Here is a 57,671-nt window from a genome sequence, read left to right on the forward strand (position 1 = left end):
CTCTCACCCTTTTCAAGAGAGTACGTGCCCACTTGAATTTTTTTATTAATACCTTGAGACTTCCCTGCCTTGATAAAGGCTTGTGCATCGTCCACAATACCGGCTTCTTTCAGATTTTCGGCAACCATAACCAAACTATTTCCAGAACGAACCTTAAATGTTACGGCCGGTCCATTAGGTTTAGTTGGCGTCACAGGTGTATTCGTCTTGGGTTGATCTGTCTGTGGCTGCATTGGTTCTGTCGGTTCTGCAGCAGAGGTGGTTTGCTGTGGTTTTTCAGCTGACTTCCCTTGCATCTGGTTGCTTTCCTGCTTTTTCTTTGACACCCATTCGGCTTCAGTATATAACTCGTCCTGAGTACCAACCAGTTTCATATCCAGACTCTTTGCTGCTGTTTCCAATTGTTCTTTCGTCCAATTGTCACGTTGTACCGGTTCCAAATTACTGTCAGACAGGGCTTTTTGCCCCACCGTAGCTAGTTGAAGCAAGATTGCTCCTGTAATCATGCCACTTCCTATACCAATCCACAAAGATCGCTTGTCCATGGTCAGCTCTCCTCCCGCTCTGCAAGCTGCAGTATTAATTGCACCTCACCAAGCTGTATGCCTGTTTGTCTAGAAATAGCATCCATAGACTTTCCTTCATCATGTAGCCTAAAAAGCTCTGTGTAACGATCTTTAATCGATTCACGCTTCTGATCTTTTCCTTGCTGCGGGTTATCTTGTAGCTCTGATGCTGATGCAATTTGTTGATTCGTTTCAGCCCTGACACTGTCCATGAGGCTTTGTGCTTGTAAACCCTCTGATCTCTGGCCCATTATGTTCTCTGCAGTGCTGAATTCAGTTGTCTTAACCTTTTGCTGCTCCAGCTGGTCAAGCCGTTGTTGTAATTCTTGAAGCTGTGACTGCATCCGATGATCTGCTGCGGTGGCTTCACCTTTGAGTTCAGCCACACGTTGAATAAGAGCATCGTTATCTTGTTCAATCTCTGTCATATAATGTTCAAGCGTTGACTCCATCTCCTGCACCAACTGATGCGATGGTTGCTGTACTTTGTCCTTACGAGGCATTATGAATGCATAAGCAATTGCGCAAGCTCCTAATATGACAATAATGATCCATGGTGACAAATTGCTTCTCTCCTTTTGTTACGACCACCCTCGGGCGCAAGCTTCCAGCATGTTTGTAGTCTTTTACATAGACAGATCAATATGTTTACCTTTGTAGGGATGTTCAGCAGGTTTCAAGTGCTCCTGCTCATCCATCATTTCCCGTCCATCAGTCCCACTATGCTGGTCTCGCCCGTCTGCATGACCATCTCGTACCGAAGTATGCGATGTCTCAGCCATGGCTTCACTGCGCTGCCGTGCCTCATTGGCTTCTTTATTCGTCTGTTCGGCGAGCAGATTCTGGTCAGTAACCGGTCTCTGCTGGGCTTCACTTTGATATCGTCCCGCTTCACTCGTTCGCGGTACCGCAATCTGCAACTCCACTGCTTTGAAACTCATACGCTCACCTCACGGTTTCGAATGGATTTCCTCAAAAGGATGTTGCTGGTTTTAAACGTACGGCACCATGGTAATATCTCCGTCCTGATAATAAAATGACATTCGGCTAACGGGATCTTTAATAAATTTCGTATATCTGCCGATAACTATTTTAGAGCCCCCGTAGATCATCTTCAAAATATCAACACGAGCTCTGCTTGTATCTTCAAGTACCTTTTCAATTTCCAAGATACGCATTTTCATTTCTTCACTCTGATGAAGAGCCGATTTTTGAGTTGAGTTTAATTTGATTCTCATCGCCATCTTGTCTGGCGTTAGTTGTCCTGCTGCAGCCAGTTGATCAAGTAGAGTCAATGCTTTCTTGGTTTTATCCAAGGAGTCCATCTGTTCTCTCATTTCTTTACGCAATTCATTCATTTCGTTTCGGAGTCTTGGTAGCACGCCAACCTCAATCGAGGTGACTGTAGACATCGTGTTACCAACAACACGCGCAGATACGTGCTCTCCGGCCTGTGTTGAGCCGCCAACGATAAGTCCTTTTGTTCCTGCACAGATTACAGCATGACCCGCACGTACATTGGAGTGCATAATACTTTGGGATACAAGTACATCTTCACCTGCATCAACATTGCCTTCTTGAATGAATGTGCATTTCACATGATGCCCGGCATGAATTAAACCTTTGTTGTAACCGATGATGCCACCGGTAATTTCGATAGAGCCACCTGCCTCCAGCTCTGCTCCTTCGACACCTCCGACGACACGAATGTCACCTGCCGCTTTTACCTTAAAGCCAGTTAGTACATTGCCTCGGATCACGACATTACCTACAAAGTCAATATTTCCATGCTTATAATCGACATCACCATTGACTTCGTACACTGGAAATACGTTAAGCTTGTTTCCATCTGTCCTGCTCACCAAGCCGTCAATTGCAGCATACATCGCAGAACCGTCAGGACTGACAACAACGTTTTTTCCAACTTTGAATCGGGCTTCTTTTCCGGAACGAAAAGGGATTTCTTCACCAGTCACTGCTTTACCTGGTGTGCCATCTACAGGATCGATACGCTTTGCAATGATCTGACCACTGCGCACATTGTCTAACTGTATCAGCTCTTTGTAATCCACTTTTCCATCTTCTGCTTCAAGTGGCCGTTGCTCTCTGTCATCTTCTTTACCAATCAAAACTTGAATATATCCATCAATCCCTTGTACAGGAGAAACGCCTTCGGCTATCTTGCATTTATCTTTCAGGTAGGCAGACGGGTTATTCACAAATACTAGTAATGCTTCTCGCAATAGACCATGCTTAACGCCCTTGCTCTCCACAAATTGTTCAAGCTCTTCCGTGGTACAGGAAAAGCCTTCTTCTTCGTTGTAATATTCAAGATAAGCGATGCATTTATCATCGGATAAAACAACGTTTAGTGATTTTTCCATAACAGTCCGTTGTGTCAACGCAGATCTTCCTCCTTATTAGCCTGTCCACTCCCTATACGTATCTTAACTTCTGCTCTCTAGTCTTTACGCATCAGTAGATCTTTTTGTTTATCCAGTGTGCCGCGAAGCCGCAATATAGCTTTGGAATGTAGTTGGGAGATACGAGACGGCGAAAGAGACATGACCTCTGCAATTTCACTTAAAGAAAGGTCTTCGTAATATAAAAGGGAGACGACCGTTCGTTCTTTCACTGTCAGCTTCTCAAGCCCTTGGACCAGCGCTTCTTTTAAATAAAATTCATTGACTTTATAATCCGGATTTTTGGCTTTTTCATCTACCATTAAAGACAGACGTGTCTCTGACTCTTCTTCCCGGATCGGATCTTCCAGCGAGCAGAGCGACATAACTGCCACCTCCTGAAGCATATGTTGAAAATCCTTTGTTGACACGTCCAGATACTGGCTCATTTCTTCATCACTCACAGAACGCAAATAGGTCTGCTCCAATTGCTGGTAGGCATCTTCAATCCGTTTGGCTTTTTCACGTACAGATCTGGGAACCCAGTCTCCTTGACGTAATCCGTCGAGTATGGCTCCGCGAACCCTCCATGAAGCATATGTCTCGAATTGCAAGCCTCGTTCATAGTCGAATTTTTCCAGTGCATCAATTAGACCCATTACCCCGTTGCTTTCCAAGTCATCTTTCGGAACGTTTTTGGGTAAACCAACGGCCAGACGGCCTGACACATAGTTAACAATATGAAGATATTTTTCGATCAACAATTTCTTTGCTTCAAGATCTCCGTATTCTTTCCACTTTTCCCACAGATCTGAATGGTTCAAATGTGAAGCTTTACGCTCGTTCAATTGCTTTCACCCTCCTTATTTGTCTGTCAGGTGACGAACGGCCTGCGCCAACTCCTCCGGGTCCTTGGTCCGGACAAGTTTAGGCGGATCCAAGGGAGCAAATCCCGTTGGAGCTTTCGTCTCAGATGGCGGATGATTAGCCCCGGCGGAGTCGCTCTGTCCGTTCTTGAGCAAGTCATTCAGCTCTTGTCCATCGTCTTCGAGTTTGATGTCCACCTGTGAACCTCTTAGATCTTGAGTACCCTCTGAAGCATAACCAGATCCATTTTCTACATGAGGGCTAAACAATATGCCCAATCCCCAACGCAGACCATATGCAAGAACATACCAGGCTGCGAATCCAATTAATCCGCGTATTAAACTGGTCATCAACACATTGCTGCTGAATGCTACAAAAAAAGTCAGAACGAATCCGACTATGCCTGCTCCAAGATTAATGCGGTAGTTTCCTATCATGTATTATAATTCCTTTACACCCATTTGTACGCTGCGAATAGTTAAAAGTCCTGTCTCACAATTCATTTCGATAGTTCGACCGTAATTTCCTCCTGTATCTTCGCCCAAAAGTGGAATTTTGAGCTGTTCCAACATTTCTCGACAGGAGTCTGCATTTCGCGGTCCGATTCGCATTGTATCTCCTGCACCCGAGAAAGCAAACATCTGCGAACCTCCGGCCATCTTAGATACAATTCGCGATTGAGACGCGCCCATTTTCAGCATCTTCTCAAGCAATTCTGGCAATGCTGTATCCGCGTATTTAGCCGTGTTCAAATTACCCTCCCGGGCAATCTCTGAACTCGGAAGCATGACATGTGCCATTCCAGCGAGTTTCAACTGTGGGTCATACATCGTTAGCCCCACACACGACCCTAAGCCAGTTGTACGGATTACGCCAGGAAGTTGAGCGATATTCAGATCCGCCATACCGACTTTAACGATGCTTTTGTCCTCAATCATTGTCCAGTGGCACCCCTAGCGATTCAAAAATCTTTGCAAATGACGGCGGATCAGGAATCAGGAAAAATTGCCCTTCTACTTGATCTCTACCTTCAAAGAAAGAAGTATCAATTAACAATGCCGCATCGCCCATCTCTCCAAATTGCAACAGTCCATAACTAAGGATTGCTCCCGCCATATCAATTGCAAGCCCCGGCACCGTTGGGTACATCGATAACTTTGTGAAATCCGCCAGAGAAGACAGGTAAGATCCAGCCAGAATGTTTCCGATCTCAGATAGAGCTGAATGTTCCATTTCAGTGAACGCCAAACCTTCTTTCAGCTCAAAACCAGCGAGGCGGTTCAACAACAATTTAGCAGCCTCTGGTGTCATCATAAAGAAGAGATTACCAGGCGCTTCACCTTCTACACGAAGAAATATTGTGACTACAATGCGCTCATCACCACCCACTTTTTCAGCAATCTCCTCAAATGGAAGCATCTGAACGGTGGGTACGCCCATATCAATCGGTCTGTTAAGGAGTTGAGACAACGCCGTAGCGGCGTTGCCTGCTCCAATATTACCGACCTCTTTGAGCACATCCATTTGGAAACCCTCAAATCGGTTAAACATCTCCACGTGCTAGCCCTCAACACTTTCCAGCTGCACAATCTCGCTTTTATTTAATACTTCGTTAAGGTTAAGCATAATCAACAAGCGGCCATCATCCAATTTTGCAACACCACGAAGATATCTCGCTTTCACGCCACCAACCACTTCAGGCGGAGTATCGATCGAACTGCTTTTAATGTCGATAACATCATTGGCAGAGTCAACGATAAAACCAACCTGCATATCGTCAACACCAACAATGACGATCCGCGTTTGATCTGTATATTCCGTTTCCGCAAGGGAGAAGCGTCCGCGGAGATCAATAACCGGAATAACAACACCACGCAGGTTGATAACTCCTTTTACAAATGAAAGTGTTTTGGGAACGCGGGTAATGGGCATCATCCGCTCAATAGTCTGAACCTTGTCTACCTCAATTCCGTACTCTTCGGTTCCCAATTTAAAGACGATGACCTTCAACTCTTCTTCCATGTAAAAAACCTCCCTATTCGATTTAAAACTCCATCACTATGCTTATTTAATAAATGCGTTTGGATCAAGAATCAAAGCCACTTGTCCATCTCCAAGTATCGTCGCACCGGAGATTCCTTCAATCGCAGGAAGATACGTGCCCATAGACTTCAGAACTATTTCGCTCTGACCAATGAATTCTTCAACAGCGACAGCTGCCAGACGCTCTCCTTTTCGAATCACAACAATCTCAGTTTCTTTCTCATCCGCATCGTTGAAATCCGGCACTCCGAAAACTTCGCTTAATGACAGATACGGAATCAAAGACTCGCGGAACGTAATCATTTTATTACCATGGATATTACGAACTTGCTCACGCTGTACAATCGCGGTCTCTACGATCGAAGACAATGGAACTGCATACTTCTCTGAACCAAGTCGTACCAGCATCGCTGCAATGATAGACAGTGTCAATGGAAGCTGTACGGAGAAGTTAGTACCTTTGCCTGGAGTCGACGTAATCGTTACATTACCGCCAAGCGAAGTGATTTTTGATTTTACAACGTCCAGACCTACTCCGCGGCCTGAAATATCCGAGATTTTGTCAGCTGTACTAAATCCAGGGGCGAACAACAATTGATTGACTTCATCATCGCTCATTTTCGCACCTTGCTCCTCCGTCACAACGCCTCGTTTGATCGCTGTTTGCAGGAGTTTGTCACGATAAATCCCTTTACCATCATCTTCAATCTCAATAAACACGTGGTTACCACTGTGGAAAGCTCGCAGGTTAACTGTACCCATTTCCGGTTTTCCAGCCGCAACCCGCTCCGAGATCGATTCAACACCATGGTCAACCGCATTACGCAACAGATGCACAAGCGGATCTCCGATTTCATCAATAACCGTTCTGTCCAGCTCTGTTTCAGCACCTGTAATGACGAGATCGATCTTTTTATCCAATGTTTTAGCCAAATCACGAATCATCCGTGGGAAGCGGTTAAAGACGGTATCAACCGGAACCATCCGCAATTTCAGTACAATGTTCTGCAAGTCCGTACTCACACGGCTCAAGTGAGCTACAGTATCCGACAGATCGTTATTGCCTGTCTCACTTGCTAATTGTTCAAGGCGTGAACGGTCAATCAATAATTCGCTGAACAAGTTCATCAGCACATCAAGACGCTCAATGTCAACACGAATTGTGCGTGAAGGTGCGGCTGCCTGTTTTGGCGTTGCTGCCTTCGCGGGAGCTGCTTTGCCTTCTTCTTGAGGTTTAGAATCTAAAACAGGAGTATCCTTACCAACCTCAGGTGCTGGTGCTGGTGCTGGTGCTGCTTCTACCGCAACCGCGGCTGCCGCCTGATTGGTCATCTGTTGCAACGTTTCTTGATCCAGCTGAATCAATTTGGCACTCTCAATTTCCGAGATGCTCATAATACCCTTTTCCAGTTCTTGCGCCTCTTTGGTCGTTATGTAATACAACGAGAAACTGCGCTCAAACTTCTCTTGCTCGATATCCTGAACAGAAGGATAGGCTTTAACAACCTCACCTGAACGCTCAAGCATGTCAAATACCATGTATGCCCGAACACCTTTTAACTGACTATGCTCACTCACAAGGACGTCAACGTAGAATACACGGTGACCTTCTGCGATCGACTGATCAAGAACTGAATATTGGAATTCATCCAGTTCTACAGCATTGGAGATCGAGGAGTTCGTTTGCTTGTCTACCTGTGCAACAGGAGCACTGCCTCCTGTCCATTCGCCACTTTCAATAGCCTGAAGCGAAGCAACAATGGAGGAGACATCCGCTTTACCTTCACCGCCACCTGTAATATCCTGAACCATAGTCTCCAAAGCATCCAAACTTTTGAACATGGTGTCAAAAATGTAATCCTGCATTTTCAGCTTTTCATTACGAACCATATCCAGTACATTTTCCATTTTGTGTGTCAGTGAAGCCAAATCCTCGAACCCCATGGTTGCCGCCATACCTTTGAGAGTATGAGCTGAACGGAAGATGACCTGCACTATACCCAGATCTTCCGGATTCGCTTCTAGTTGTAGCATGTTTTCGTTAAGAGATTGTAGATGATCGTTAGACTCATCAATAAACATGGATAAATATTGGTTCATGTCCATTGTGAGGCACCTCCTCCGTAAGTTACACTCCGTTATTTCACTGCTTGAACAAGTTTTGGCGCAATCTCCTGCAGGGGCAGAAGATGACGCACGCATTGCAGCTCCACAGCTGAACGCGGCATACCATAGACAACACAAGTTTCTTCATTTTCGGCAAACGTTGATGTGACTCCAGTCTCGTATAATTTTTTCATCATACGTGCCCCGTCGCTCCCCATACCTGTCAGAAGAACAAGATGTCGTTGTAAAGATGTAAACGGCAGAAGCGACTCAAACATCGTATCCACTGAAGGTCTGTGACCATTCACCTGTTGATCCTCACTCAACTTCAAGATAAACCTTCCATCTGCTGTCTTGTGAACTCTCAAATGGAAACCACCAGGTGCGATATAAGCCGTTCCTTTTTTAAGCACCATACTGTCTTCTGCCTCGACTACATGGAGCGGACTAAATGTATTCAACCGTTGTGCAAGTGAACGGGTGAAATTAGGCGGCATATGCTGCACAATAATAACTGGCGCCGGCAAATCCGATGGCAACTGCTCCAATAAAGTCTTGAGAGCTCTTGGTCCACCGGTTGAAGAACCGATCGCAACAAGTTTGTTGAACGATCCTTCCGATCCCGCTGAAGTTTTAAAAGCCGTATTAAGTTTAGTTGGCTCCTTCGCAGGAACAGGTGCAGACGCAGAACTGGTTGCTGGCTGTTTCGTCTGGAGTCGAGGCACCTCTGGCGATCTGACCTCTTTACGAGCTTGCAGTGAACTCACAGGCGGCTTACTTGGTATATCCGTTTTCGTACGAGCAGATTGATCAAGCTTACCTAAGCCATCCTTTTTCGTGAGCGTACGCTCCGATTTCGGAGGAGAAAGCGGGACACTCGGTTGCTTTTTAGCCTGTAAGACTCCAGTACGCTCTTCAAATGAATTCTCTCTTTTTGGAAGTATCGGCGGAACTGTTTTTTGAAGCGGTTCAACAACTTCCTTCGACGTTTCTTCCTTCTTTACCGGTTGTGCTGGAGGAATTACAGTATTGCGGGAAGCCTCCATTTTTTTGATCGATTCTTTACGCTCAGCTTTTCGCTTCACTTCATGCATGGCAGCACGCATTCGTTCAACCAACGCTTTACCAACCTGAGCAATATCCTGATCATGCACAACAGACGGCTTGCGAATAAAGTCAAATGCACCAGCTTCGAGAGCCATAATGGTCTCTTTCATACCTTGTTCATTAATACCAGAGAGCATAATCACAGGAATGAAGGAATCCTCCATTATGGATTTAAGCGCATCCAGCCCATTCATTTCCGGCATTTCAACATCCATTGTGATCATATCAGGTTTCAACTCTAATGCTTTTTGTATGGCTTCTTTGCCGTTTGACGCTGTGGCCGTAACCTTGAACTCTGAGTCCGCTTCAATTAAATCCGTCACAATTTTGCGCATAAAAGCGGAATCATCGACAACCAATACTTGATAGACCGCCATATTGTGTCACCTCTGTTTCCTTTTTTCAGAAATCATGTTGTTCGTTTAAGCCACTTTTTCATAAATCCTCTGATTCCTGACAAGGTTCCGGATTCCGGAGCTGCAGGTACAGCCAGATATCGAAGAGCAAGTTTTTGTATATCTTTAGAAGCCTTGCAATGAGGATAGGCTAATCGATAAGGCATCTGTTTCTTTACTGCTGTCACAACCTGAGCATCCTCTGAAATATACCCTAGAAGCGGGATATCTGTTTGCAAAAACCTTCTCGCCACTCCAGCTATTTTATCTGCTACACGCTCCGCCTCCCTTTCATCTTCAACCCGATTTACGATCATTCGAAAAGGAGTTGCGTGCTCCTCGCCGTGCATGACTTTAACTAAGGCATAAGCATCTGTTATTGAAGTCGGTTCAGGAGTAGTTACAATCAGGCATTCATCAGCAGCGCCGATGAATCTCATATTTTCCCTGGAAAGGCCCGCCCCGGTATCGAAAATGACGTAATCCATCTCTTGCGCAATGTCCTCCACTTCACTGGCAAAAAACTCCAGATCTCGATCAGACAAGGAGAATAATTCCTTCATCCCCGACCCCCCCGCAATATATGGCAGGCCATCAGCACCAAGTTGTATGATTTCCCTTATAGTTTTATGTCGGTATAAAAGATGATACAGATTATAGGAAGAAGAAGTTCCCATTAAAACATCGATATTTGCCATACCGATATCTGCATCAAACACCAGCACTTTTTTACCCATAGAATGAAGAGTCAGTGCAAAGTTTAATGTGAAATTGGACTTGCCTACCCCACCTTTACCACTAGCTACCGTAATAATTTTGGAGGAACGGCTACTCACTTTGCTTGTATCGCTCTCGAGTGGCGTGGAGACCAAACTTCGGAGTGATGCTGCCTGATCCTTCATTGTGTCCCGTCTCCCAATAACGCCTGGGACAACCATTCCACATTGGGCTTCAGCAGATCATCAGGAACATTCTGACCATTTGCCACATAAGCAAGTTTGAGCGGGAAACGATGTAGAAGATTAAAGAGCGGACCGCAAGTTCCTGTTTCATCCATTTTGGTAAAGATCACTTTATCCAATCCATATTTACTGAAATGCTCAGTAATCTGTACCATATCCATGCTTTTCGCAGTCATACTCATCACCAGAAAGGTTTCACTGTTCTCAACTGGAGCAAGTAAACTCTGCAGTTCGGAGACAAGCAATTCATTTCTATAGTTTCTGCCTGCCGTATCCATAAAGATCAGATCGCAGTTTTCTAGCCGTGATATGGCACGTTGCGTATCTCCTGGCGACTGCACAACTTCAAGCGGCACGTTCAGAATCGATGCATACGTTCTTAGCTGTTCAACTGCAGAGATACGGTACGTATCTGACGTAATAAAACCAACTTTACGCTGTTTTTTAAACATCTGCTCCGCAGCCAGTTTGGCAATCGTTGTTGTTTTTCCTACTCCTGTAGGTCCAGCCACATATACAATTCGAGTGCTAGGAAGGATGCCCTCTTGAATACGGTCTTTCAGAAAAGTCGCTATCTCCAACCGAAGTGCCTCTTCAACATCCGATTCTTGCAATTTACCCTCAGCTAACCCCTGCTCAATAGGTTCAAACCAGGATTCCCATACTTCTGGCCAAATTTCTTGGTCTGCAAGCCGCTCCTGGCTCTTCATTAATTCTTCAGGAATTGTTGTCGCAACTGTTCCTTGCTTGGAAAGCTTGGTCATCATCTGCTTCAAGTCCTGTAACTCGTTCAACAGCTTGTCCTGCTGCTGATCCATACCACGATCTTGGATACTAGGCGTTGAACCCGAAAAATCCGCCCCTTGCGGTCGCGGTTTATGCTCACTGCTCAGGAAATCTGAGCCGTAATCCATTTTTTCATCTATTCCACTTGATTTGGATACAGATGGAACAGCCGCCGTTTTCTCCTGCTCTTTTTGGTCCACCGCCGCTACAGTTTCCCTTGCATCGGCCCCCCCTACAAACGAACGAGCGGTTTGAGCATAAGCTTCAGGTACAAACGAACGAGGCACAGGCGTAAATGAATTTTGCGCCTTCTTAACAGAAGAACCATTCGCCTGACCAGGCTGCTCTTTATCTACTGCTGCAACCACTTCGATACGTTTTTTGCGGAACATCCCGAGCACTCCGCCCACCTTGATTTCTTTGGTGGACAGAATGACGGCGTCACTTCCCAGGTCTTTGCGAATTTGAAGCATAGCTTCGGGCATGGTCTCAACAACGTATTGTTTTACTCTCATAAGTTCACCACCCCGATACTTTGAATTTCAACATTCGGCTCCAACTCGCTATAGGAAAGCACCGGAATATCCTGCATCGTTCTTTCAATCACCTGACGCAGATACATTCGAATGGTTGGAGAAGTTAACACGATGGGTTGTTGACCCGATTGAATTAATCGATTTACTTGTTCACTCAGCTTTTGGTACACACTTTGAGTAGAGACTGGATCCAGTGCAAGATAGCTACCTTGCTCTGATTGTTGCACACTTTCAGCAATTTTCTTCTCAAGTCCTGGTCCTACCGTGATCACTTGAAGGGTTTCGCCTTTTTGCGAGAATTGTTGTGTAATCTGACGAGATAACGATTGTCTAACGTACTCCGTTAACACATCTGGATCCTTCGTATAAGTTCCATAGTCTGCAAGTGTTTCAAAAATGGTAACCATATCTCGAATCGATACTTTTTCACGTAGTAACTTGGCTAGTACCTTTTGTACATCACCAATCGAGAGAACGGAAGGAATCAACTCATCCACCAGTGCAGCATAATTCTCTCTAAGGTTGTCCACAAGTGCCTTCGTCTCTTGTCTTCCAAGCAATTCGTGCGCATGTTTCTTGATTAGTTCTGTTAGATGAGTCGCGACTACAGAAGGCGGGTCGACTACCGTATATCCAGCGAGCTCTGCCCGATCTTTAGTCACTTCATCAATCCATAGCGCAGGCAAACCAAATGCCGGCTCTGTTGTTTCAATTCCTGTTACAGATTCTTCATCATATCCAGGACTCATCGCAAGATAATGGTTCAGCAGCAGTTCTCCGCCACCAACCGCATTACCCTTAATTTTGATCACATACTCATTAGGTCTTAGTTGAATATTGTCACGAATACGGATGACTGGTACTACCAAACCCAGTTCAAGAGCACATTGTCTTCGGATCATAATGATTCGATCCAACAAGTCTCCACCTTGTTGATTATCAGCCAGTGGAATCAGCCCGTAACCAAACTCGAATTCTATCGGATCTACCTGAAGCAAATTAATAACACTTTCAGGACTTCTGACTTCTTCGATCTGCTGTTCTTCTTCCATTTGTTCTTCTGCTTCCTGTTTCAAATTCAGATTATTCTGCATTCGCCAGGCAGCATAAGCAAGAACACCTGCCAGCGGGAGCGTTGTAATCACATGAATTGGAGTGAAGAATCCCAGCATCGCGATAACAAAAGCTACGATATAAATGAGTATCGGATATGTAAACAACTGGCCAGTAATGTCATCCGCCAAGTTTCCTTCCGATGAGGCTCTGGTCACGATCAACCCCGCTGCTGTCGAAATGAGAAGCGCAGGAATCTGACTAACCAATCCGTCCCCTATCGTCAAAACCGAGTATGTGGAGAGTGATGTTGAAAAATCGTAACCATGTACTGTCATACCGATGATAAAGCCACCGATCAGGTTAATCAGGAGAATGATAATACTTGCAATCGCATCCCCTTTTACGAATTTGCTGGCACCATCCATCGCCCCGTAAAAGTCAGCTTCACGTTCAATTTTGGAACGACGCTCACGGGCCTGCTGTTCGTTGATTAATCCAGCATTCAAGTCCGCATCGATACTCATTTGTTTACCGGGCATTGCATCAAGGGTGAACCTTGCTGCTACTTCAGCCACACGCTCAGATCCTTTGGTAATAACGATAAACTGTACCACCACCAGGATCAAAAACACTACAAACCCGATGGCTATCTGCCCGCCAGCTATCCAGCTACCAAAGGTAGCAACAACGGCTCCCGCATCCCCTTTACCAAGGATCAGCTTCGTGGTTGAGATATTTAGTGCCAAACGGAACAAAGTAGTAATGAGCAGCAAAGCCGGAAATATGGAAAACTGCAACGCTTCTTTGCTGTTCATGGCAACAAGCAAGATCATCAAAGCAATAGAGATGTTGACAACAAGCAGCATATCGAGCAGCCAGACCGGGATCGGGAGAATCATCATCAACACAATGCCGATAATACCCGCAAGGATAGCTAAATCTTTTGTTTTCAATGAATGTACGGCCTCCGATCCCTGTTATTTCGTTCTGCCCTTAAGTTTATATACATAAGCCAGCACTTCGGCTACAGCTTGGAACAAATCGGCTGGTATAGCGTCACCAATCTCAGCTCTCTGGAACAATGCCCGTGCCAGTGGTTTGTTTTCCATTGTTATCACACCGTGTTCTTTGGCAATTTCTTTAATGCGCAGAGCCACATAATCCTGCCCTTTAGCAATAATTTGCGGAGCTTCCATCTCAGACCCTTCATACTTCAATGCTACAGCAAAGTGTGTCGGGTTTGTGATGATTACATCCGCATTTGGTACTTCCTGCATCATACGCTGCATAGCCATACGACGCTGACGCTCCCGAATTTTGCCCTTGATTAGCGGATCGCCTTCCATTTTCTTATACTCATCCTTAATATCTTGCTTGGACATACGAAGTTTTTTTTCGTTGTCATACTTTTTGTAGATGTAGTCGAATATAGCCAAAACCATTAATGCTACGGAAATCTTAACACCGAGGTTCAAGGTTATTGAAGCAGCAAAGTGTAAAATTGCATCCAGTGAGAAATGGGAAAGTCCTGCTATGTCTGCCTTGTAACTGATAAGGGTGCTGTATACCATGTAACCAATAATTGTCATTTTAAAGACTGTCTTGGAGAATTCTACCAATGAATTCAGCGAGAATATATTTTTGAAGCCCTTAATCGGATCCAGCTTCTCAAGCTTCGGCTTCAATCCCTCACCTACGAGGAGAAATCCAACCTGCATATAGTTCACAAGTAAGGCTACAAGGTAAGCAACAATCAAAACAGGTGCAAGCAATAACATAACTTCTATTCCATACCGCATCATCAGAGCCATCACATTCTCACTATTCACTTCCATGCTCAGCCTGTTCATGAAAATATCCGTGAATAATCGAACGATACGCACCTTGTAAAAATCACTAAAAGTCATAAGGATTAAAAATGTAAAAAGCAGAATGGATGCTCCTGATATTTCTGTGCTCTTAACAACCTGTCCCTTTTTACGGGCATCATTTCTCTTCTTGGGAGTGGCTTTTTCCGTCTTCTCTCCGGAAAATAACTGGAGGTCGAGTTGAAGTTTCATGTGAGTTTTACCCTCCATTTCCCTCATCCCGGCCTTTGCCCAATTGTGCCAAGCAATTTCTCCATGGATTTGAATATCGCTTCAAATAATTGACTAAATATAAATCCAAAGCTGGGAACAAGCAAAAGCAAAATGGCCAAACCAACAAGCAATTTAAGTGGCATTCCGACAGCAAAAACATTAAATTGTGGAGCCGTTTTGGCCAGAAACCCCAAGCCTACATCTGTCAAAAATAACGCTACAACAATGGGAGCTGCCATCTGAAAGGCTAACATAAAAGATTGTCCCAACGTTCGCACCAAAAATTCTGCTATACTTCCGTCTGCCAGTCTCATATAAAATTGATTGGATAATGGAATCCAGCGGTAACTGTACACAACTCCATCTAGCAAATAATGATGACCATTCATTGTCAAAAAGAGCAACATCGCAAAAGCGTATTTCAGGTTACCTGTAAGCGGTGCAGATGCACCAGTCATGGGGTCGTAAACATTAGCCATACCAAAACCGATCTGAAGATCGATGAATGTACCAGCTGTCTGGACTGCAGTCATCAGAAGGTAGGCTGTAAACCCTAAAAGCAGGCCAACAATGATTTCTCTGATAACCAGCAGGATGTAACTCAAGTCAGTCGGTACAGTTTGGTTAATGCCAAAGGTCATGTAAACTGTCAACGTAACAAAAGCAGATATGCCCACCTTAAATGAAGTTGGTACATTTCGAGCTGAAAAAACCGGTGCTGTTACAAAAAATGAGGCTATTCGACAAAACATAAGCAGAGCAACAGGGAAACTTTGCAGCAATGTCTCCATCGGCTAAAGCCTACCCTACGTATCTGTATAGATTATCGAGTATGTTAAACGTGAAATCCATTAATATATTCAAAATCCAAGGCCCAAACATAAGTACTGCTAACAGTACTGCAACAATTTTGGGTACAAAGGCGAGCGTTTGCTCCTGAATTTGAGTCGTTGCTTGAAAAATACTAATAGCAAGTCCTACAACCAGAGCTAGTATAAGCATAGGTGCACTGGCCAGCAATGACGTGTATACTGCTTTTCCGGCCAGACCGATAATAAACTCCGAAGTCATGACCGTCCTCCTTTAACGCTCCGGTTCAGGTATTAAAACTCAGCAACAGTGACTTGACTACCAGATACCACCCGTCCACCAGAACAAAGAGCAGTATTTTGAAAGGTAATGAGATCATGACCGGGGGAAGCATCATCATACCCATGGCCATGAGTGTACTCGCCACAACGATGTCGATCACCAGGAAAGGAATAAATATCATAAATCCCATCTGGAAAGCTGTTTTGAGCTCACTGATTGCATATGCCGGTACCATTACCGTGATTGGAATATCCTGATACGATTTTGGCTGTTCCGCCTGATTATATTTCATGAACAGCAAGATATCCTTCTCACGTGTATGAGTAAACATAAATTTTTTAATCGGATCTGCTGCCTTTTCCAGCGCCTCCGTTTGTGTCAAATCTCCTTTAAGATAAGGCTGTAATGCAACCTGATTAATAGAAGATAACGTAGGAGACATGATGAAAAGTGTAAGAAAAAGAGCCAGACCGACCAATACCTGATTCGGAGGCATCTGCTGGGTTCCGAGTGAAGTTCGGACAAACCCAAGCACAATCACAATCCGAGTAAAACTGGTCATCAGTACCAGCAATGCCGGGGCTATGCTAAGCACAGTAATTAATAGAATAATAGATAATGAACTAGTACTTGGCGTGCTGCCATCACCGTTCCCAATCTGTATATCAATATTAGGAATCGGTTCGGCAAAAGCCACCGTAACGGATGCCAGGCTGATAAGTCCTACGAAACAACACGCTAACCAAATCTTTTTCTTCATGAATCCCTCGACCGATCTGTAGTATTGTCTTGATCCAGGAGCTTCTCCATCTTCTCTTTACGGTTTGGCATCTGCCGAAGTTTGGATTCAAACATCTCATGAAAAGAAGCAGTGTCCTCAATTTCCATTTCCCGAGGCGGTTCTTCTTTACGAAGACGTTTAGCGAGCTTGGCTATGATGGGTGGGAGGTTTCCTTGCTGTGAAACAGCATCCCGTTCAAAGGAATCCACAATTCTCTGTGCTTCTTCCAAATCCGAAACCTTATCCAGCAGCTGTATATTCTCGCCCACACCGATCAAATAAACGTTTCCGCCAATCTCTAAAATTTGCAGTGACTTGTTTTGTCCTAGTCCGACCCCGCCCAAAATGCGAATGGTTCCGCTTCGAAACCATTGCTGATTTCGTTTGTTCAAGAATCGGATCAGGTAGACAATAAGAACCAGGATGACGGCCAGGACAACAATCACCCATACTAGCTGTAGATAATAATTGATTCCTGCGCCAGCTGGTTCTGGAGTACCCCCCTGAGCCATCAACATGCTTCTTAAGCTCCCAGTGTTTTGCTGATTGCTTCGATAACCCGATCAGATTGGAAAGGTTTAACGATAAAATCTTTGGCTCCAGCTTGAATGGCATCAATAACCATCGCTTGTTGGCCCATTGCAGAACACATAATTACTTTTGCATTTGCATCAATTTTTTTAATTTCTTTCAGAGCAGCAATACCATCCATCTCAGGCATTGTAATATCCATTGTAATCAGATCCGGACGAAGTTCCTTGAACTTCTCAACGGCTTGTGCACCATCTGGTGCTTCTCCTACGACTTCGTACCCATTTTTGGACAAAATGTCCCGGATCATCATTCTCATAAATGCAGCGTCGTCTACGACTAAAATTCGGTTTGCCATGTTGGTTCAAATCCTCCCTGAATTGTGCTTATTGTAATTTCTGAATACGGTCCCATTGGCTTAGAATATCTATAACACGAACACCAAAGTTTTCGTCAATGACGACAACTTCACCCTTGGCGATCAGTTTGTTATTTACCAAAATATCAACAGGTTCACCAGCCAACTTATCCAGTTCGACAATCGAACCTTGTGATAGTTCCAATATATCTTTAATTTGCTTTTGGGTCCTTCCTAATTCTACGGTGACTTTAAGGGGAATGTCCATCAATAAATTCAAATTGTTCTCGTCTACATTAGCAAAAGCCCCATTTTGCAAATTGGCGAATTGAACAGGCTGTACATTCACATTCCTATTTGGCGCAGCACCATAGTGTTGAGGCTCACCATAGGCTGGCTGTGGTGGCATATGATATGGTTGCTGCGGTGGCATACCGTATGGTTGCTGTGGAGGCATACCTTGAGGCATCCCCATCGGAGCTTGACCATATCCACTATAGTCCTGAACAGGCTGCTGTGGAGCCTGTGGAGGCATCTGTTGCTGAGCCGGCGGCTGTTCCATAACCGGTGGCGGCGTTGGTGGTGCCACTGGCGCCGGAGCAGGCTCGGGTGTTGAAGCTACAGGAGCACTGGAGGTCGACTCTTGAGCACCTCCAATTAACATATCCACCATGTTTTTCGCAAAATGTACAGGAAGCAACTGCATCAAATTCGAATCAATCAGATCCCCTACTAACAGACGGAATGAAACTTGAATGAGTGTTTCATCTGGTGGTAGATTGGTCACACCTTCGCCGCTTTCCAAGTTGAGAATATCAATCCCTGGAGGAGAAATATTAACAAACCGGTTGAAGATGGTCGACATAGATGTGGCAGAAGACCCCATCATTTGGTTCATCGCTTCCTGTACCGCGCTAATGTGAATTTCGTTCAATTCTTCGTCGACCGGATTCCCCTCACCGCCCAGCATTAAATCAGCGATAATTTGCGCATCTCTCTTTTTGATAACCAGTGAGTTAATGCCTTCGAATCCATCCACATAGTTCACATGAACAGCAACATGTGGCTTAGGGAACGCTTCTTCGAACTGTGTTCGGCTAATAATTGATACTTTAGGTGTTGTAATATCCACTTTAAGGCCTAATAGTGTGGACAACGCAGTCGCAGCACTGCCAAAAGTGATGTTACCAATCTCCCCCAAGGCATCCTGTTCCAGCTCCGTCAGAAAATCATCAACCGTTTTCTCAGCGGGTTCAGAACTCGAGATGGATTCCGATTGCCGAAGCAAAGCGTCGATCTCTTCCTGGGATAAATAATCCTTACTCGTCAAATTCTTCAACTCCTTCGGTGACAATTTGATCTATTTGCACAGCCACACGGTCCTTAATCGTTCCCGGACTGCCAATATACTTCAGTCTGTCACCAACTTTAATGGAAAGCCCCTCTTCCACCGGTTTATTCAGCGTAATGACATCGCCAACCGATAATCCTAAAAACTCGGCTATCGAAATTCTGGATTCACCAAGTTCGGCTACAACAGGTAATTTGGCTTTGTTTACACGTGATCTCAGCGCTTCGTATTCTTCCGGAGCTCTCGTTTTCTTCTCTGAAACAAACCACTGATGTGTTGATAACCGGGACATAATAGGCTCAAGAACGACATGCGGTATACACAAATTGATCATGCCTGTGGTATCGCCGATTTTGGTACTTAGCGAGATCAAGGCAATGGTCTCATTGGGAGATACAATCTGCATAAACTGAGGATTCGTCTCCAGTGCTTCCATTCTAGGCGAGATATCCAGTACCGTCTTCCAGGCTTCCTGCAAACTTTCGAAGGCTCGGCTGAATATGCGTTCCATAATCGTCGTTTCAATTTCTGTCATGCTTGCAATTTTGGTCGGAGCACTGCCTGTACCTCCTAGCAGACGATCCAGCATCGCATATCCCACATTCGGGTGAACCTCCATGACCATTCGTCCCTGTAATGGCTCTGCTTCGAAAATGTTCAAAATCGTCATCTTGGGAATAGAACGGATAAACTCGTCATAAGGCAACTGTTCTACCTGCACAACATTGATCTGAACGAACGTCCGCAGCTGGGCCGAAAAATAAGTGGTGAGAAAACGAGCAAAGTTTTCGTGAATACGCGTCAGACTTCGAATGTGATCCTTGGAGAAACGCACTGCCCGTTTAAAATCGTAAGACCTGATTTTCTTCTGAGTTTCTTCCTTTTTCAGTTCCTCGGCGTCCATTTCGCCTGAAGAAAGGGCTGCTAATAGGGCGTCAATCTCGTTTTGTGATAATACATCCACCATGTTCTCACCCCCTTACAGGTCTACAGCTTGTTCTATTCATTACATTGGTGCTATAACAATGTCTGAAACACTTGTGCTTTTCAAGTTCGGCTCAGGCAATGCCTCATTAATTAGCCCCGTTAGTTTCTCATTGAATTGTTTCATACCTTTTGCCGAACTCAGTGCCTCAGCCTTGGTATCCGCAAGCGTCTCAATAATGATTGGCTTAACCGTAATACTTTTAATTTTCTCAAAGTCTTCTTTAGCTTTCTTATCCGACAACTTGAAAGAGAAACTAACCATAATAATACGATCTGCATCAGCCAAATTAGTCTTAATCTGTCCAAGCTCGGATGAAACCTCTACAATTTCATCTGCTGTCAGCTTTTTTTCTTCAGCAGCTGCCGCTGTATGTGTATTGTCGTTCTTGTTTTGACTTTGCATAAATACAAAAACTACGACCACAATGAGTGTGATTGCAAGCAACGTTGTTGCAATCCAGGGCATCATCTTTTTCATCAGGACTCCTCCGTTTGCTGCACTTTAATCGTGGCTGCCTGAACTCCAATTTCACGGTTGTATTCTTTGATTTTGGAAATCACTTCATCGGCCTTTTCAAGCACGATTAATCTTTTTCCCGTTACCAGAGTAATATACGTGTCCGGCGTCTCTTCCACGATTTCGACCATCAGCGCATTTAACCACATGGGAGAACCATTTAACCGCGTAACTGAAATCATGTCAAGCCCCCTCAATCATAGTGGAGGAGCAAGCTCCCCCACCATTTCAAAATCACTAATCAGTTATTATCGTTTCAGGTTAACGACCTCTTGAAGAATTTCGTCTGATGTTGTAATGATCCGGGAGTTCGCTTGGAAGCCACGCTGTGACACAATCATCTCGGTAAACTCATTCGTCAAATCAACATTGGACATTTCGAGCTGACCAGCAATGATAGCCCCTGTACCGTCTTCTGCACTATTTGCTGTAACTGGATCAAGTACCCCATCCGGATTGGCATTCGCCGTCATACGATACAAGTTGCCCCCAATTTTCTCTAGACCTGAAGGGTTAACAACTTTACCAATCCCCAGCTGCGCTCCGGCTTGAACCGTTCCATCAGCCATCGTCTGATTGATAAAACCATCCTGACCGATTGTGAATGAAACCACATCATCCTCAAGAGTAATGTTGGCACCACCATTATCCAATACGAACAAGCCATCAGAAGTTACCAGGTTCCGGGCAGCATCAACATGGAAATCACCCGCACGAGTCAAGTAAGGTACCGTTTGCGCATCACTCAAGCGTACCAGAAAAAATCCATCTCCATTAATTCGAAGGTCAGTAGGATTATTGGTGGTCATCGGGCTACCAGCCAAATGCATTGTGTCAATCGACCCTACTGAAACACCTAGACCTATTTGCTGTGCATTGACACCACCAGAAGGTGCATCCGTTGGAGCCGTTACCCCTTTAGTCGTTTGGCTCATAATGTCTTTGAACATCACTCGGCTTCCTTTAAATCCAACCGTGTTTACGTTCGCGATATTGTTACCAATGACATCGAGTTTGGTTTGAAAACCCCTCATCCCGGAAACGCCTGAGTACATCGATTTCAACATTTTACAAAATCCTCCCAGCCTTAAATTGGTTGCCGCATCAGTCGGTCAGCGGCATTCCGGCTCCCGAGAAGGGCCAGCCGGCTATGAAATAATTACAGCACTATCGATTTGAGTAAAGACATTGTCTTTCATACTTGCACTGTCCATTGCTGTAACGACAGTACGATTTTTGACATTAACGATGAAGGCCATATCCTGCATCAAAATGAGTGACTCTTTTGCCCCTTTGGCAGCAGCCTTGTCCAATGCAGAACCAATTTGTTTCATTTGTTCGGTTTTCAACTCGATACCACGTTGTTCTAATCGTTTAGCTGCATGATTGCTGAGTTTTAAAAGGTTATCTTCCAGTACTTGAGCAAAGGGTTTAGACGGTGTGCCAGATGTGTCTCCCGTTTGGGGTTTGCGAAGCATATTTGGAGTAACAGGACCCGTATATAACTGTCCAACGGTTATACGGTCACTCATATGCTCTGCTCTCGATCTTCAGGTTCACTCGTCCCGGCATTCACATCAGACGGGTTACTACCATTAGTATTTGTAGCATCACTTTGAACGTTCTGGGCAGCTGACTTCGTTTCCTCAGCTTGCTTGGCACGATTCACCTGAATGATTTCATCCAGTTTAATTTCGTCGTTGCCCACCTTCGCATACTGAACGCCGTCTCGCACAATGATTGAATCTACAGTCCCCTGACGAAGCGTACCACTGTCTGTTTTATCAGAAGAAAGCCAACTGATTTCCATACCGATCATACCCGATACCGCTCCAAGTGACTGATTTAACGTTTTAAGCTGCGTAGAGATGTTAACCAGTTGCTCCACTGAGCTAAATTGCGCCATTTGAGCGATAAACTCTTTATCTTCCATCGGCTGCATCGGATCCTGATTCTGCAACTGCGTAATCAAAATTTTCAGAAATTGATCCTTACCAAGTTCTTTCGTTGCAGCACTTGTTGTGGCTCTATTTGCAGCCGCGTAATTAGGCCAAGTATTATTAGTAGAAACAATTTCATTTGCCATATATTCACCTCATCCCTGTTTAAGCCTCTGCAGTAAATGACTCTCTCTGAATTTCGCTACCTTCCACCTGCTCGCTACGCCAGTTGCGCAACTCTTCCTGCAGCCCCGCGGCTGTCACAGCTTCATCGGTATGCTCTCCACGCTCACGGGAACGTTTTTGTTGGTGAGATTGATTTCCTTGTTGACGTCCGCCATCCTGATACATTTCAGATCCGAGCGAACTGTTCTGAGTGACCTCGAGCCGTTCCACCTGAATGCCCTGAGACTGTAACGAGGAACGTAACTGCATCATCTGTTGTTCAAGCATGTCTTTCGCCATGACATGTTCAGTCATGAACCTGGCAACCAATTGTCCGTTTTGCAACGTAATCTGTACATCCAATTTTCCCAAATGTTCAGGGCGGAGAGAGATTGTGGCTTCAGAAAATCCTTTTTGATTCACGATATCCAGCTTGCTAACCACAAATTGCGTCATTTCTTTGGCAAAATTCGTTGCTTGCATGACAGGCTCAGCGGGTTTGCTCACGACTGTACCTGAGCTTCGCAAGGACAACTCGCCAGCTGTTACAATGTTTGAATGATGGATTGCAGGTTGCGCATCGGCAACGGGTGTTGAGTCATTTTTAACCGTCACTGTTGTTGCTTTAGATTCTGTTTGAACTGTTGCTGATGCAGTCGTCTGAGGTGTTATCCCATCTGTTTTGGATGCTGTAGTCGGAGCACCGTTAGGTGTTTGAACAGCTGCATCCTTTATTGCTGAGAATGTATTCAGTATCGATTTGAGTTCAGACCAACCCTTTTTCCCATCCGTTTCGACTCCAGCTTCCTTCAACTGACTCTGCAACTGCTGAAGTAAGTGTTGGAATTCGGGAGCACTCTTGACTACATTAGGACCTGGTTTAAGAACTTCCGTTGCCAATTGTGTCAGCACATCCTGTAATACAAAACGGACTGCAGCTGGATGCTGAGACAGTTCAACAGCAGATGCAGATGTAGGAGCTTGATCTAAATTAGAACCAACCTCACTTAGCGAAGCTTGCTGATTTCCATCTGAATCTTTATTTAATAATGCGTACAATTGCTGGATCAACGATTGAAGACCTGCAAGCAAGGCCGGATCATTTTCCAGAGCTTGGTCTAACGTATCCAGATCACCAAATAATTTTTCAAGCATTTCCATCAAACCTGACGAATCCGTACCAACTAATAGTGAACTTAACGCGTCCGTTACAGATGTGTTATTTTCTTCATTTTCTGAGGCAAAAGTAAACATCAACGGAGCAGACGTCTTGGTTGTTACTGCACCATTCGTTCCATCAGTACCCTCACCAGTTCCGCTTCCCCCAGCCAATGACTGTGCCAGCGTCTGCAAGAACTCAGCTCCAGTTCCTGTAACCGAACCTTTAGACTGAGCTGTTGAGGACTGTGTTGAACCAGAAGTTTTGGAAGAAGCCCCAGCGTTCATTTGATATACGAGTGACATTTTTTCACCTCCCCTCCATGCATTAAGAATAGAGTTGTTACTTATTGCCCATTAGCCGATTCAACACTTTGGCTGTCTGAACCGAATCTTCTTTAGACATGTTCTCAAGCAACTGGGATCGTGTTGCATCATTAACTGAATTGAGTATGGTCAGTGTTTTATCCGGACTAATTTTATAGGTTTCGAGCAATAGTTTGGCTCCGCTTGACGCAGACATCGAAGCAAAGGTCTGGCTTAACTGATTTTTATCCAAATTTTTACTATTAGTTCCTGTTGTCGTGGTCGTTGCTGCTGTTTCCTTTTTCAATCGGGACTGCAGGGCATCCAAGGCAAGATCGCCTGAAGGCTTCGCATCCTTCATCAGCATGGTCACATCCGCTGCAGTCTTCGGATCCATCTTTTCCAGCACCTTCGTCCGGGCAGTCGACTGCATCGCGCTCAACATAAGCACCATTTCTTCATTCGTCATATTTTGCAAAATCGGAGCGGCTTTACTTGGGCTCATATCAGCGTACATTTTAGCCAGACTTTTAATCTGCTTCTGATAATCACTTTCGGTTTCCGGTTCAGAAGCTGCAGCTGTTTCAGTAGCCTTATTTGCATCATCCAATTTCTTTTGCAAATCAGCTGTTTTCTGCGTCTCCGCAGTAGCCGCATCTTTGGCCGCTTTCAGTTCTGCTTCTTTCGCTGTGACCTGAGATTTTAGCTTTTCAATCGTTGCTTCCGCACTTTCAACCTGCTTTTCGCTCTTTTCCAACTTCTCCTTCTCCGGATCAAGCACCGGATCAGGTACCCAATTCTTGACTACAGGAATTTTTTTGGCAAGTTCGAGCGCGTTATTTCGAATATCTACATTAAATAGAGTAAGCAGTACACCTAAGAGTACAACCGTGAATACAATCGGGATCGAAATCATGAGAAACTTTTCCCATCCACTCCCGGACTCTTTTTCGATATCAGTGTCTTTTACAGCCACCGTTCATTCCTCCTTCACGAGACAACTTCGCATCCGGCTCACATCAGTTCGCGCGGGCTTTGGCGGCGAAGCGTACAGTAGCCATCTCGTCCAGATCGTTCTGTTCCCGGAGGAGCATCTCCTGCTGAAATCTGCCTTTAGCCTTATCTCTCGCTCCAAGCCACACTTTTTCGTCAACTACTTTACCATTCAGAAAGCTCTGATTCCGCTGCACATTGACCTGAGCATGCTCCACATCACTGTTCTTACGCGATATACATTCGTCAAGGTGATATGCATATCGTTGCATTTCCTGCAAACTGGATACGGAAGCACAATTTTCAGTTGCCGCTTGAATAATGTTCATCAGATTATTTCGATCATTAATCAATTGCAACAAATGCTCTTCTTCCGTCTGAAGTTTACCGATCGCTGTGGATAACATCCATTCTGCCTGTGTCTTCTCATTGCTTTTCAGGTCAACAACCTTCTGGAAATGATATCGAAATTTCATCGTTTACCCTTCATCTCCTTGCGAATTCAAGAATCAAACGCTCCTGTACTTCACTTAACGTTACCTTTTCATCAACTTTTTGCTTCGTAAAATTCCAGATATGATCAATCTGATCCATCGCTTCATCTATAGCTGCATTTGATCCTCGTTGATACGCACCGATGTTAATCAAATCTTCGGACTCTTTGTACACTGCCATCAGACGTTTCATATTGTTAACCGCATCAATCTGCTCTTCAGGAGCGATGTCCTTCATGACACGGCTGATACTTGCAAGCACATCAATCGCGGGAAAATGACCTTTATTCGCTATCGCACGGTTCAACACGATGTGACCATCCAATATTCCTCGGACTGCGTCTGCAATTGGTTCATTCATGTCATCCCCATCGACGAGAACTGTATAGAAGGCTGTTATCGAGCCAGCGGGACCTGTTCCTGCACGTTCCAACAGTTTCGGTAGACTTGCAAAAACGGAAGGTGTATAGCCTCTCATCGCCGGCGGTTCTCCTACTGCCAAACCGACTTCCCTTTGCGCCATGGCGTAACGGGTCACCGAATCCATCATTAACATCACGTTCATGCCTCGATCTCTGAAATACTCCGCAATCGTCGTTGCTATGACAGCACCCTTGATTCGGATCAGAGCAGGTTGATCTGATGTTGCCACGATGACGACAGACCGTTCCAGGCCTTCCGGACCAAGATCCCGTTCGATAAAGTCACGAACCTCCCGTCCACGCTCACCTACCAGTGCAATCACGTTCACATCCGCAGCGGTATTCCTAGCGATCATGCCCATCAATGTACTTTTCCCGACACCTGAACCGGCAAATATACCCACACGCTGTCCTTTGCCTACAGTGAGCAAGCCATCAATTGCCCTCACGCCTACACTCATCGTTTCAAGAACACGCGGTCTATCCATAGGGTTAACAGGGGTATTGGAAGTAGAGTACATCGGCATTCGGGATGGCAACAATGAACCGTCAAGCGGCTGTCCCAGTCCGTCCAACACTTTACCAAGCAATTCAGAGCCTACTTGTACTCCTAAAGGTTTACCGGTTCCGACCACGTCACAACCCGGACCAATGGATTGAAGTTCTCCAAGCGGCATAAGCAACACCTTGTTATCCCGAAACCCCACAACTTCAGCCTGTAGCGGCTTAGCTGATTTGCCAGGATAGATGTAACATACGTCGCCAATGCTGGCATCCGGTCCTTCTGATTCCACCATAAGCCCAATGACCTGGGTTACTTTTCCATTTATACGCACAGGATCAAACTGCCGCAGATGCTCCATATAACGCTGTGAACTAAGAACCTTCATGTTGATTTCTTCGCTCCTCATCCTCAAGTGCTATGCGGATCAGTTCCTTTTTGATCTCGGCAAGCTGTGTATCAATTCTTGCATCAACACTTCCAAATGAAGAACGGATAACACAGCCCTTATCTTTAACCGTAGCATCAGGCAAAATCTGTAACTCTGCCTGCGAATCAATGGAAAGAGCAAGTTCCTCCCTTGAAGCTTGTACAAAAGAAAACTGCTCAGGCGCCACACAGAGCGCGATCTGTCCTTGCTCCCTTTTTCTGGACAAACTCTGACGTATCAGCTCAATCGTTTGTTCAGGCTCTACCGTAAGTTGCTTATCTATCACTTTCTCCGCAATGCCACAAGCAAGTTCAACAAGAAACGGCTCGGCTTCCTGAATAATCTGTTCTTTGGCAACATACGCTTCCTGAAGCACCCCTTGTGCTTCTTTCATCATCTCTTCGATCTTCACCTGGAGATCCAGTTCAGCTTGTGCTCGTCCCTCTTCAAACCCTTGCTGAAAACCTTGAGCGCGGAGAGCTTCAGTCAGATGTTCATCCTGCTCTCGTTGCTCCTGCCACCAGCGTTCAATCTGTTCCTGGGCTTCCTGAAGCATTCGCTCCGCCTCTTCCGAAGCATCACGCACCTGCTTTTCCGCAAACTCCTTGGCATCTTCCAGCATCTCAGCAGTAAGACGTTCTGTCTCTTCATCGACTCGTGCCTGAAGCACTTCCGATTCAGAAACTGCTGCACCGTCCTCTTCCAATCCAGTCTCATCTTCACCGCCATAATAGTGGTGATTTTCGAGCCTTTTATGGTCCTCTACCGGTACATACTGGAAAGATTTAATCAAATTAGACAATGATATCATCTCCTCCACCACGTGCGATAATGATCTCGCCAGCTTCTTCCAGTCTGCGGATCGTACCTACGATACGTGTCTGAGCTTCCTCCACATCACGTAGCCGCACAGGGCCCATGAACTCCATCTCTTCCTTGAATGTTTCGGACATCCGTTTCGACATATTACGGAATACAGCTTCACGTACTTCTTCGCTTGCGACTTTGAGTGCAAGTTGCAGGTCGGCATTGTCGATATCCCGAATAATACGTTGAATGGAGCGATCGTCCACATTGACAATGTCTTCGAAAACAAACATCCGTTTTTTGATCTCTTCTGCAAGTTCCGGATCCTGAATCTCAAGGGAGTCCAAAATCGTACGTTCCGTCCCCCGATCGACACCATTCAAAATCTGAACGATGGATTCGATACCGCCTGCATTTGTGTAATCCTGCGTCACTGTAGAAGACAACTTTTGTTCCAGCACACGTTCCACCTGTGAAATAACTTCTGGTGAAGTGCTGTCCATCACAGCTACTCTACGAGCAACATCTGCTTGCTTCTCCTGAGGGAGAGAGGACAGAATGGCCGCAGCTTGCTCAAATTGCAGATAAGACAGTACAAGCGCAATCGTTTGCGGACTTTCATTCTGAATAAAGTTCAGAATCTGATTCGGATCAGCTTTACGTGCGAAGTCAAAAGGTCTGACTTGTAGCGTAGCTGTCAAACGATTAATAACTTCAAGCGCTTTGGAGGAGCCGAGTGCTTTCTCCAAAATTTCCTTTGCATAGGTAATACCGCCCTGAGAGATATACTCCTGTGCCAAACAAATCTGATGAAACTCGGACATAATCATGTCCTTTTCGGATGCATCAACCTTACGCACGTTAGCAATTTCCAACGTAAGCTGCTCAATCTCCTCATCACGGAGATGTTTGAAGATCTGAGCAGACACTTCCGGACCTAATGTAATTAATAATATTGCTGCTTTTTGTCTGCCAGTTAATCCGGCATTGCCTGCCTTTGCCAATGCGTTCACCTCTATTCGTCAGCCAGCCACGTACGCAGCAGATTGACGAATTCGTCCGGCTTTTTCTTGGCCAAACTCTCCAATTGTTTGCGCACCTGACTTTCGTTCGTCACACTGTCCAACGTTATGGACGGGAACTCTGTTGCTACTGGAAGCGGGATTTCTTCCTCTTCTTGGATTTCATTTTGTTTACGACGACGACGTACTAACAAAATCACTACCGCAGCGATCAGGACCGCAATAAGTGCTCCGCCACCCCACATCATCGCAGGAGTCAACTGGAAGCCCGTATTGGCATCTGCAGCTGTTGCAAAGCCCTGTGACATGACTGATACTTTTTTTGTCAAGTCTGCGTCAGTTATTGTTGTGCCTGAGTCCGCCAATGACGCGCGAACGATATTAACTAGAATATTTTCGATCGCATCTCGAACAGGCTGTTGCAATTCGTTTTGCCCTGCGGGTGGTTCAACCGCCACGTTGATGGTTAAATCTTTTACAGTATATGGGCTTGAAATGATATCTTTGGCAATTCGATTCACTTCATAATTTATCGTGCTTGATGATTCTTCCGAATTCGTATTGCTATTTGAATCCGAAGAAGGATACCCTGGAACGTCCTGTTGGCCGGTTCCTGCTACACCACCTGTCGGAGTTCCCCCACCAGTGTAACTCTTCTGAATTTGCTGTACACTGATCTCGATCCCCTTCATGTTCTCTTGATCAACAGGTGTAACGAGATTTTCTTTGCTTGTCACTTTATCGAAATTCAGTTTGGAGGCCACCAAAACGTTGACCTTATCCTCACCTACAATTTGAGAGAGGAATTGCTTCACGTTGTTTCGCACGTCACTCTCAAACTTTTTCTGTAACGCCATGTTCTCCTGCACTTCAGATGACAAGCCACCACTGCCACCGCGAGCGGTTGGAACGAGTTCAGCCTCATCCGTGTTCGTGATAGTGATGTTCTCGATCGGCAGGTTCGGAACAGCTGTTTTAACCAAATTAAAGTAGCCATCTACAGCTGCCTGATTCGGGTGATACCCCGGTTTAAATTGCAACGCTACGGAAGCCGAAGCTTTGTCCTGTTCTTCCAAACCTGCAAAGATATTATCTTTTGGCATGTTAACAAGGACTTTGGCATCCTGAATCCCCTGCATACGCTGGAGTAGCTTTTCAACTTCTCCGTTTAACGCATTGTTATATTTCACATCAAACTCTTTATCTGTCATACCGATTGGTGATGATGAGCTTTCAAACGCTTTATAACCAAGGGAACCATTTTGTATGATGCCTTGGGATCCGATATTCACTTTGGTCAGCGCTACATCTGTACTGGGTACAGAAATACTTTTTCCGTCCGCGCTAAGTTTATATGGGATATTAGATGAGTTCAGATAATTGATGACACCAGCTGAATCACTTGCATTTAAATCTGTGAACGCCACTTCATATTCTGTCTTGGATAACTGCATCGTGAGAACCACTGCTGCCAAAATCAGAAATAAGAAGGTTGAAATAAATAATGTTTTCTGCTTTTTGCTAAAGCTATTCCAGTACTGTGATGCTTTGTCCCTGTACTGGGCAATTCTCTCATTCACTCTGTCACCCCATCCGAAACTTTGCTTAGTCTGTCCTGACAAAAGCTTGAGCGTTCTCCTAGCTTTGATCAGGAGCAGCATCGCAGCTGCTTGTCGTAATGATCAGCGCTACTGTTTGCGCAAATGAACTCTTATAGTTGTGTGCGCATAACCTCTTGATATGCCTCAACCACTTTGTTACGTACTTGAGTGGTAAGTTGCAGACTAAGCAGGGCTTGTTCGGAAGCAATCAACACCTGATCTACATTCGCTTTACCTACCAAAAATTGATTTGACATTTCATGAGCCTGGGTTTCCTGTGCGGCTACAGAGCCCAGTGCATTTTGTAAGTATGTACCGAAGCTCTGAATGCTTTCGGCCGGTGTAGAAGATTTATTTTCAGTTCCTACACTTTTCATCTGCAACGGCTGAACTCCCTGAGCGTTAAACATATTGTTCTGAATCATAAATGTCCCTCCCTTTTATCTCTTCTTTTCAGTTCGTTGTCGAAGAATGCAACAGTTAACCTTTTCCAATTTCTAACGCTTTAGAAATCATCGCTTTGGTTGAATTCAGTGCAGTAACGTTAGCCTCATAAGAACGTGAAGCCGAGATCATATCGACCATTTCTTTTGCAATATCCACATTAGGCATGAACACATACCCTTCTGCGTTTGCATCTGGATGAGTCGGGTCATAAACCGGTTTGAATGGTGACTGATCTTCCCGAATCTCGGTTACTCTTACACCATCACCTGAACCTCCGCCACGCATCTGGTTTTGTAACATCGTGCTGAAGGATGTTTTATTCGGTTCAAGCACTACCATTTTCCGCTTATAAGGAACTGCGACCCCATTCGACATACTCGCGCGCGTGGTTTCCGCATTTGCTATATTGGAAGAAATGACGTCCATACGCAAACGTTGAGCTGTAAGAGCCGAAGCACTGATTCCAAAACTGTTGCTAATGTTCAACGCGGTTATCTCCCTTCTACGCCTACTCGCATCATTTTAATTTGTTCGTTCACTTGCTGGATATAAGCGTTGTAACGCAATTGATTATCCGCCAGAAGGCTCATCTCTCGATCAATGTCCACATTATTCTGGTTGTTATTCATGGAAGTGGACTGGTCCATATTAACTACTGGCGTTGGTACTAAAGAGGAAGGACCTATGACAAAATGCCTTGGATCCGTTACTTTCCCTTTAAGAACAGGTAAATCACCGCTCATCTGATCCTGTAACATTTCTTCGAAAGAAACGTCTGATCGCTTGAAATACGGGGTATCGGCGTTCGCTACGTTATCAGCTATCGTTCGTTGTCGCATGTTCGACGCATCGAGCGCACCTTGTAATCTTTTAAAGCTAATATCGTTTAAAAGATTCACAATATCCCTCCTCTCATTAGTATATATGGAAAAAGATTGAATCTTTTCACGCGAAACTGCTGTTGTTTTTTCGACAAAAACATTCGTGTTTACACGGTTTTCTAGGACTTAAGTAGAATTAACTCTGATGTTGTCGTATAACATAAGTTTCTTCGAGTTTGGGATATATTACAATAAGAAAAAAGCCCTATCTTTTCTTAAAGAGAGGGCTTTTTGTGTATTTTCTGCAAAATATGATTTTTTTCGTAAATATTCAGTCCCAAATCAAAAATGTGTTAACAATCTTGAGGCATCCCCTTAAACATTCTTAAAATAAAACTCATTTTTCCAGCCTGTATTTCAGTCTGAGCACCTTTAAATGTACCTTTCCGCAATAGGATTTCAATATGTTAAGTTTAGCATTTTTTACCGTCATATTAGGGTTTTAAGCATATAAAACACTGTATTTTTATGTAGCCAACTCTACTTTATTTCACATTTTATGTATGAAAATTCATTGGAACTATCATTTCTGACGCAACACTTTCTTAACAATTGTATAGGTCACTACTATTTTATATTTAGAAAACAATTGATGCCTTCTCCATTTTCCACAAAACGACGTTTTGCACATTTGCGCAAAATATTCCGGTTAATTCGCTTAGCACCAGATAACATTTAAATAATTAAAATTCTTTTAATGGAAATACATGGTTGCATAAAAATAGGAATACCAACTAATCCGCTACCCTTTATACAATTATCCATGCGGCCCAAGTCCTAGTTTCTAGCATAAAAGATCGCCACCTCTCTATTATCGGTCCAATCATCAGAAAAGGTTAGACCATAATATAAATAAGGATATGTATCCATAAACACGACATCTAACACAGCATGTTCTGTATAAAAAAAGCACAGAACATCTTGATTAATGTTTACTGTTTATGGTACATACCCCATGTTTTATTCCATACAACCATCTTATCATGTGATACTACATACAAGCTAAATTCATGACTCTTTGCTCTTACTTAAAGGATGTACTGACTTAAATCTCGATCTGTTGCAATATCATGTAATTTCTCACGTACATACTCTGGTGTAATCACCATACGTTCCAACGTAAGCTCTGGTGCCTCGAAGGACAAGTCCTCCAGAAGTTTTTCCAATATAGTATGCAGACGGCGAGCCCCAATATTTTCTGTGTTTTGATTAACAGCTTCTGCGAGCTTGGCAATCTCGCGTATTGCATCTTCCGAGAACTCAATCTCAATATTCTCTGTGCGGAGCAAATCGACATATTGCTTCGTGAGCGCATTCTGAGGTTCGGTTAGGATAGAAACAAACTCCTCCAGGGTAAGACTGTTTAACTCTACACGAATAGGGAAGCGCCCCTGAAGCTCCGGAATCAGATCTGAAGGTTTAGCCACATGGAAGGCACCAGCCGCCATAAACAGAATATAATCCGTTTTGACAGGCCCATACTTGGTCATGACCGTTGATCCTTCAACAATCGGTAGAATGTCACGCTGAACGCCTTCACGGGAAACATCTGGACCACTTCCACGACCTTGACTGGCTACTTTATCAATCTCATCGATGAAAATAATGCCTGTCTGCTCTGCACGTCTTATGGACTCTTGAGTCACATCATCCATATCAATTAATTTGCCCGCTTCTTCTTGAATAAGCACTTTACGTGCTTCCTTAATAGCCAACTTACGTTTCTTCGTACGGCGCGGCAACAAACTTCCAAACATCTCCTGCATGTTCATGCCCATCTGATCATTACCCTGGCCAGCAAACATATCCATCATGTTCGGCGTATTGTCCTCTACATCGATCTCAATGATGTCATCTTCCAGTTTACCAGACAATAGATCGAATTTGATTTTACGACGACGCTCAGCAACGTTTGCGTCAGGTTCAGGTTCATCCTGATCCTGAGGGGCATTTCCATTCCCGTTGTTCCCAAAGATCATTTCAAACGGATTACGCTGATTTTTAGACTTGGACTGAGAAGGAGCCAAAATATGTACAATGCGCTCGTTAGCCGCTTCTTCCGCTTTGTCCTTCACTTGTTCAGTTCGTTCAAGCTTGACCATACGCAGGGATGTTTCAATCAAATCACGAACCATGGATTCCACATCACGTCCAACATATCCCACTTCGGTAAACTTGGTTGCCTCGACTTTGACAAAAGGTGCCCCTACTAGTTTTGCAAGACGACGCGCAATTTCCGTTTTACCGACGCCTGTAGGCCCAATCATCAGTATATTTTTAGGTACAATATCATCCTGTGTGTGTTCTGGCAAAAGACTACGTCGATAGCGATTACGAAGGGCTACTGCCACTGATTTCTTCGCCTGTTTTTGACCTACGATATATTTATCCAGTTCCGTAACAATCTGTCTTGGCGTTAAAGCTTGAGAATTCATAAGCTTCCCTCCTACAAGTATGTTGACGTCAATTCAGCCACAAGAGCAAAGAATCTCCTTAACGTAAACCGGAGCAGATGTAGCATCTTGTTCCTGTACGGGAGATTTCTTTGTTCCTACAATTCTTCGACGATAATGTTACTATTCGTGTATACACACAGCTCGGAAGCCACCTGAAGAGACTCACGTGCGATATCTTTCGCTTCCATCTGTCCAGCGTGACGTTTCAGCGCCCGCGCAGCGGATAAAGCAAAATTACCACCTGAACCGATCGCAATGATATCATCATCCGGTTCGATTATCTCGCCGCCACCTGAAATAAGCAACATTCCTGTTTTGTCCATCACAATCAACAAAGCTTCGAGCTTCCGCAGTATGCGATCCTGCCGCCAATCTTTTGCAAGTTCAACCGCCGCCCGTTGCAGATTGCCATGGTGCTCTTCCAGTTTACCTTCGAATTTTTCAAACAGTGTAATTGCATCAGCTACAGAACCGGCAAAGCCAGCAACAACCTGTCCACGATATAAACGTCTTACTTTTTTGGCTGTATTCTTCATCACAACGCTCTGGCCCATAGTTACCTGACCATCGCCCGCAATCGCTGCCTTGCCATTATGACGGACAGCACAGATCGTCGTCGCATGAAATGACATATCCATGATATCAGCTCCCCCACGAATAATTTATACGCGTTCCGGAACGGTTAGACCTTCTGAAGCAATAAACTTGGCGATACCATCCAGGGCACGATTTGCAAGTGCTTCATTTTTTTCTTTTTTGTTACGGATTCTAGTTTCCAATTTCGGTAACAAACCGAAGTTAGCATTCATTGGCTGGAAATGCTTGAAATCCGCCGTTGTAATATATTGGGCCATGCTACCTAGTGTCGTTTCTACCGGCAGTACAACAAGTTCTTGTCCTAACGCTGCTTTAGCTGCATTCATGCCGGCAATAAGACCCGATGCGGCAGATTCAACATATCCTTCTACCCCTGTCATCTGACCAGCAAAGAACAAATTAGGGCGCTCTTTGAATTGGTATGTTGGACGAAGCAACTTCGGTGAGTTAATAAATGTATTCCGGTGCATGACACCGTAGCGCACAAACTCAGCATTCTCAAGACCCGGAATCAGAGAGAAGACACGTTTCTGTTCTCCCCACTTCAAGTGCGTTTGGAAACCTACCAAGTTATACAACGTTCCCGCCGCATTGTCCTGTCTAAGCTGTACTACAGCATGAGGCAATTCACCCGTATGCGGATTAACCAAACCTACCGGCTTCATCGGTCCAAACAATGCTGTTTGTTTGCCCCGTTTCATCATGACTTCAATCGGCATGCAACCTTCGAAATAGATTTCTTTTTCGAATTCTTTTAACTGAGCAACCTCTGCAGTAATCAGAGCCTCATAAAAGAGTTCAAACTCTTCTTCTGTCATTGGACAGTTGAGATAAGCCGCTTCTCCTTTGTCATAACGAGAGGCAAGATATACCTTGTTCATATCAATGGAATCTTTTTCAATAATCGGAGCAGCAGCATCATAGAAATAGAAGTATTCCTCACCCATCAATGCTTTAATCTGCTCGGACAATGCCGGCGAAGTCAGTGGTCCGGTCGCTACAACAACAATGCCGTCCTCTGGAAGTGAAGTAAGTTCTTCATTCACCACTTCAATCAGCGGATGCTGATGCAAAGTCGATGTAATCTCACCCGAGAAGCCATCCCGATCCACAGCCAGGGCTCCTCCTGCCGGAACAGCATGTCGATCAGCTGCCCCGAGTACGAGCGAATTCAACATCCTCATCTCTTCTTTCAACACGCCAACTGCATTAGCCAGTCCATTGGCACGAAGAGAGTTACTGCAGACGAGTTCTGCAAATTTATCCGTATGATGAGCCGGCGTTTTGACAACCGGTCTCATCTCATATAACTTCACTCGCACACCGCGACTGGCGATCTGCCACGCTGCTTCTGATCCAGCCAATCCCGCACCGATAACCGTTACTTGTTGTTCACTTGTCAAAATCATTTACCCCCATCATATGCTAATCCGTTGATTCATCATCCGATTCTTCCACCGGCTCCTGATGATCACATGAAGTACACTGCAATCTTGTTCCCTTTTTGTTTCGCTTCTCAATCATTAACGATCCACAGCTCGGACAAGGTTTAGCGGAAGGTTTATCCCAAGATACAAAATCACATTCCGGATATTTGTCACAGCCATAGAAAATACGTCCCTTTTTACTGCGGCGTTCCACCACATGTCCTTCCTTACACTTCGGACAAGTTACACCGATGTCTTTAATAATCGGTTTCGTATTACGGCAGTCTGGAAATCCTGAACATGCGAGGAACTTTCCGAAACGACCCAGTTTATATACGAGTGGCTTGCCACATTTCTCACAGATCTCATCCGACACCTCGTCTTCGATCTCGATCTCTTTCATTTCTTCCTCAGCAAACTCTAGCCGTTTCTCGAAAGATTCATAGAATTCAGCCAGCACTTTAACCCAATCTTCAGAGCCTTCCTCCACATGGTCGAGATCGCCTTCCATATTCGCGGTAAACTCCACATTCAGGATTTCCGGGAAAAACTCTTCCATCTGCTCAATGACCAGCTCTCCCAGCTCAGTCGGCATAAATTTCTTCTCTTCGATCGCAACATATCCACGTTTCTGAATGGTCTCCAGTGTTGGCGCATAAGTACTTGGTCTACCTATGCCGAGCTCTTCCAAGGTTTTAACCAACCGTGCTTCGGTATAACGTGGCGGCGGCTGCGTAAAGTGCTGCTTAGGCTCAATCTCCTGCTTTTTCAGCACATCTCCACTCTTGAGCGGAGGCAACAAACGATCTTCCTCGGTTGTACCATCGTCATTGCCTTCTACATACACTTTCATAAATCCCTGAAAGCGCACTTTGGAACCCGCAGCACGGAAGATCGTATCTCCTGCAGCGATGTCAACCGAAAGTGTATCCAGAATAGCCGAAGACATCTGACTTGCTACAAAACGTTCCCATATCAACTTATATAAACGGAACTGATCACGACTCATAAACGATTTTATCGAATCTGGATCACGCAAAATGGAAGTCGGACGAATCGCTTCGTGCGCGTCCTGAGCGTTGGAAGCCTTTTTGGAATAGTTCCGCGGGCTCTCTGGTGCAAATGTCTCACCATACTTTCCAACGATATATTCTTTGGCTTCTTCCTGTGCGGAAGCAGCGATACGAGTCGAGTCTGTACGCATATACGTAATGAGACCGACTGTGCCTTCTTTTCCAAGGTCTACACCTTCATAAAGCTGTTGCGCAACCGACATCGTCTTGGAAGCCCTGAAATTAAGTTTACGTGCCGCTTCCTGTTGCAGTGAACTTGTCGTAAATGGCGCCGAAGGATTTCGAGTTCTCTCTTTCTCCTTCACTTCCTTGATTGTAAAATCAGCACCTTCGATCTGTTTCAAAATCGCTTGTACTTCAGCTTCACTGCCAAGCTCTGTTTTCGCTCCGTTCAACTTATGAAACTTCGCCTCGAACGGATTGCCATCTGCACTCAGTTTGGCTGTAATGCTCCAGTACTCTTCCGGTTCAAATTCGTCAATTTCATTTTCACGATCCAAAATAATTTTGACGGCAACAGACTGAACTCGTCCTGCTGATAATCCTTTTTTTACTTTCTTCCATAATAATGGACTGATCTTGTAACCCACGAGCCGATCCAGAATGCGTCTAGCTTGCTGTGCATTGACCAAATCCATATTTATTTTACGCGGCGTTTTGAATGCGTCCTTAACCGCTTGTTTGGTGATTTCATTAAATACAACTCGGCAATCAGCCGTGTCATCCAGTTCAAGTGCATGTGCCAAATGCCAGGCAATGGCTTCACCCTCACGATCCGGGTCGGCCGCGAGATACACTTTTTTCACTTTCTTTCGTGCATCCTTAAGTTCCTTTAATACTGAACCTTTGCCGCGGATCGTAATATATTTCGGATTAAAATCATTCTCTACCTCAACGCCGATCTGACTCTTTGGCAAATCGCGTACATGTCCCATCGAAGCTTTCACGATGAACTTGCTGCCTAAATATTTGCCGATCGTCTTCGCCTTTGAGGGCGACTCCACGATTACGAGTGCATCCGCCATAGGTCCATCCTCCTCTCAGTCATGAAACTGTTTCTTGCTATATAAGTTGAATTTAAGATTTTACACTAAACACTCCGATGACAGAATAACCTTCCGATCGCTGTTATCCCCAGATTTTTTTTATTCCTTTATTCAAGGTTAAAATCCGGTAATAAAGGCGAACACTTCGTTTCTTCAGGTTTTTTCTGTCCTCTCCGTTGTTGTGTAAATTAAGCGTTCAAATTATATAGTTAAATACTTCACTTCATATTTCGTGTTATATACTCCACATACTGCACAGGTTGCAGCATCGTCATACCCTAGCATATTTGGTTCCTGGTAATTGGCTAATCTGCTTTTTTATGATTAAAGATAACAGAACTGAATGTAAATGTCCAAAATCCCAACCCAACCGATCTATCAATTGATCTAAAGACTGCTCTTCCTGCTCAAGTAAAATGATGATACGTCGTTCATCTGTAGAAAGTTCTACCTTTGGAAATAAACCTTGCTCCGCATGTCCTGACATTTCTGCCGAACGTCCTCTATTGTAAGGAAGTTGTTCTGCATTTGGCAAGTCCAAACGATACTCTTCTAATAAATCAGTAGCACAAGTGACCAATTTGGCCCCCTGTCGTATTAAATTATGTGCCCCTCGGCTCTTCGGCGAAGTAATCGGCCCTGGAACTGCAAATACATCTCTGCCTGCCTCGAGTGCTGCATCTGCGGTGATGAGAGAACCACTTCGTACATCCGCTTCTACAACGAGCGTTCCCAATGTTAATCCTGCGATAATCCGGTTTCGCTCGGGAAAAAGGCCCTGACGAGCCCTGGTTCCCAGAGGGTACTCTGACAAGAGTAGACCCGTTTCAGCAATTTGTTCTGCAAGGCTCGTATTTTCAGGTGGGTAAACCATATCTACCCCTGTACCAAAAACAGCAATCGTTTTACCATTTGCTCGTAATACAGCTTCATGACACACACGATCAATACCTCTGGCAAGTCCACTGACAATAGTTAACCCCGCAAGAGACAATTGCTCTGCAAGCTTTTCCCCAACCTTGCGCCCATAAACTGTAGGCATCCTTGTTCCTACCATCGCAATCGAAGGTTGATGTAACAACCGAGTGTCTCCTCGAGTGTACATCACCCAGGGAGGCTGAGCGGTTTCCTTCATTAATATAGGATAATTTGAATCCAGATAAGTAATAACCTCGATCCCGTGATCATAAACCTGCTCTCTTCTACTCTCAATCCAGCCGGCATTAAATTCTCTAGCCAAACGAGTCGCCTGATCCTTCCTCAGTCCAGCTTCAATCCAGTCTCCTTCCTCGTAATAAAGCAACTCCCGCAACGAGTGCTGACCTGTCATCAATTTTGCAACACTTTTCTTACCGATGCCTTCCATTTCATAGAGTCCAAGCAAAATCCAACGTTCTTCCATGTTTCTGCCTCCTGTGAGAGGGCAAATTGCCCTCTATTTGTGTGATAAACAACGATAAATTGCACACGTTAACATATTCTGCACACTAAAGTAGTTCGTCCTCATTTTTCTAAAAAAACGCAAAAAAGCAACCCTTCGCCCTGTTTAAAGGACAAAAGGTTGCTTACCTTTACCGTCTCATGAATCAACGGCTCCGAAAATGAATCATTTCCGTGCTGTTTCTTCTATTATAACGGAATAGGATTAATGTGTCGTGCACAAATTCAAAATACCGCGTTCTTCGAGCACACTTACCAAAGTGGAGCCCATTTCCGCTGGTGTCGGAGCAACTTTAATACCGCATGATTCCAGCTTCGCAATTTTCTCTTTGGCTGTACCCTTACCGCCAGAGATAATCGCACCCGCATGACCCATACGTTTGCCTGGAGGCGCTGTAACACCACCGATGAATCCTACCACCGGTTTAGTCATGTTAGCCGCTACCCATTCTGCTGCATCCTCTTCCGCAGTACCACCGATCTCACCAATCATGATGACAGCATGTGTCTGTGGATCTTCATTGAAACGTTTCAAGATATCGATGAACTCGGAGCCCTTAACCGGGTCTCCTCCGATACCTACCGCAGAAGATTGGCCAATACCACGAGTTGTGAGCTGATGAACAGCCTCATACGTCAGTGTTCCACTACGTGAAACGACACCAACATGTCCTGGCATATGAATGTATCCAGGCATAATGCCGATCTTACACTCGCCCGGTGTGATCACACCTGGACAGTTAGGCCCAATCAATACTGTATTTTTTCCGTCCATGAAACGGTCTACTTTGACCATATCCAGTACCGGAATACCTTCAGTAATACAGATGACCAAATCCAGTTCCGCATCTACAGCTTCCATAATGGAATCCGCTGCAAATGCTGGAGGAACATAGATGACGCTCGCTGTTGCGCCAGTAGCCTCCTTCGCTTCCTGCACCGTGTTGAATACCGGCAAGCTGACTACTGAACCGTCTTCCAGCGTGATGTCAACATTGGTTCCGCCTTTACCTGGCGTAACACCGCCTACCATTTGGGTTCCGTAGTCCAATGCGCCCTTCGTGTGGAACATTCCCGTTGAACCCGTAATGCCTTGCGTAATGACTTTTGTATTTTTATCGATCAAAATACTCACGTTGCTTCACATCCTTACGGTTATTTTTCAATTCCCGGACAGCTCCGGTACGAAGGAATGAACCTATTTTACGAGGGCAACAATTTTCTGTGCTCCATCGGCCATGGAATCAGCAGGAACGATATTCAGGCCGGATTCACCCAAAATACGTTTGCCCAGTTCCACGTTAGTTCCTTCAAGACGAACAACCAGCGGTTTGGTCAGGCCAAGCTGCTTCGCTGCTTCAACAACACCGTTGGCAATGACATCACAACGCATGATACCACCAAAGATGTTAACAAAGATACCGGCTACTTTGGCATCAGACAGAATGATCTTGAATGCTTCCGTAACTTTCTCTGTTGTTGCACCGCCCCCAACATCAAGGAAGTTGGCCGGGTCTCCACCGTAATATTTGATGATGTCCATCGTAGCCATCGCAAGTCCCGCACCGTTAACCATACAGCCAATGTTGCCGTCAAGCGCTATGTAGCTGAGGTCGTATTTGGAAGCTTCGATTTCTTTTTCATCTTCCTCATCCAAGTCACGAAGTTCTTGAATATCCTTGTGACGGAAGAGAGCGTTGGAGTCAAAGTTCAGCTTTGCATCCAGCGCGATAACGTTTCCATCTCCGGTAACAACCAGTGGGTTGATCTCGGCAATAGAGCAATCTTTTTCGACAAATGCCTTGTACAACGCAAGCATGAACTTCACAGCTTTATTCACGAGTTCATTCGGAATGTTAATGCTGTAAGCCAGTTTGCGTGCCTGGAACACTTGCAACCCGATCGCAGGGTCAACTACCTCTTTGAAAATTTTCTCAGGTGTAGCTTCAGCTACTTCTTCGATCTCTGTTCCGCCTTCTTCGGAAGCCATCATGACTACACGTCCTGTAGCACGATCGACAACAACACCCACATAATACTCTTTGCGGATATCGCATCCTTCTTCAATCAAAAGACGTTTTACTTCTTTACCTTCTGGTCCTGTCTGATGGGTTACTAATACTTTGCCCAAAATTTCGGATGCATAGGCACGAACTTCCTCTGTGCTTTTTGCTACTTTCACGCCGCCGGCTTTACCCCGACCCCCTGCGTGAATTTGCGCTTTAACTACAGTCACCGGACTGCCCAGTGCCTCTGCGGCCGCAACCGCTTCATCGACTGTATAAGCAACCTTTCCGTTTGGAACGGTAACTCCATACTGTTTCAGTACTTCTTTTCCTTGATATTCATGGATATTCATTCTCGAATCCTCCTATCAACATGACTGCAACAAGGCGGGCTGGTAGACGAACAAAAGACATATGTTGACTATTTTCACTTAAACCCAATTCATTGTAACATGTTTTTAAAACGCTTTCCTTAAAAAAGTAATGGTTAATAGACAGCATTTTGATATGGATATGATCCCTTTTTGTGAATGCTTGGATATATATGGAAAAAACCTCAACCGATTAGGCTAAGGTTTTCATCACATCGAGACTTTTATTATTATTTTTTAGCGGCATTTATATTCGTTTCATGAACTTTCTCGAGCAAGCCCTTAAACTGTCCAAGCAGCGCTTCAAACTCTGTGCTGTTCAAGCAAGCATCTCCCTGAATGGCTTCAGGTATGGATAATGCCTTATTCTTAAGTTCACGTCCCGCATCGGTTAGTGTAATCAACACTTTACGCTCGTCTTGTGCAGAGCGCTCACGATGGATGAACCCGGCTGATTGCAACCGTTTGAGAAGAGGCGTCAGCGTACCTGAGTCGAGGTACAGAGCTTCACCAATTTCCTTAACGGTACATTCCTGCCGCTCCCACAATACCATTAATACCAAATATTGAGAGTACGTTACACCAAGCACTTCCAGATAGGGCTGGTACAATTTTGTAATTTCACGTGAACAAGCGTATATGGCGAAGCATAATTGATTATCCAGCTTTAAACGGTCTGTCTGCATGTTAGCTATCTCACCTGCCTAATGTACTTTAAATTGCATATCTCATGGGTTAATCATCCTGCTTCACCTGTATTAGCGGCGAAATTGAGTTCCCCATTACTATCTTATCACAAAATAGATTAAAAAAAGAATAATTGAGCACAAATTATTTTACATTGCTATTTAATCATGTTAAATTTAGTTGTATAAAATATAATTACAGGTGATCAATAGGACGAATAATCTACTTCAGGGAGGATCATCAGAACAATCACCAGAACAATTCAGGATTCAGACAAACTCATTGCAGTTCAATTCACACCGGGTTGACGCTCTGATTCCTTTTATATAAAATGCTAGTAGAAGCTGAGGAAGCACCTTAATTCGAGACTGGCTCGCCCTGCGCGTAGCCCAACATTCGAGTGAGGTGTTTCTTTGTTATGTATGGAAAGTTGTATAGCTCGTGTCTCTATGGAATTGACGGTGTATTAATTGAAGTTGAAACGGATTTATCTAATGGGTTGCCTCTGACTTCAATTATCGGACTACCGGATTCGGCGGTCAGAGAAGCTGTGGAACGCGTTCGGGCGGCGATTAAAAACTGTGGATATCAGTATCCTTTGCAACGAATTACGATTAATCTGGCCCCAGCTGATCTGCGTAAGGAAGGTTCCTCCTTTGATCTTGCTATTGCCATTGCTTTACTTACAACCAGCGGTCAACTTGTTCTTCCCCCGCAGGAACGCACTTTAGTTCTCGGGGAACTGGCACTGGATGGTTCAATCCGGCCCGTTCCCGGAATATTGTCGATGGTTGATCTAGCCAAAAGGCAAGGCTTTACTTCGGTTCTGCTCCCTTATGAGAACGTGGAGGAGGCGCGTTTGATTCGTGGAATCGGGATCTATGGGCTTCAACATCTGAAGGACCTTGCTCCTGGTCATACCCTTACATCCCAAGGTTTAAATGGCAACACTTCAGGGGGAACAACGAGTGCGGGGCCAATTATTTTAAAAGACTACAGTCACCTTCATATCTCTGGACCTTCCAGTGCACGGTCCATTCATGGTAGAGAACTTCTCTCTTATCCACATGAAGACTATAGTGATGTACTTGGACAGCATCATGTCAAGCGTGCACTTATGATTGCCGCTGCGGGCATGCATAATATCATGCTGGTTGGCCCACCTGGTACAGGCAAAACGATGCTGATTAAACGATTACCGACGATTTTACCCCCTTTATCGGAAGAAGAAGCACTCGAAGTAACTAAAGTGTTAAGTGCGGCGGGACATCTAAAAGAAGCTCCTCAAGGACTGATTGCAGACAGACCCTTCCGGTCACCTCATCATACGATATCCACCTCCGGCTTGATTGGAGGTGGCGGCATTCCAAAGCCAGGCGAGGTCAGTCTAGCCCATCGCGGAATTCTGTTTCTGGATGAACTACCAGAGTTTCAGCGTCAGGTTCTTGAAGTACTAAGACAGCCGCTTGAAGATCAGACGGTTACAATCAGTAGGGCAAGAGCTGCGTTCACATTTCCTGCACAATTTATGCTGGCCTGTTCGATGAATCCCTGTCCCTGCGGATATCTGTCAGCTCAGGCGGAGGACCAGCGTTGTATCTGCAGTCCGGCTCGCGTTGCAGCATACAGGGCCAAAATTTCGGGCCCACTGCTGGATCGTATTGATCTCCAAGTCGAAGTTCCCCCACCAGGAGATTGGCGTATGGCTGGCACTTCTCCTTCATCTGTCGAGATGCAGTCCAAAGTGATGGCTGCCCATGCCATTCAGGCCAAACGGTACACGAACCGTTCAGTGCGCTGGAACAGTCAGCTCTCTGGCACATTTTTACGGAAGACAATCCATCTACCTCGTGAAGCAGAGCATTTATTGGATCAAACGATACAGACGTTGAACCTGAGTATGCGTGCCCATGACCGAATTATGAAAATGGCACAAACTATTGCTGACTTGGATCATGAAGGTGAGATTGTGACTGCCCATGTCGCGGAAGCAATACAATATCGGCAGTTAGACTTGAGTTTATTTTAATACGGATATTCAGTTGCTAAACAAAAGCCGTATTTGAACTCTGCTTACATGTTAATGAAGAGTACCTATACGGCCTGGTTGGCATCATAAGCACATCCAAAAATTGAATTGGCGGTTACACTTAAATCATAAGATAAATGAATGTCTCTTTTCAAAAAAAGCTTATCGGAGGAGATATTGTGGGAACATCAAACAGTGACAGGAATTTGGTTTATGACAAAACACTATTTGAAAATGATCATATAAAAAAGACCACATGTATGTGGTCTCGAATGAAGTTCTTTTATTCAAATAACGTTAGCTTCTCCTTGGCAGGTGTACGCTCTTTCGCTGATGGAATGACCTCGGGGTATCCCATATAGATCATTCCAATAATTTTTTCTCCTGCCTTGATACCTAGTGGCTTCCGAAATTTAGGTGCATATAAAAAAGGTTTGGTCACCCAAAACGTGCCTATATTTTCGCTCCATGCTGCAAGCATAAAGTTCTGAACCATGGCGCTGACTGCGGCGAAATCCTCATCCCAAATCGCTTGTCTCGGATCTTCCTCCAGCACAACAAGCAAAATAGCAGGCACCTGTTGTACACTCCCCGAAAACTTGTTATCCTCACCCATCTCAGCTTCAATGGCCTCTGCGAGCTTTTTACGTCCTTTGCCATTGAACAACACAAATCTCCACGGCTCACGCAATTTATGGTTAGGTGCCCAAACGGCTGTATCCAGCAAATCGATGATTTGCTCCGTTGGAACAGGATCTTTCTTGAATTTTTTGACGGTGCGGCGATTCTCGATCGCATGGCGGACTTCGTTGATTGTCTTCGTCGTTTTACTCATGGGTCATGCCTCCCTCTCCAAATGGTACACACCAGGTTGCAATTTCATTATACACCTCTCTGTTAGCCAGATTCAAAGGACAGCAGATAAGAGAGAGTTCCGGATCAAATAGAAAAAGATGAACTATAGACATTATACTCGTCTAAATGCTCATCCTTTTTATCAACTAACTCCAAGCTAAAATGCATTTTCTAGATGATTTATGGACATGATCTTGCCAAAATGGTTCATCATCACCGCAATAACATCAAATCGAATTTGACGAGTATGTTCTCCGCTCATTTGGATGTAGACTCCAGCCGTTGAACGAACCTGTTGCATTTTGCGCTGATCGACAGACTCTTGTGGAGTTCCGAATCCTGAATTGGAACTTCGGCTTCGCACTTCAACAAATATTAACAAATCTTCACGTACTGCGATAATATCGACTTCTCCGCTACGACAACGCCAGTTTCGCTGGAGGATAGAATAACCCTGGTTCACTAACCAGCGGCAAGCTTCCTCTTCGCCAATCTTTCCCTTCTGCTGACGGGTCAACTTGCCACTAGGTTTCTGGCCAGATCCCTGTTCTACCATGATTCGTTATCACTTCGGCCTGAGGCAAGCCGATCGGCTCGATAAACATAGGTAAGCACTTCTGCTACCAACTGATACAATTCTGTCGGGATCTGTTCATCCAGATCCAGCTTGGAGAGCACTTCAACTAAAGCTGCGTCTTCCTGTACGGGTACGCCGTTTTCCTTAGCTTTGTCCAGTATGGCTTCAGCCACTTTGCCGCGGCCTTTGGCTACGACAACAGGTGCTTCACTTTCTCCCGGGACATATTTTAATGCAACTGCTTTTTTGGATAAAAGCTCCGGCTGTGGTAATTCCTCTTTCATACCTTGAAATCCACCCCTTTGTATCGCTCAGGGCTATAATCTGCAGCAGTCATCTTCCGCTCCATCCCGAGCTCCTGCCCTGCTGGCCAAGGTTCTGTCCGGAAGGTCAATAACTGATATCCAAGCTTGTCGAGCGATTGATGAATGATTTCACGTCCACTCTCCAACAAAGCTCCCATTTCTTCCCGATCATTAAGTACACGCAAACTGACAATGTTATTGACCACATGTACATCGACAAGGGTATGTCCCAAACTTCTCATATCCAAGTCAAACAGCAGACGGCAATTCGAAGCATCCAATTCCCCGCGCTGACCGCGGCGTGATTGAATCTGCACAGAGGCCGTCTGTTCACCGTCCGGACCTGTGATGGGGATAAACCAATGCATTTGCGCAAACGCTGCACCGCGATCGGTTGTGAGCAATAGTTGCTGACCTGTCAGGTATTGTATGGCTTGATTGGCGGCATCTTTCAGCGCCGCCGGGGCACTGTCGCTGCTGGCCAACTGCAGCAGCAAACCCTTGAGCGAGTCCGTGTTCGCCGGACTCGCTCCCTCGCCCACGCGCGGCTGCATCGCCGCGCCGTGAACGGCCTGCTGCTCGTGCTCTGCACCGAGCAGCTTCAGCACGCGCCCCACCCACGGGTCTCCCCCGTGGGTGACGGGCGTATGCACTGCCGCCGCACCTGCGGGAGCGGCGGCAACACTACCAGCCGGCTGCGCATCAGCGCCGGCTGGCAAGGGCTGCGGCGAGCCTGCGGCAGCCGCAGCCACTTGGCCGCCCTGCTGCGCAGCAGGGGCGGCTTGTGTTGCCGCACCCGGCTGTGCCGGTGCGGCAGTGGACGCGCCGCGCAGCGCGTCCAGCAGCGCCAGCAGCTTTGGCGCCAGCTGTGCTGGCGTAGGCGCTGCTGGCGCGGCCTGCCCTGCTGCGGCAGGTGTCGCCGCAACAGCAGGCGTGTCTGTGCGGCCGTCTGCACGCACGGCCGCACCTTCCGGCTGGCCCGCACTTGCACGGCCAGCCGCCGCATCCGCCGCCCCAGGTGTACCCGGGCGGCTCGCAACTTGGCCCGCATCCGCAATACGCGGCGGGCCTTCTCCAGGTATTCCGGTACCCGCCGGAATACCTGCATTCCCTTTGCCAGCCGTTTCCGTTTGGCTGGAAACACTCTTCGCAGCAGTCTCAGCTCCTGCTGTCTGTCCACCATTCGCCTGGCCTGCATTCAGCGGCACGTTACCTTTGGCTTGTTGCCCCTGATCTGATGCCGCACCTTCAGCAGCATCTGTAGTCACTCCTGCACCCGCCGCTGGAGTGGTCTGAACCTGATTCGGCTGTGACGCTACAGGAGAGGCTACGGGTATTACGACTCCTGGCCTGCTCACATTTACCGCTGGCGCTCCCTCTTCTGGCTGGACAGCAACATTAGTAAAAGTCCCAGAAGCTCCCGCCTGTCCTGTGGACGCCCCCGCTTTTAAGCCTGCTGCTGCTTCGCCGCCAGGAAACGGCTTACCTGCCACCGTTTGAGACAAAAACGACTCCAGTTGATCCGCAAGACCACTTAACAACTGATGCAAAGGAGGCCCAAATACAGTTTGATGTAAACCTTTCACCGTTTCGGCCGTAACAGGCAGGCCCCTCTGAAAAGCAATGCCCGCCGCCTGTACCCATTCCTCCACAGGCACCTGTGCAGGTTTGGCTACCATCATGTTTTGCACCATGGCTACGTTATCCTTGGTCAGCGGAAGCCCACTGCGTTGCATAGCAAGTAACAATTCACGGTTGTCTTTGGTATCCGCCAAACCTACCTCTTGCAACAAGTTATTCAGTGAAGCCTGCGGCAGTTCTGCAAGCGAGCCAGCAACAGGTTTCATTACCGTTATGCCGTTTTCACCTGGAGGTTGAACCTGCAGAAGCGTCGTCTCACCCGGACGGAGCGGTGTCTCCAGTTTGGCACGCACCTGCACCCCTTGAATCTGGAGCACAGCCTCTCCACCATCATCCGATACACTGACGACAGATCCACGAACGACCTGACCTTCTTTTAATTCGAGCGGCTTGGCGTTTCCGGGCTTACTGTCTCCCATTAAACCACGAATCATAGAGCTGATATTCAACTCGTTCTCCCTCCTTTCCGTTCCCTTTCAATTAAAACAACGTATGCTGCTCACCTAATAAATTACCGAGAAAGCTCCGCCGATGCATCGGTGTTGCGCCGAGTGCCATAATCTGTTCCCGATGAAATTGAGTTGCATAGCCTTTATGTACGGGCAGACCATATTCCGGGTATAACGTATCCCATTCTTCCTTGCACAGCCGATCTCTCGTTACCTTGGCCACAATAGAAGCCGCTGCGATCGATTGGCTATTTGCATCCCCTTTAATAATAGATAACTGCGGTATATTCAAATCCACCTTTTCCGCGTCCACCAGCATGTAATGAGGTGTTACATCAAGTGCCTCTACCGCACGTTTCATGGCCAGTCTGGCGGCCTGTTTAATATTAAGACGATCAATCGTTTCCGCATCTGCATATCCTACACCTACAGCCAGCGCGTTCTCCATAATGATGTCATATAACGTATCACGTTTCTTTTCTGACAACTTTTTAGAATCATTGACCCCTTCCAAAATAAGCCCTTGAGGCAAGATCACGGCCGCCGCAACCACATCACCAAACAAACATCCTCGACCCACTTCATCAATTCCTGCGATATATTCAAACCCGCTACCCCAATACTCCCGCTCATACACCAAAAGATCCCGAGGTTCGCTAGTTTCTTTTTTCTTTTTCTTCGGTTTGCGTTGCAGTTCTGGCAATGCAAGCTCCGGCATTTCATGGTTTGCTGTCATTCTGTTCATCTCCTCACCCATGTTTCATGTAGCTGTGTAATCCCATGTAATGTATATAATTAATTAGACGTAGGCTATCGCATATTTGTTCTGATTAATCGTATTCCTGCACAATGTTTCGTGTTAAAAGTATGATTTTAAAAAATATCCTGATGTCTTCATTTATCGGTTGTTCTAGCGTTAAATTGAATACATACAAACTGATGTTCTGCAAATTTTCAACATCATTTATCATAGCATGATTTCAGGACACCTCCTATACAGAACAAACAATTCCACCAAGCACACTTAACTTCATTTTTTTACCATATTCATACTAGCTTTATATCCCCTTAGCCTTCAAAACACAAAAAGGCCGTTCCCGGTAATCCGGTAACGGCCGCTTCTTTCGGCTCTTGTAAGGATATTTTCGATCAGTAAGGAGCTTCCATGGAGAAACGCCCCATCTTGCCTGCTCGTAATTCGCGCAGAAACGCTCGTGATGCTTTCTCCAGATCAATCCGTCCACCACTGATGACACAACCGCGAATTCGGCCAACCTGCTCCATAATGGCAATAACACTGTCCGAATCGTCCGCATCTTTGGAGAACTCCTGAAGACCATATCTCTCTTCCAGCGCATCCCAATAATAACGCATCAGATAACTGATTCCGAAAAATGCGATATCTTCTGCATTCAGGATTTCTTCTTTGATCGCACCCGTCACAGCAAGTCGGTAACCCACATTTTGATCTTCAAATTTCGGCCACAGAATACCTGGGGTGTCCAGCAGTTCCATTTCCTTGCCTACTTTAATCCACTGCTGACCTTTAGTTACACCTGGGCGATCTCCAGTTGCAGCAATGCTCCGTCCAGCCAAACGATTGATTAATGTGGATTTACCTACGTTAGGAATACCGACAATCAAGCCCCGAACAGCTCGGGGATTAATGCCTTTAGCCAGTTGACGATCAATCTTCTCCTTTAGAAGAAGTCTTGCCTGAGCAGGAATATCTTTGACATTGGTACCTGTTGAAGCATCCACAGGGAACGCTGTAATGCCTTCTTTTTTAAAATACTCAATCCACTCTTGCGTCACTTTGGCATCCGCCAAATCCGACTTATTGAGCAAAATCATGCGGGGTTTATCCATCAAAATCTCGTCAATCATCGGATTACGGCTGGAGACAGGCAGACGGGCATCCAATAGTTCGATGACCACGTCAATGAGCTTCAACTTGTCCTGAATCTGGCGTCTGGCTCGGGTCATATGACCTGGAAACCATTGTATCGTCACCTTGTCTTCACCTCATTTAATACATACTTTAAGTTTTTTAGTGGTTAATCCACTTAATTTCTCCAATAGGCCAGAAAATAACATCAGCACGGCCAATAATATCTTTCAGCGATACATAACCGATCATTCGGCTATCTGTACTGTTTGGTCGATTATCCCCCATAACAAACACATGACCCGCTGGCACCTTGCCGTCTGGGAACTGTTCGTTCGGGAAATCCTTCACGTTATACGTTCCACCACTCGCTTCAGCCGCATCAATAGCACCTTGGATGTAGGTCTCATTAACCTTTTGTCCATTTACCGTTACGGTGTCTCCCTGAACCTGAACCGTATCTCCCGCAACTGCGATAACACGTTTGATGAAATCCCGTCCTTCGGAAGGTACATGGAAGACGATCACTTCACCACGTTTTGGCTCGCGGATATCGTACAGTATCTCATTGACAATGACACGTTCTCCTGTCGAGAAATTCGGTTGCATGGATGGCCCGTCCACCACAAATGGTTTAAAAAGTAACCAGCGAATCAGAATAACCAGCACGAGTGCAATGACAATGGCCTTCAGCCACTCGACTATTTCATTTTTCGCTTTTTTGGATCGATTATTTTTTTCTTCCGCAGGTAAGCTCTGGTCCTGTTGAACTTCTTGTTCCATTCAAGATCTTCCTCTCTTCACAGTACATGATTATAGCAGTATACATTCAGCTTTTTGCTTCCTCCCTATATAAAACTAGAGAAAACAAATTATTCAACTCAGTTATGTAATTCTTGCAGCCAAGCATTACAACCGTACATTGAACCACAATTCAAATGCCTTGGATAACTGATGTCACAATCCTCCCGGACTTTACGCCGCATATCCGCCATACCATTTTACTCGGAAGTGTACCTCCGGTTCAACTTTTCCCGGACAAAAACGAAAAGGGCTTGTCTCCAAGCCCTTCCCGGTATCCGTTATATTAACGAATTTCTTTAATTCTCGCTGCTTTACCGCGTAGTTCACGAAGATAATAAAGCTTCGCACGACGCACTTTACCACGGCGAGCCACTTCGATTCTATCGATTTTAGGGGAATGAAGCGGGAAAGCTCTTTCCACACCTACACCGTAAGAAATTTTACGAACTGTAAAAGTCTCACTGATTCCACCACCACGGCGTTTAATCACAACACCTTCGAACAATTGGATACGCTCACGAGTTCCCTCGATTACCTTAACGTGCACTTTCAAAGTGTCACCAGGACGAAAACTCGGAATATCTTTGCGAAGTTGTTCTTGTGTAATCGCTTGAACGATATTCATCTATGACTCCCTCCTTCCGTACAGGCGTTCATACTTCTTCCAGAGATCACCTTGTCTCTTTCATTATCCATAGAGGACCGCCGTATTCCACATAACAGAATTATTGTATCACGTGGCACATTAAAACACAAGCTAAATAACCAAATTTATAATAGATCGTCTTACATCCATCTGTGTTTTTTATTAACAGCCCATAGTTCGCAATTCTCGTATCCATTTCTTCTCTTAATTAGTAAATAGGTGAAAAGTTTTGGTCCGTTTTTAAAAAGTCAACCACTCTCGTGGATAAAATAATGTAACTTTCCGACATAGAAGATCGTCTATCATATACTTAAAAGCTCATTACACGAGCAGCGTAACGAATTTTAAGAAATAGATGAATTCTAAAGGAGAACCAGGAGAGACATGAAACACATCAGAAAATTATTGCTAGCCTCACTTGCCATGCTCACATGCACCGTTACATTATACGCTTATGCTGTTAATCATCCCACCAACGCGTTATCCCACAAGGCCTGCTCGTCTTGGAATATCGTACAACGTAAATTCTTCACATTAACTCACTCGGACTTTTCGCTGCATTCCAAGCTGGATCGCTCTAACTTTGTTATCAAACAAGGCACGGCTACAAAAGTTCCTGTTCTCATGTATCATTATGTTACACCAAAAGTATACAATCACGAGCCAAAGAATAAATCCATCATTGACCTGGATGTGTTCGAGCAGAATATGAAATATTTACACGAAAATGGGTACCGAACCGTTACTCTGTCTCAGCTTGAACAATACGTTAACGGTGAAATCTCGCTACCTGAGAAATCATTTGTCATTACCTTTGATGACGGATATCAAAACAATTATACGCTGGCTTATCCCATACTCAAAAAATATCATTTCCATGCTTCCCTTTTTGTCATAGGTAGCCGGATTCAGTCCACACCAGTCGCTTTTAACCCTAGTAAAAAAAGCGATATCTCCAAGCAAGAGATGGCCGCAGGAAGCGATGTATTTGAGTATAATAGCCACACCTTTAACCTGCATCACAAAGGATATATGGTATGTGGAGACGATCTGCCCGTTACGCTGGATACCAGCCTGCTGGATCACGATATTGAGCAGATCAAACATATCGGTATCAATACGCCATATATCGCCTACCCTTATGGATATTTCAGTGAACAAATGATTTACAAACTCCATCAGCATGGATATCGCATGGGATTCACGGTTAGACCCGGATTTGTTCACCCTGGGGATTCACCCATGGTTTTACCTCGCTTAACCGTTACAAATGATACCGATCTCCCTACCCTGCTACAAACGGGTTCCAATATACTCAGTGAGCGGTTCTAGATTAGTAATACTTTCAAACGAATAATTCAATTCTGCCTTGATTAAATCAAAAAAGCCGATGGATGCAGTCTAAGCTGTCCACTCGGCTTTATCTTTACCTATCTCTTATCTTGTTCAGCCCGGTATTGCTCCAGCCATCTCCGTTCCTTCTCCGTCAGATCTGCCGACTCCAACAGTTCAGGTCTGCGCTCCAACGTACGAATCAGCGATTGTTCTCTACGCCAAGCCTCGATATTCAGATGGTGTCCAGACAAGAGCATATCCGGCACTTTCATGCCTCTAAATTCAGGCGGGCGAGTATAGTGAGGATACTCCAGCAACCCCGTACTGAATGAATCCGTCACTGCACTTGTCTCGTTACCGAGCACCCCCGGAATCAGCCGTACAATGCTATCAATGGCCACCATAGCAGGTAGTTCTCCGCCAGTCAGAACATAGTCACCAATAGATAGTTCATCCGTCACCAGAAACTCGCGGATTCGTTCATCATATCCCTCATAATGACCGCAGATAAAGATCAGATGATCTTCTTGAACCAGTTCTTCTGCCTTTTTCTGTGTAAATGTCTCACCTTGCGGACACATCAAAATAATCCGGGGCGCTTTCATTGTGGCGGCAGCTTCTCCGCGCTGTTGCAAAACATCCTCTACAGCAGCAAAAATCGGATCAGGTTTGAGCACCATACCTCCACCGCCGCCATATGGTGCGTCATCCACAGTGTTATGTTTATTGGTTGCGTAATTTCGGAAATTGGTCGCCCCAAGCGAGACAAGCCCTTTGGCCTGCGCTTTACCCAGAATGCTTGTGCCAAACACACCATCGAACATTTCCGGGAATAACGTTAATACATCCACCTTCATGTTACAGCAGTCCTTCCATCAGGTGAATCTTGACCTGCTTCTGCTCTACATCCACATCCAGAACAACATCGTCAATCACCGGAATTAGCACTTCTTTTCCCGCCGGTGTTTTGACTACCCACACATCATTCGCACCTGGGGTCAGAATCTCCGAAATCGTCCCGAGTGACTCTCCCTCTTCCGTAATGACAGTGCATCCTACGATTTGATGGAAGTAATACTCCCCTTCTTCAAGTTCAGCAAGGTTTTCTTTGGATACTTTCGCTATCCCCCCCTTGAACTTCTCCACTTCGTTAATGTTGCCGTATTCTTTCAGACGAACGATATACATATTTTTATGCAGACGCGCAGATTCCACTGTAACTGGCACCGGATGATTATCCGGAGTAAACAAAAACAATTCAGCATTTTTGGCGAAACGTACTTCTGGAAAATCAGTCAAAGGCATGATCTTTAACTCTCCACGAATTCCATGCGTATTCACAACTTTCCCTACATTCATAAACTCTGCCATACAATCCTCCTACGAAATTCAATCAAAATAAACAGGTATTTCAACTCTCGTACAGCCGTTCCGGCGACGGTTCGTTCTTCCGATCGCTGTTACCCCCTCATTTTTTGAATTTATAATTTAAAGGTGAAAATGAGGTGATAAAGGCGAACGCTAACGCTTCTCCAGAATCGATTCCGTCCCCTACACTGCTTTCGATGTCATGCATACCAAAAAAAATTTCAATTTAATATCTAATCTAACATATAAAGTTCAGCATGCACGAAAAGGGGCTAGGACATGCATCCTAACCCCCTTTCGTATATCTTTAAGATATGATATCAACGGTAACCCGTTTATCCATCTTAACTGCTGCTGATGTGACGACCGTGCGAAGAGATTTTGCGATTCGTCCCTGTTTTCCGATCACCTTTCCGACATCGTCGGGATGCACCGTCAACTCATAAACGACAAGCCGGTCTTTCTCAATCGTCCGAACCGCCACATCATCCGGATGATCGACCAAAGCCTTAGCAATTATGCTTACTAATTCTTCCATAGATGACCCTCCGAATCAGCACCTTATTTAGATAATTTGGACTCGTGGAATTTCTTCATCACGCCCGCTTTGCTCAGCAAGTTGCGGACAGTGTCGGATGCTTGCGCACCGTTTTGAAGCCATTGCAATGCTTTATCTTCATCGATCTTAACAACAGCCGGTTGTTCAACCGGGTTGTAGTAACCGATCTCCTCGATAAAACGACCGTCACGTGGGGAACGGGAATCCGATACCACTACGCGGTAGAAAGGAGCTTTGTGAGCACCCATACGTTTCAGACGAATACGAACTGCCATTTGAAAATTCACCTCCTTCAATGAAATCTGGTTCTCATGTAAACGGCTGTTCAATCAACGGAAAGGAAACTTCATTCCTTTACCGAGACCTTTCAACTGTTTCATTGCTTTATTCTTGCCACCCTTAGGACCCATCATATCCGAGAATTGCTTCATCATACGGCGCATCTCATCAAACTGCTTGATCAGACGATTCACCTCTGCGAGTGACGTTCCACTTCCGGTAGCAATCCGTTTCCGGCGGCTATGGTTAATCATATCCGGGTTACGCTTCTCTTCCGTTGTCATTGAATAGACAATCGCTTCGATTCGGCCCATCTGTTTATCATCGACCTTCAGGTCCTTCGCTTGTTTCATCTTGCCCATACCCGGAATCATATCCATGATCTGGTCAATTGGTCCAAGCTTTTTCACCTGATCCATCTGCTCCAGGAAATCCTCGAACGTGAATTCTGCATTCCGCATCTTGCGTTCCATTTCCTTCGCTTTCTCGGTATCGATATTGGACTGTGCCTTTTCAATCAAGGACAACATGTCACCCATACCAAGAATACGTGAAGCCATACGTTCCGGATGGAATGGCTCCAGTGCATCAAGCTTCTCCCCCAGAGAGGCAAACTTGATCGGGCAACCTGTAACTGCTTTAACAGACAGTGCCGCACCACCACGTGTATCGCCATCCAGTTTGGTCAGTACAACCCCGGTCAGAGCAAGTTGCTGATTAAAGTGTTCCGCCACATTAACGGCATCCTGACCTGTCATACTGTCGACAACGAGTAATACTTCATCCGGGTTCACTACACTGTGAATCTGACGCAACTCTTCCATCAGTTCTTCATCAACATGCAAACGTCCGGCTGTATCCACGATCACATAATCATGTCCGTTATCTTTTGCGTGTTGCAAACCTTGGCGAGCAATCTCCACCGGGCTTGTCTGATCACCGAGGGTGAACACTGGCGCCTTCAACTGCTCTCCCAGTACTTGTAACTGCTTGATCGCAGCCGGACGGTAAATGTCGCCTGCAACCAGCAAAGGTCTGCTATTTTGCTTTTGCAACATTTTTGCCAGTTTACCGGAAGTCGTCGTTTTACCCGCACCCTGTAAACCAACCATCATGATCACTGTAGGTGGTTTATTCGACTTCGCCAGCTTAGCTTGACTTCCACCCATTAACTCTGTTAATTCTTTGTTAACAATGTCAATGATGACCATTCCGGGTGTAAAGCTGTCCATTACTTCTTTGCCGACAGCCTTCTCTTTCACTTTGGCGATGAATTCCTTGACCACTTTGAAGTTTACATCCGCTTCAAGCAATGCCAGACGTACTTCGCGCATCGCTTCGGCTACGTCTTCGTCAGACACCTTGCCTTTGCCGCGCAGCTTGCTGAACACATTCTGCAATCGGGTCGTTAATCCTTCAAATGCCATGATCCCACCTCCTTCATGCTTTAATTCCATTTTAAAACTGATTCGTCTTACTTCACTGAAAACAATGGTTACTCTCCCAGCAAAGCAACGAGATCGTGTATTGGTTTGTTGTTATCCACGGTAACGCCAGCGCGTTCCAGTGCTTGTTGTAAATCTTCAAGGTAGCGGCTGCGTCTTTCATACTTCTCAAGCAAGCCAAGCTTGCTCTCATAGTTTTCAAGCACTTGTTCAGCACGCTTGATATGTTCGTATACCGCCTGGCGGCTGATCTCAAACTCGGCTGCAATTTCACCAAGTGAAAAATCATCATGAAAGTAATATTTCAGAAATGTTTGCTGCTTCTCTGTCAACAATGATTCGTAAAAGGCAAACAGCAAGTTAATCCGGTTTGTTTTCTCAAGCCGATTTTCTTGACTCATATCGGGGCACTCCCTTCGTCAAGGAAAAACACTTTACACTCTTGCAACGTTCCTAATAATACCTAAAACAAATCAGGATGTCAAGCAAAAATACTTGTCACAATAAAAAGAAACGATACGCCTGCCATGAACAGTTTAAAACTGCCATCTTTAGGCGTTATAAAGCCTCATTTTCTGTCCATTCAATAAAGCAAACTAGAAGTCTTTCAAACCAGAACCAAAAAGAAAAACGAAACATCCCTAAAGAAGAGACGATTCGTTTAACGCTTCTAACGAAGTGGTGTCAGATAGATTA

The 57,671-nt window shown here is 45.2% G+C and carries 62 protein-coding genes (2 of these 62 cut by a window edge); 2 read left to right on the forward strand and 60 right to left on the reverse strand.

Annotated features, from left to right (window positions below; translation table 11 throughout):
• The 45 genes from BLQ13_RS22070 to BLQ13_RS22290 form a co-directional block, all read right to left on the reverse strand.
• Positions 1-545: the 5' portion of an endolytic transglycosylase MltG gene (locus BLQ13_RS22070; RefSeq protein WP_090923845.1), read on the reverse strand. It extends 46 nt beyond the left edge of the window; the window shows 545 of its 591 coding nt (coding positions 1-545); the start codon lies at positions 543-545; its stop codon lies beyond the left edge, outside the window.
• Positions 546-547: 2 nt separating this feature from the next.
• The gene (locus BLQ13_RS22075; protein ID WP_090923846.1) at positions 548-1,129 is read right to left on the reverse strand and encodes a hypothetical protein; all 582 of its coding nucleotides are present in this window, start codon (positions 1,127-1,129) and stop codon (positions 548-550) included.
• Positions 1,130-1,192: 63 nt separating this feature from the next.
• Positions 1,193-1,507 (reverse strand): hypothetical protein, encoded by a 315-nt coding sequence (locus BLQ13_RS22080; RefSeq protein ID WP_090923847.1) that lies wholly within the window; start codon positions 1,505-1,507, stop codon positions 1,193-1,195.
• Positions 1,508-1,558: 51 nt separating this feature from the next.
• A complete protein-coding gene (locus BLQ13_RS22085) occupies positions 1,559-2,968 on the reverse strand; it encodes a DUF342 domain-containing protein (protein ID WP_090923848.1) in 1,410 nt (469 codons plus the stop codon).
• A 59-nt stretch (positions 2,969-3,027) separates the two neighbouring features.
• Positions 3,028-3,816 carry a FliA/WhiG family RNA polymerase sigma factor gene (locus BLQ13_RS22090; protein WP_090923849.1) on the reverse strand — a complete coding sequence of 263 codons (789 nt, stop codon included), beginning with the start codon at positions 3,814-3,816 and terminating at the stop codon, positions 3,028-3,030.
• 15 nt (positions 3,817-3,831) lie between these two features.
• Positions 3,832-4,272: a hypothetical protein gene (locus BLQ13_RS22095; RefSeq protein ID WP_090923850.1), complete on the reverse strand. Its 441-nt coding sequence runs from the start codon at positions 4,270-4,272 to the stop codon at positions 3,832-3,834.
• A 3-nt stretch (positions 4,273-4,275) separates the two neighbouring features.
• Positions 4,276-4,773 (reverse strand): chemotaxis protein CheD, encoded by a 498-nt coding sequence (locus BLQ13_RS22100; RefSeq protein ID WP_090923851.1) that lies wholly within the window; start codon positions 4,771-4,773, stop codon positions 4,276-4,278.
• Positions 4,766-5,386, reverse strand: coding sequence for a chemotaxis protein CheC (locus BLQ13_RS22105; protein ID WP_090923948.1), 621 nt, complete (start codon positions 5,384-5,386; stop codon positions 4,766-4,768). The genes BLQ13_RS22100 and BLQ13_RS22105 overlap by 8 nt, the downstream gene beginning before the upstream one ends.
• 9 nt (positions 5,387-5,395) lie before the next feature.
• On the reverse strand, positions 5,396-5,857 hold the full coding sequence (locus tag BLQ13_RS22110) for a chemotaxis protein CheW (protein WP_090923852.1): 462 nt from the start codon (positions 5,855-5,857) through the stop codon (positions 5,396-5,398).
• A gap of 42 nt (positions 5,858-5,899) precedes the next feature.
• Positions 5,900-7,984, reverse strand: a complete 2,085-nt coding sequence (locus tag BLQ13_RS22115) for a chemotaxis protein CheA (RefSeq protein WP_090923853.1) — start codon at positions 7,982-7,984, stop codon at positions 5,900-5,902.
• Positions 7,985-8,016: 32 nt separating this feature from the next.
• On the reverse strand, positions 8,017-9,468 hold the full coding sequence (locus BLQ13_RS22120; protein WP_090923854.1) for a chemotaxis protein CheB: 1,452 nt from the start codon (positions 9,466-9,468) through the stop codon (positions 8,017-8,019).
• A 32-nt stretch (positions 9,469-9,500) separates the two neighbouring features.
• A complete protein-coding gene (locus BLQ13_RS22125) occupies positions 9,501-10,388 on the reverse strand; it encodes a MinD/ParA family protein (RefSeq protein ID WP_090923855.1) in 888 nt (295 codons plus the stop codon).
• A complete protein-coding gene (gene flhF, locus BLQ13_RS22130; RefSeq protein ID WP_090923856.1) occupies positions 10,385-11,749 on the reverse strand; it encodes a flagellar biosynthesis GTPase FlhF in 1,365 nt (454 codons plus the stop codon). The genes BLQ13_RS22125 and flhF overlap by 4 nt, the downstream gene beginning before the upstream one ends.
• Positions 11,746-13,779: a flagellar biosynthesis protein FlhA gene (flhA, locus tag BLQ13_RS22135; protein ID WP_090923857.1), complete on the reverse strand. Its 2,034-nt coding sequence runs from the start codon at positions 13,777-13,779 to the stop codon at positions 11,746-11,748. The genes flhF and flhA overlap by 4 nt, the downstream gene beginning before the upstream one ends.
• Positions 13,780-13,803: 24 nt before the next feature.
• Positions 13,804-14,886: a flagellar biosynthesis protein FlhB gene (flhB, locus tag BLQ13_RS22140; protein WP_090923858.1), complete on the reverse strand. Its 1,083-nt coding sequence runs from the start codon at positions 14,884-14,886 to the stop codon at positions 13,804-13,806.
• A gap of 23 nt (positions 14,887-14,909) precedes the next feature.
• Complete coding sequence (gene fliR / locus BLQ13_RS22145) at positions 14,910-15,698, reverse strand: flagellar biosynthetic protein FliR (RefSeq protein WP_090923859.1); 789 nt, start codon at positions 15,696-15,698, stop codon at positions 14,910-14,912.
• A 10-nt stretch (positions 15,699-15,708) separates the two neighbouring features.
• The gene (gene fliQ, locus BLQ13_RS22150) at positions 15,709-15,978 is read right to left on the reverse strand and encodes a flagellar biosynthesis protein FliQ (RefSeq protein ID WP_090923860.1); all 270 of its coding nucleotides are present in this window, start codon (positions 15,976-15,978) and stop codon (positions 15,709-15,711) included.
• Between the two features lie 25 nt (positions 15,979-16,003).
• Entirely contained in the window at positions 16,004-16,759 is a 756-nt protein-coding gene (gene fliP / locus BLQ13_RS22155) for a flagellar type III secretion system pore protein FliP (protein WP_090923861.1), read from the reverse strand.
• Complete coding sequence (locus tag BLQ13_RS22160; protein WP_090923949.1) at positions 16,756-17,292, reverse strand: flagellar biosynthetic protein FliO; 537 nt, start codon at positions 17,290-17,292, stop codon at positions 16,756-16,758. Before BLQ13_RS22160 ends, fliP begins: the two co-directional genes overlap by 4 nt.
• Before the next feature lie 11 nt (positions 17,293-17,303).
• Positions 17,304-17,669 carry a response regulator gene (locus BLQ13_RS22165; protein WP_090923862.1) on the reverse strand — a complete coding sequence of 122 codons (366 nt, stop codon included), beginning with the start codon at positions 17,667-17,669 and terminating at the stop codon, positions 17,304-17,306.
• 28 nt (positions 17,670-17,697) lie between these two features.
• A complete protein-coding gene (gene fliY / locus BLQ13_RS22170; protein ID WP_090923863.1) occupies positions 17,698-18,999 on the reverse strand; it encodes a flagellar motor switch phosphatase FliY in 1,302 nt (433 codons plus the stop codon).
• Positions 18,989-19,987, reverse strand: coding sequence for a flagellar motor switch protein FliM (gene fliM / locus BLQ13_RS22175; protein ID WP_090923864.1), 999 nt, complete (start codon positions 19,985-19,987; stop codon positions 18,989-18,991). The genes fliY and fliM overlap by 11 nt, the downstream gene beginning before the upstream one ends.
• Before the next feature lie 39 nt (positions 19,988-20,026).
• The gene (locus BLQ13_RS22180; RefSeq protein ID WP_090923865.1) at positions 20,027-20,485 is read right to left on the reverse strand and encodes a flagellar basal body-associated FliL family protein; all 459 of its coding nucleotides are present in this window, start codon (positions 20,483-20,485) and stop codon (positions 20,027-20,029) included.
• Entirely contained in the window at positions 20,485-20,706 is a 222-nt protein-coding gene (locus BLQ13_RS22185; protein WP_056700597.1) for a flagellar FlbD family protein, read from the reverse strand. The genes BLQ13_RS22180 and BLQ13_RS22185 overlap by 1 nt, the downstream gene beginning before the upstream one ends.
• 66 nt (positions 20,707-20,772) lie before the next feature.
• Positions 20,773-21,591 carry a flagellar basal body rod protein FlgG gene (flgG, locus tag BLQ13_RS22190; protein ID WP_090923866.1) on the reverse strand — a complete coding sequence of 273 codons (819 nt, stop codon included), beginning with the start codon at positions 21,589-21,591 and terminating at the stop codon, positions 20,773-20,775.
• Positions 21,592-21,672: 81 nt separating this feature from the next.
• A complete protein-coding gene (locus BLQ13_RS22195; protein WP_397351757.1) occupies positions 21,673-22,002 on the reverse strand; it encodes a TIGR02530 family flagellar biosynthesis protein in 330 nt (109 codons plus the stop codon).
• Positions 22,003-22,052: 50 nt separating this feature from the next.
• Complete coding sequence (locus BLQ13_RS22200) at positions 22,053-22,610, reverse strand: flagellar hook capping FlgD N-terminal domain-containing protein (RefSeq protein ID WP_090923868.1); 558 nt, start codon at positions 22,608-22,610, stop codon at positions 22,053-22,055.
• Between the two features lie 19 nt (positions 22,611-22,629).
• Positions 22,630-24,093 carry a flagellar hook-length control protein FliK gene (locus BLQ13_RS22205; RefSeq protein WP_090923869.1) on the reverse strand — a complete coding sequence of 488 codons (1,464 nt, stop codon included), beginning with the start codon at positions 24,091-24,093 and terminating at the stop codon, positions 22,630-22,632.
• Positions 24,094-24,130: 37 nt separating this feature from the next.
• Positions 24,131-25,069 (reverse strand): MotE family protein, encoded by a 939-nt coding sequence (locus BLQ13_RS22210; RefSeq protein ID WP_090923870.1) that lies wholly within the window; start codon positions 25,067-25,069, stop codon positions 24,131-24,133.
• A 43-nt stretch (positions 25,070-25,112) separates the two neighbouring features.
• Entirely contained in the window at positions 25,113-25,562 is a 450-nt protein-coding gene (gene fliJ, locus BLQ13_RS22215; protein WP_090923871.1) for a flagellar export protein FliJ, read from the reverse strand.
• A 10-nt stretch (positions 25,563-25,572) separates the two neighbouring features.
• Positions 25,573-26,892, reverse strand: a complete 1,320-nt coding sequence (gene fliI / locus BLQ13_RS22220) for a flagellar protein export ATPase FliI (RefSeq protein ID WP_090923872.1) — start codon at positions 26,890-26,892, stop codon at positions 25,573-25,575.
• Positions 26,879-27,736, reverse strand: coding sequence for a FliH/SctL family protein (locus BLQ13_RS22225; protein ID WP_090923873.1), 858 nt, complete (start codon positions 27,734-27,736; stop codon positions 26,879-26,881). Before BLQ13_RS22225 ends, fliI begins: the two co-directional genes overlap by 14 nt.
• Positions 27,729-28,745 carry a flagellar motor switch protein FliG gene (gene fliG, locus BLQ13_RS22230; RefSeq protein WP_090923874.1) on the reverse strand — a complete coding sequence of 339 codons (1,017 nt, stop codon included), beginning with the start codon at positions 28,743-28,745 and terminating at the stop codon, positions 27,729-27,731. Before fliG ends, BLQ13_RS22225 begins: the two co-directional genes overlap by 8 nt.
• Before the next feature lie 11 nt (positions 28,746-28,756).
• On the reverse strand, positions 28,757-30,343 hold the full coding sequence (gene fliF, locus BLQ13_RS22235; RefSeq protein WP_090923950.1) for a flagellar basal-body MS-ring/collar protein FliF: 1,587 nt from the start codon (positions 30,341-30,343) through the stop codon (positions 28,757-28,759).
• A gap of 131 nt (positions 30,344-30,474) precedes the next feature.
• Entirely contained in the window at positions 30,475-30,789 is a 315-nt protein-coding gene (fliE, locus tag BLQ13_RS22240) for a flagellar hook-basal body complex protein FliE (protein ID WP_090923875.1), read from the reverse strand.
• 55 nt (positions 30,790-30,844) lie between these two features.
• A complete protein-coding gene (gene flgC / locus BLQ13_RS22245) occupies positions 30,845-31,297 on the reverse strand; it encodes a flagellar basal body rod protein FlgC (protein ID WP_090923876.1) in 453 nt (150 codons plus the stop codon).
• Positions 31,298-31,302: 5 nt separating this feature from the next.
• Positions 31,303-31,710, reverse strand: a complete 408-nt coding sequence (flgB, locus tag BLQ13_RS22250) for a flagellar basal body rod protein FlgB (RefSeq protein WP_090923877.1) — start codon at positions 31,708-31,710, stop codon at positions 31,303-31,305.
• Positions 31,711-32,720: 1,010 nt separating this feature from the next.
• Positions 32,721-34,127: an ATP-dependent protease ATPase subunit HslU gene (gene hslU / locus BLQ13_RS22255; RefSeq protein WP_090923878.1), complete on the reverse strand. Its 1,407-nt coding sequence runs from the start codon at positions 34,125-34,127 to the stop codon at positions 32,721-32,723.
• Positions 34,128-34,243: 116 nt separating this feature from the next.
• A complete protein-coding gene (hslV, locus tag BLQ13_RS22260) occupies positions 34,244-34,786 on the reverse strand; it encodes an ATP-dependent protease subunit HslV (protein WP_090923879.1) in 543 nt (180 codons plus the stop codon).
• A gap of 24 nt (positions 34,787-34,810) precedes the next feature.
• Entirely contained in the window at positions 34,811-36,154 is a 1,344-nt protein-coding gene (trmFO, locus tag BLQ13_RS22265; protein WP_373323193.1) for an FADH(2)-oxidizing methylenetetrahydrofolate--tRNA-(uracil(54)-C(5))-methyltransferase TrmFO, read from the reverse strand.
• A 16-nt stretch (positions 36,155-36,170) separates the two neighbouring features.
• The gene (topA, locus tag BLQ13_RS22270; protein WP_090923881.1) at positions 36,171-38,270 is read right to left on the reverse strand and encodes a type I DNA topoisomerase; all 2,100 of its coding nucleotides are present in this window, start codon (positions 38,268-38,270) and stop codon (positions 36,171-36,173) included.
• A gap of 292 nt (positions 38,271-38,562) precedes the next feature.
• Positions 38,563-39,693: a DNA-processing protein DprA gene (gene dprA, locus BLQ13_RS22275; RefSeq protein WP_090923882.1), complete on the reverse strand. Its 1,131-nt coding sequence runs from the start codon at positions 39,691-39,693 to the stop codon at positions 38,563-38,565.
• Positions 39,694-39,936: 243 nt separating this feature from the next.
• Positions 39,937-40,866, reverse strand: coding sequence for a succinate--CoA ligase subunit alpha (gene sucD, locus BLQ13_RS22280; protein WP_090923883.1), 930 nt, complete (start codon positions 40,864-40,866; stop codon positions 39,937-39,939).
• A gap of 63 nt (positions 40,867-40,929) precedes the next feature.
• Positions 40,930-42,090, reverse strand: coding sequence for an ADP-forming succinate--CoA ligase subunit beta (sucC, locus tag BLQ13_RS22285; RefSeq protein ID WP_090923884.1), 1,161 nt, complete (start codon positions 42,088-42,090; stop codon positions 40,930-40,932).
• A 248-nt stretch (positions 42,091-42,338) separates the two neighbouring features.
• Positions 42,339-42,794 (reverse strand): MarR family winged helix-turn-helix transcriptional regulator, encoded by a 456-nt coding sequence (locus tag BLQ13_RS22290; RefSeq protein ID WP_090923885.1) that lies wholly within the window; start codon positions 42,792-42,794, stop codon positions 42,339-42,341.
• A 419-nt stretch (positions 42,795-43,213) separates the two neighbouring features.
• On the opposite strand from BLQ13_RS22290, the gene BLQ13_RS22295 reads away from it, so the two are divergent.
• Positions 43,214-44,824, forward strand: coding sequence for a YifB family Mg chelatase-like AAA ATPase (locus BLQ13_RS22295; RefSeq protein ID WP_090923886.1), 1,611 nt, complete (start codon positions 43,214-43,216; stop codon positions 44,822-44,824).
• 283 nt (positions 44,825-45,107) lie between these two features.
• Here BLQ13_RS22295 and BLQ13_RS22300 read toward each other — a convergent pair whose 3' ends face one another.
• The 8 genes from BLQ13_RS22300 to rplS form a co-directional block, all read right to left on the reverse strand.
• Positions 45,108-45,659 carry a nitroreductase family protein gene (locus BLQ13_RS22300; protein ID WP_090923887.1) on the reverse strand — a complete coding sequence of 184 codons (552 nt, stop codon included), beginning with the start codon at positions 45,657-45,659 and terminating at the stop codon, positions 45,108-45,110.
• A 177-nt stretch (positions 45,660-45,836) separates the two neighbouring features.
• On the reverse strand, positions 45,837-46,235 hold the full coding sequence (locus BLQ13_RS22305; protein ID WP_090923888.1) for a YraN family protein: 399 nt from the start codon (positions 46,233-46,235) through the stop codon (positions 45,837-45,839).
• Complete coding sequence (locus tag BLQ13_RS22310; protein WP_090923889.1) at positions 46,229-46,540, reverse strand: EscU/YscU/HrcU family type III secretion system export apparatus switch protein; 312 nt, start codon at positions 46,538-46,540, stop codon at positions 46,229-46,231. Before BLQ13_RS22310 ends, BLQ13_RS22305 begins: the two co-directional genes overlap by 7 nt.
• Entirely contained in the window at positions 46,537-48,651 is a 2,115-nt protein-coding gene (locus BLQ13_RS22315; RefSeq protein ID WP_090923890.1) for a hypothetical protein, read from the reverse strand. The genes BLQ13_RS22310 and BLQ13_RS22315 overlap by 4 nt, the downstream gene beginning before the upstream one ends.
• A 31-nt stretch (positions 48,652-48,682) precedes the next feature.
• Positions 48,683-49,387, reverse strand: coding sequence for a ribonuclease HII (locus BLQ13_RS22320; protein ID WP_244159417.1), 705 nt, complete (start codon positions 49,385-49,387; stop codon positions 48,683-48,685).
• A gap of 413 nt (positions 49,388-49,800) precedes the next feature.
• Positions 49,801-50,664, reverse strand: coding sequence for a ribosome biogenesis GTPase YlqF (ylqF, locus tag BLQ13_RS22325; RefSeq protein WP_090923891.1), 864 nt, complete (start codon positions 50,662-50,664; stop codon positions 49,801-49,803).
• A 37-nt stretch (positions 50,665-50,701) separates the two neighbouring features.
• Entirely contained in the window at positions 50,702-51,322 is a 621-nt protein-coding gene (lepB, locus tag BLQ13_RS22330) for a signal peptidase I (RefSeq protein WP_090923892.1), read from the reverse strand.
• Positions 51,323-51,626: 304 nt separating this feature from the next.
• Positions 51,627-51,968, reverse strand: coding sequence for a 50S ribosomal protein L19 (gene rplS / locus BLQ13_RS22335; RefSeq protein WP_024630190.1), 342 nt, complete (start codon positions 51,966-51,968; stop codon positions 51,627-51,629).
• Positions 51,969-52,373: 405 nt separating this feature from the next.
• On the opposite strand from rplS, the gene BLQ13_RS22340 reads away from it, so the two are divergent.
• On the forward strand, positions 52,374-53,321 hold the full coding sequence (locus BLQ13_RS22340; protein ID WP_167375817.1) for a polysaccharide deacetylase family protein: 948 nt from the start codon (positions 52,374-52,376) through the stop codon (positions 53,319-53,321).
• Between the two features lie 98 nt (positions 53,322-53,419).
• On the opposite strand, the gene trmD is transcribed toward BLQ13_RS22340, so the two are convergent.
• The 7 genes from trmD to trhA form a co-directional block, all read right to left on the reverse strand.
• Positions 53,420-54,181, reverse strand: a complete 762-nt coding sequence (gene trmD, locus BLQ13_RS22345) for a tRNA (guanosine(37)-N1)-methyltransferase TrmD (protein WP_090923893.1) — start codon at positions 54,179-54,181, stop codon at positions 53,420-53,422.
• Between the two features lies 1 nt (position 54,182).
• Positions 54,183-54,695: a ribosome maturation factor RimM gene (rimM, locus tag BLQ13_RS22350; RefSeq protein WP_090923894.1), complete on the reverse strand. Its 513-nt coding sequence runs from the start codon at positions 54,693-54,695 to the stop codon at positions 54,183-54,185.
• 304 nt (positions 54,696-54,999) lie between these two features.
• Positions 55,000-55,230, reverse strand: a complete 231-nt coding sequence (locus BLQ13_RS22355; protein WP_090923895.1) for a KH domain-containing protein — start codon at positions 55,228-55,230, stop codon at positions 55,000-55,002.
• Between the two features lie 23 nt (positions 55,231-55,253).
• The gene (rpsP, locus tag BLQ13_RS22360) at positions 55,254-55,526 is read right to left on the reverse strand and encodes a 30S ribosomal protein S16 (RefSeq protein WP_056700527.1); all 273 of its coding nucleotides are present in this window, start codon (positions 55,524-55,526) and stop codon (positions 55,254-55,256) included.
• Between the two features lie 54 nt (positions 55,527-55,580).
• The gene (ffh, locus tag BLQ13_RS22365) at positions 55,581-56,957 is read right to left on the reverse strand and encodes a signal recognition particle protein (RefSeq protein WP_090923896.1); all 1,377 of its coding nucleotides are present in this window, start codon (positions 56,955-56,957) and stop codon (positions 55,581-55,583) included.
• A 68-nt stretch (positions 56,958-57,025) separates the two neighbouring features.
• Positions 57,026-57,376: a putative DNA-binding protein gene (locus BLQ13_RS22370; RefSeq protein WP_090923897.1), complete on the reverse strand. Its 351-nt coding sequence runs from the start codon at positions 57,374-57,376 to the stop codon at positions 57,026-57,028.
• A 269-nt stretch (positions 57,377-57,645) separates the two neighbouring features.
• Positions 57,646-57,671: the final stretch of a PAQR family membrane homeostasis protein TrhA gene (gene trhA, locus BLQ13_RS22375; RefSeq protein ID WP_090923898.1), read on the reverse strand. The gene runs 622 nt beyond the window's last position; 26 of the gene's 648 nt are visible here — the last part of the coding sequence; the start codon falls outside the window, past its right edge — the gene reads right to left on this strand; it ends in the stop codon at positions 57,646-57,648.

This window comes from Paenibacillus polysaccharolyticus (assembly GCF_900102085.1).
GTDB classification, from domain to species: domain Bacteria; phylum Bacillota; class Bacilli; order Paenibacillales; family Paenibacillaceae; genus Paenibacillus; species Paenibacillus polysaccharolyticus.

Excerpts from the sequence above, each read along its gene's own strand:
- BLQ13_RS22195 (WP_397351757.1), bottom strand. The coding sequence starts at position 22,002 with ATGCTTCGCAAACCCCAAACGGGAGACACATCTGGCACACCGTCTAAA.
- fliR (WP_090923859.1), bottom strand. The coding sequence starts at position 15,698 with ATGGAGACATTGCTGCAAAGTTTCCCTGTTGCTCTGCTTATGTTTTGT.
- fliJ (WP_090923871.1), bottom strand. The coding sequence starts at position 25,562 with ATGAAATTTCGATATCATTTCCAGAAGGTTGTTGACCTGAAAAGCAAT.
- BLQ13_RS22355 (WP_090923895.1), bottom strand. The coding sequence starts at position 55,230 with ATGGAAGAATTAGTAAGCATAATTGCTAAGGCTTTGGTCGATCATCCG.
- dprA (WP_090923882.1), bottom strand. The coding sequence starts at position 39,693 with ATGGAAGAACGTTGGATTTTGCTTGGACTCTATGAAATGGAAGGCATC.
- ffh (WP_090923896.1), bottom strand. The coding sequence starts at position 56,957 with ATGGCATTTGAAGGATTAACGACCCGATTGCAGAATGTGTTCAGCAAG.
- trmD (WP_090923893.1), bottom strand. The coding sequence starts at position 54,181 with ATGAAGGTGGATGTATTAACGTTATTCCCGGAAATGTTCGATGGTGTG.
- hslV (WP_090923879.1), bottom strand. The coding sequence starts at position 34,786 with ATGGATATGTCATTTCATGCGACGACGATCTGTGCTGTCCGTCATAAT.
- fliI (WP_090923872.1), bottom strand. The coding sequence starts at position 26,892 with ATGAAGGTTCTTAGTTCACAGCGTTATATGGAGCATCTGCGGCAGTTT.
- topA (WP_090923881.1), bottom strand. The coding sequence starts at position 38,270 with ATGGCGGATGCACTCGTAATCGTGGAGTCGCCCTCAAAGGCGAAGACG.
- BLQ13_RS22300 (WP_090923887.1), bottom strand. The coding sequence starts at position 45,659 with ATGAGTAAAACGACGAAGACAATCAACGAAGTCCGCCATGCGATCGAG.
- BLQ13_RS22160 (WP_090923949.1), bottom strand. The coding sequence starts at position 17,292 with ATGGCTCAGGGGGGTACTCCAGAACCAGCTGGCGCAGGAATCAATTAT.
- BLQ13_RS22305 (WP_090923888.1), bottom strand. The coding sequence starts at position 46,235 with ATGGTAGAACAGGGATCTGGCCAGAAACCTAGTGGCAAGTTGACCCGT.
- rpsP (WP_056700527.1), bottom strand. The coding sequence starts at position 55,526 with ATGGCAGTTCGTATTCGTCTGAAACGTATGGGTGCTCACAAAGCTCCT.
- BLQ13_RS22185 (WP_056700597.1), bottom strand. The coding sequence starts at position 20,706 with ATGATTTCAGTTACGCGGTTAAATGGTTCTCCCATGTGGTTAAATGCG.
- BLQ13_RS22180 (WP_090923865.1), bottom strand. The coding sequence starts at position 20,485 with ATGAAAAAGATGATGCCCTGGATTGCAACAACGTTGCTTGCAATCACA.
- flhB (WP_090923858.1), bottom strand. The coding sequence starts at position 14,886 with ATGAAACTTCAACTCGACCTCCAGTTATTTTCCGGAGAGAAGACGGAA.
- BLQ13_RS22320 (WP_244159417.1), bottom strand. The coding sequence starts at position 49,387 with ATGACAGCAAACCATGAAATGCCGGAGCTTGCATTGCCAGAACTGCAA.
- BLQ13_RS22120 (WP_090923854.1), bottom strand. The coding sequence starts at position 9,468 with ATGGCGGTCTATCAAGTATTGGTTGTCGATGATTCCGCTTTTATGCGC.
- lepB (WP_090923892.1), bottom strand. The coding sequence starts at position 51,322 with ATGGAACAAGAAGTTCAACAGGACCAGAGCTTACCTGCGGAAGAAAAA.
- fliP (WP_090923861.1), bottom strand. The coding sequence starts at position 16,759 with ATGAAGAAAAAGATTTGGTTAGCGTGTTGTTTCGTAGGACTTATCAGC.
- rimM (WP_090923894.1), bottom strand. The coding sequence starts at position 54,695 with ATGGCAGAGTTTATGAATGTAGGGAAAGTTGTGAATACGCATGGAATT.
- BLQ13_RS22165 (WP_090923862.1), bottom strand. The coding sequence starts at position 17,669 with ATGGCAAACCGAATTTTAGTCGTAGACGACGCTGCATTTATGAGAATG.
- BLQ13_RS22110 (WP_090923852.1), bottom strand. The coding sequence starts at position 5,857 with ATGGAAGAAGAGTTGAAGGTCATCGTCTTTAAATTGGGAACCGAAGAG.
- flgG (WP_090923866.1), bottom strand. The coding sequence starts at position 21,591 with ATGTTGAAATCGATGTACTCAGGCGTTTCCGGGATGAGGGGTTTTCAA.
- hslU (WP_090923878.1), bottom strand. The coding sequence starts at position 34,127 with ATGAATTCTCAAGCTTTAACGCCAAGACAGATTGTTACGGAACTGGAT.
- sucC (WP_090923884.1), bottom strand. The coding sequence starts at position 42,090 with ATGAATATCCATGAATATCAAGGAAAAGAAGTACTGAAACAGTATGGA.
- BLQ13_RS22100 (WP_090923851.1), bottom strand. The coding sequence starts at position 4,773 with ATGATTGAGGACAAAAGCATCGTTAAAGTCGGTATGGCGGATCTGAAT.
- BLQ13_RS22290 (WP_090923885.1), bottom strand. The coding sequence starts at position 42,794 with ATGCAGACAGACCGTTTAAAGCTGGATAATCAATTATGCTTCGCCATA.
- fliE (WP_090923875.1), bottom strand. The coding sequence starts at position 30,789 with ATGATTCAGAACAATATGTTTAACGCTCAGGGAGTTCAGCCGTTGCAG.
- BLQ13_RS22310 (WP_090923889.1), bottom strand. The coding sequence starts at position 46,540 with ATGAAAGAGGAATTACCACAGCCGGAGCTTTTATCCAAAAAAGCAGTT.
- BLQ13_RS22105 (WP_090923948.1), bottom strand. The coding sequence starts at position 5,386 with ATGTTTAACCGATTTGAGGGTTTCCAAATGGATGTGCTCAAAGAGGTC.
- BLQ13_RS22340 (WP_167375817.1), top strand. The coding sequence starts at position 52,374 with ATGAAACACATCAGAAAATTATTGCTAGCCTCACTTGCCATGCTCACA.
- BLQ13_RS22095 (WP_090923850.1), bottom strand. The coding sequence starts at position 4,272 with ATGATAGGAAACTACCGCATTAATCTTGGAGCAGGCATAGTCGGATTC.
- fliQ (WP_090923860.1), bottom strand. The coding sequence starts at position 15,978 with ATGACTTCGGAGTTTATTATCGGTCTGGCCGGAAAAGCAGTATACACG.
- BLQ13_RS22370 (WP_090923897.1), bottom strand. The coding sequence starts at position 57,376 with ATGAGTCAAGAAAATCGGCTTGAGAAAACAAACCGGATTAACTTGCTG.
- BLQ13_RS22115 (WP_090923853.1), bottom strand. The coding sequence starts at position 7,984 with ATGGACATGAACCAATATTTATCCATGTTTATTGATGAGTCTAACGAT.
- BLQ13_RS22295 (WP_090923886.1), top strand. The coding sequence starts at position 43,214 with ATGTATGGAAAGTTGTATAGCTCGTGTCTCTATGGAATTGACGGTGTA.
- BLQ13_RS22205 (WP_090923869.1), bottom strand. The coding sequence starts at position 24,093 with ATGTCACTCGTATATCAAATGAACGCTGGGGCTTCTTCCAAAACTTCT.
- BLQ13_RS22125 (WP_090923855.1), bottom strand. The coding sequence starts at position 10,388 with ATGAAGGATCAGGCAGCATCACTCCGAAGTTTGGTCTCCACGCCACTC.
- BLQ13_RS22200 (WP_090923868.1), bottom strand. The coding sequence starts at position 22,610 with ATGGCAAATGAAATTGTTTCTACTAATAATACTTGGCCTAATTACGCG.
- rplS (WP_024630190.1), bottom strand. The coding sequence starts at position 51,968 with ATGAATATCGTTCAAGCGATTACACAAGAACAACTTCGCAAAGATATT.
- BLQ13_RS22080 (WP_090923847.1), bottom strand. The coding sequence starts at position 1,507 with ATGAGTTTCAAAGCAGTGGAGTTGCAGATTGCGGTACCGCGAACGAGT.
- flhF (WP_090923856.1), bottom strand. The coding sequence starts at position 11,749 with ATGAGAGTAAAACAATACGTTGTTGAGACCATGCCCGAAGCTATGCTT.
- trmFO (WP_373323193.1), bottom strand. The coding sequence starts at position 36,154 with ATGATTTTGACAAGTGAACAACAAGTAACGGTTATCGGTGCGGGATTG.
- fliM (WP_090923864.1), bottom strand. The coding sequence starts at position 19,987 with ATGGTGGATGTATTATCACAAAACGAGATTGACGCCCTATTAGCAGCC.